The sequence below is a fragment of the Novosphingobium sp. KA1 genome (genome assembly GCF_017309955.1).
Classification (GTDB): Bacteria; Pseudomonadota; Alphaproteobacteria; order Sphingomonadales; family Sphingomonadaceae; genus Novosphingobium.
In genome coordinates this window covers 3,600,316-3,657,986 of record NZ_CP021247.1, presented here as the reverse complement: position 1 = coordinate 3,657,986, position 57,671 = coordinate 3,600,316, and the positions used below count along the sequence as shown (strand labels likewise).

The window sequence follows — 57,671 nt, the reverse complement described above, 5'->3', positions numbered from 1 at the left end:
GACACCGCGCCGATCGACGACTGGTCGCTGGCCTATGCTGCCGCCAGCCGCGGCCGTTTTGCGGTTCCGGCGGGGGACGGTGCCCGCTTTCGCCATGGCTACCATTTCGATGCCGCGCAGCATGTCCGTTTCCTGCGCGCCTATGCAGAACGCTGCGGGGTGGAACGGATCGACGGACGGGTCGTCGACGCTGCGCTGGAGGGCGCCGAAGGCCACATTGCCGCCGTCACGCTGGCCGACGGCCGTGTGGTCGACGGCGAATTCTTCATCGATTGCACCGGCTTCGAGGGGCTGCTGATCGAGCAAGTGCTCCAGACCGGCTACGAGGACTGGTCGCACTGGCTGCCCTGCGACAGCGCCGTGCTGGCGCCGGGCAAGCGGTCGGGCGCGCTGCCGCCCCATGCGGTGTCCCTCGCGCGGGAGGCGGGCTGGCTGGGGCAGGCGGCGCTCCAGCACCGCGACGACTGGGGCTATTTCTATTCGAGCCGGTTCAGCGATGACGACCGGGCCCGTGCGGAGCTGCTCGCGGCGATGACCGGCGAACCCCTTGCCCAGCCGCGCCTGCTGCGGTTCACCAGCGGCCACCGGCGCAAGTTCTGGAACCGCAATTGCCTGGCGCTGGGGCAGGCCGCCGGGTTCATGGAGCCGCTGGCGGCGACCGCGCTGCATCTCCTCCAGTCCATGGTGCTGCGTTTTGTCGAGTTCTTTCCCGACGTCGACTTCGCTCCGGCGATTGCGGCGGAGTTCAACCGGCTCACGCTCGGCGAGTACGAGCGGATCCGGGATTTCCTGACCCTGCACTATTTCCCCAGCCGCCGCCCGGAACCGCTCTGGCACTATTGCCGGAACATGGACCTGCCCGACACGCTGGTGCACCGGCTGGAGGTCTGGAAGGCGGCGGCGCGGGTCACCACCGAGGCGCAGGAGTGCTTTCAGGAGGCGGACTGGGTGGCGATCCTGCTCGGCAACGGCATCGTGCCGCGCCGGGTCGATCCGATCGCGGCGCGGATCGATCCGGGCAAGGTGGCGATGGGCATGAAGGCCCGCCGCGACGCCGTGGTGCGCACGGCCCATGCGATGCCGACCCATGCCCACTACGTCGAACGCAACTGCACGCCGGAAACATCGGTGGCCCGAACCTGACGGGGCGTGAAGGCCGGTCAGTTCACCGTCGCATCGAAGCGGATCGCGAAGCTGGCGCCCGCCGCCAGCGTCGGTGCGCTCGCCTGGACGATACCCGAGGCATAGGACCCGCCGTAGGGATCGCTTTCGTCGCTGCCGGCGGCATTGTCGTCCTCCGGCGTGGCGGCGCCGGCGCAGTCGCTGCCCGATGCGATGCTGCCCGCGACGTAGGTGAGCGCGGCGGGGATCGGGTCGGTGGCGGTGACGCTCGTGGCGGCGCTGCTGCCGGTATTGGCGACAAGGATGCAATAGCGCACCGTCGCGCCGGGGATCGCCTTGGGATTGCCGGTGCCGCTCACCGGATCGCTGAGGACCCAGCTGGTCTTGGTGACGGCCAGTGTCGTGCTGGGGCGGCAGAAGGTGAGGTCGTGCAGCGCGATGGCCTGCTGGCCGGGGTCGCCGGGGGCGAGGGCGTGGTTGCCGTAGTGGATGACGATGGTGTCGACCGGCTGCGCAAAGGTGACGGTGATGTTGCCGTCGCTGCTGCCGTCGTCGCTCAGGCCGTCGCCATAGGCGCTATTGCCGATCACGTAGTTGGTCACGCCGTTGGTCAGCGTGGGGGTGACGGTGGTCCCGTTGTAGCGGCCCTCCACGGTGACCCTGTCGGCGAACTGGCCGGAATAGTAATCGACGTCGAAGATCCTGAACTGCGCGCCGGGCAGGGCGGTGGGCAGGGTGATCGTGGTTGTCGCCTCGGCGCTGACGCTGGGCATGTTGACCATCTCGAACAGCGCATAGTCGCTGAGGCCGCCGTTGACGACGTTCTGGCGCACCGGCGACTGGCCGCCATACGTCGAACTGCTGAGCCAGGTGCCCTGATTGGCGAGCGCGAAGCTGATCGTGCCGAGCGTGTCGAGGGCATAGGAATTGGCGGTGCTGCCGGTGGTCCAGGCGCGGTTGCTCCAGTCGAACACCACGGTTCCCGCCGCGCAGGTGAGCGCAGGCGGCGTGCCCGCCACGCGGCTGCCGGTGACGGTCAGCGCGGCGCTGGCATAGTCGTCCTCGCCGGTCGCGCCGTTGCCGGGGGTGGAGTCCGGGTCGCTCTGGTCGCTGGCGGTGATCTGCGCCGTGTTGGTGAGCGTGGCACCGGCGCTGGCATTGACGGTGCCGGTGATGTCGATGGTGACGCTGGCACCGGGCGCGAGCGATCCCACCGTCCACACCCCGGTCGCGGCATTGAAGCTGCCGGTGCCGTTCGCGGAGACGTAAGTGAAGCCGTCCGGCAGCGTGTCGGTGACGGTCACGCTGGTGGCGGTGTCGGTGGAGGTGGCGGCGTTGCTCACCGTCAGCCGGAAGGTCGCCAGGCTGCCCGCCGTCGGGCTGCTGGTGAGCCATGCATTCGCCAGTGAAAGGTCGGCGCCTTTGGCATCGAAAGCGAGGCCGGACAGCGCGATGGACTGCGGGTTGGGGTTGGCGGTGCCGGACACGGTGGCGCTGCTGTAGACGATGCGGATGCGCTTCACCGCCTGCGAGCCGAAGTCGAAGGCGATGTTGCCGCTGGGCGAGGTCGTGGCTGACTGGGCGGTGCCGTTCCACCCGCTGGTGTCGGTGCTGACGGCGCTTCCGGCCGTCCCGTAGGAAGTGCCTGCCGCGCTCACGAAGGTGCCATTGCCGGTGTCGTAATAGACGGCAACGGCGTCGCGGTTGTAGGTGTTGCCGTTGCCCGTCTCGCGGTCCACGTCGGCCAGCGTGAAGGCGAGGCCGGTCACGCTGCGGCCCAGGGTGATGTCGATGGTGATCCGGTTGTTCGCATCGAAGCGCGATGCATCGAAGTCCAGCAGCAAGGCCGGACTGACGCCGCCGATCGAACTGGTGTTGTAGACCACATGGCCGTTGTAGCCCGCGGCGACGGCGAAAGTGCCCGCGCCGCCGGTCGTGATGCTCCAACCGGTGCTGACGGTGGTGCCGTCGCTGGCGGTGATCGACGCCGATGTGCCGACCGATCCGCCATTGGACAGGCCAAGGCTCGACCATGTAGCGGTCGCGCTCTGCGCCTGTGCGGTGGTGGCGGCCAGCAGCGCAGCCAATGCGGTGAAGAGGGCGATAAGACGCGCCGTCATCGGCTCAGCCCCAAAAAGCCGAGGCTGTCCTTGTCGAACTTGGCGCGCAGGACGGCGAACAGGCCCTTGCCGGTGCTGCGCGCCGCCGAATAGTCGCGGTCGCGGAAGCCGGTCAGGTTGTAGCCGATGGTCACGAGCATGTCCCGCGCGGGCACCAGGCAGATCTGCGGGCCGATGGCGAAGCGGGTGGTGTGTTCGGTGAAGGCGCGGCGCACCGTGGCGCTGCCGCCGAGCGAGACCCGTTCGCCGATGCCGATGCCCAGATCGAGCCCGGCGACGGCGGTGAAGCCCGCCAGATCGAAACCTGCATACCGGTCAAAGCTGTAGCGCCCCCCCACGAACAGGCCCAGTTCCATGCGGCGGACCATGCTTTTCCCTACAGTGCCATTAACCAAATTTGCGTTAACCGAACCGAGCGGCGACCAGTTGGTGGAGAGGCTGGCGAGCAGGCGGCGCGCGGTCGCATTGTCGCTGGCGGAAAGCGCGCTGTTGCCCGCCGCATCGGCGTTGCCGCCGGTGCCCACGACCGTTCGGTCGCTGCGGTATTCCAGCTTGGCGAGCGCGGCGAAGGGCGATTCCGCCGGACGGTGGGCAAGCGAGAGGGCGGCGTCGGTCACTTCGCTCACGGTGCCGTCCTGCGCTTTCGCATGGGTCCAGGTCATGCCGGAGCCGACCACGCTGCCTTCGCCCAGTTGCCGGATCGCGCCGAAGGTCAGGCCCTTGCGGTCGGTCACTTCGCCGCCGCGCCATTCGGCGCGGGCCGTGACCGACCAGCGCTCATGCCGCCAGGCCGCGCCGAAGGTGAGGGCAGTGAAATCCTCGAACAGCAGGGCGTCGGAGGTACTGATCTGGCCGCCGCTGGTGACCGGCTGGGCCTCGTTGACGATCTTGCTGGCCGATACGCCGCCCACCGTCCGGTTGCCGTCGACAGTGGCGTCCAGCGTCAGGTTTTGGGTCACCGGCAGGCTCTGGGCTAGGCCATAAGCCGCGTAAGCGCGCTGGCCGGATTCGCCGATGTCCTGAAAACCCATGCCGCCCGAGAGGCGCGCATTGCTCCATGCGGCGGTCTCGATCCTGCCCTTCAGCGTGCGCGCGTCGATGGCATTGCCCCGTGCGATCTCGTAGCTGGCGGCGGCGCGGATGTCCTGCGTCACCGCGTAGCGCAGGCCGAGCCGGTGCCGGGTGGGCAGGTCCACCGAGTCCGTGCGGGCCAGCGGCAGGCTGGAATCGGCGGAGAGTTCCAGCCGGTTGCCCATGAGGCGGCGGGTCGCGCCGAATTCCAGCACGGCGGAATTGCCGGTGCTGCCATCCGCGAGATGATCGGCAAGCGCCGTCACGCCCGCGCGCAGGTCGGTCTGGCCGTTCCGCCAGTTCACTTGTGTCTTCACGGCGTCGCGGCGTGCGTCGTCGGTCAGGCTCTCGTCGTGCCAGAGGCTGGCGGTGAGGCTGAGCCCTTGGCCAAGCGTGTAGCGGCTGTCGATCCCGAACTTGCGGCGGCCGCGCTCGGCAAGGGCCTGCTGGTTGGTGCCATAGCCGGCATCGACCGCGCGGGCATAGGCCAGCATGTCCAGCTTGCCGCTGTGGTGCTCCACTTCGACCAGCCAGGCCTGCGAGGTCCGGGCGTTCGCGCGGCTGGCGCCGAGTTCCGCGCGCAGCTGCGAGCGGGCGCCCAGCTGCAGGCGGGCATCGAGAGCGCCGATCTGCGTATGCGTATCGCCGTCGCGGTCGGAGATGGCCGAGGCGCCGAGGCGCAAGGCGCCGTCCGCCAGCATCACGTCGCCGCGCAGGCCCGCGTTCCACTGGCCATGGTCGAGATTGCTGTCCACTTCGTAGTCGATGACGATGAAGCGCGGGTTGAGCTCGGAATCGCGGCTGAGCACGGGTTCCTTGAACGTGATCGTGCCGGTGAGCAGGTCCACGTCGTAGTCGAGGTAGCGCGTCAGCGGCGTGCTCTCCACCACCCGTTCGGAGCGAAAGCGGTCGCGTACCACCAGCGTCACCGTCTCGCTGCTGGCGACGATGGCCTTCGACGAGAGGCTGTAGGGGCCGGAAATGCCCGCGCCCTGGATTTCGTCATGGCGGTGGCTGGTCTCGATCTTCGCTGCAAAGCCCTGAGCATGGAACGCGCCCCGCCGCCCTTCCGCCTTGGCGCCGGTGGCGGTGCGGACGTAGCGGGCCAGCTGGGTCTGGTCGAAGCCCGTGTCGATATCGCCGTAGATCGCATAGAACGCGCGGCTTTCGATGCGCACGTAGAGCTTGTCGCGGCTGGCGGCGTCGAAGCGGCGGGTCGAGCCGTCGGCGAAGACGGTGTAGTAGGCCTTGGGATCGATGGTGCCCAGCAGCACCTGATCGTCGCGCTGTTTGGCGCTGTCGTAGGCGGCGGTGATAAGCAAGCTGCCGAGCACGCGGCCCTTGGCATAGAACGCGGTGCGCGCGTGCCTGCCAAGGTCGCTGCCTGACGTGCCGCTGTGCTGCATGGCGTCGGCGATGGACTGCGAACCCACGGCGCCTTCGGCAAGGCCCACCAGTGTCCATTTCTGGTCGCCGGGAACAACCCAGCCTTCAAGGTCCTGCGTGCTTGTCACTTCGCCGTCCGCGAACGTGAAGGTCAGGTGCAGCGGGCCGGAGACCATGGTGGGCGCGAGTTCGACCATGGCAAGGCCCTGATCGCCCGCGACCGTCCAGGTGGGGGACGTGCTGCCGGACCCGCTGAGCTGGCGCTGCTGCATCCGCGCGATGGCGGCGGCGCTTTCGTAGGGCGCGTTGATCGAGAGCGCGCCGGAAACGCCCGCGCGCACCGGGTTGCCCTTGCGGTCGGTCAGGCGCAGCGCGATCACCGGGCGCGAGTGGCCATCGGCGACCAGGTGGGACCGCTCGCGCAGGATCTGCGCATGGGCGGGTGCGGCGGCAAAATGCACGTCGCGGGCAAGCTCCGTGGCCACCGAGCCATCGGCATTGCGCACGGTGGCGGCCAGATGCGTGACCTCCCCGTCCAGCGGCACGCCGCGCCAGATGCTGACGGCATAGCGGCCATCGGCGGAGGTCTTGACGCCGTCGAAACTGAGCGCCGGGACCGGCTTGCCACCGGCGGTGAGGTCCACCTTCTGGCCGCTCTTGTGGCGGATCACCACGCGAATGGCCGGTGCGCGCGGGTTGTGGTCGGGCGCGGGGAACAGGAAGTCGATCGGGCCGTCGCCCATCGCCAGCCAGTCGGCGCCCGCGCCTGCCGCCCTGGCATCGTCGAGCACCGGGGCACCCTCTGGAGCGGGCTGGGTCGGTACCGGCGCCTTGAGATCGACCGCCGCGCGCAGGGCATTGGCGGGCACCACGGCGTGGAAATCGGCGGTGACGAGGCTGCCACCCTGACCGATGGCAAACAGCGAGTTTGCCTTGCCCGCATTGCGGACCGAGCTTCGGCAATCGACGAAACGGCCACCTGCGGGCAGGGTATCGGGCTCCGCCTGCACGACATGGGTGCCGGGCACGAGACCCTCGAAGTGGAAGCGGCCATCGGCGTCGGTCACGGCAAAGCTGCCGTCCTCCAGCATCACCCGCACGCCCGCAATGCCCTGCCGGCCGGAGGTCACGGTGCAGTCCCCGGCGCTGACGCGGCCGATCACGGTCATGCGCGCGGCGATGGTGTCCTTCTCGATCTTCACCACGGCGCTGGCCTTTTCGACGTCGCCGAGCAGGTCGGTGGTCTGGGCGAGGTTCACCGCCTGTCCGGCCGGTGCATCGCCGCGCACGCTCATCGCGTAGACGACCGTGCGGGTGCCCCCGGCGGGGATCGCGGCCAGGTTGATGGTGAGGCGGCTGCCGTCATCGGCGATGGTGACCGCACCGTCCTCCGGCTTTGTGCCGTCGACGCGGATCGAGGACTTGCGCAGCCGCAGGGAGGCGGAAGGCGTGTCGGCCAGCACCACGCCGGACTTGGCGCGGCTGGCATCCGGATTGCGCACGGTGACGGTGTAGAACACCACGTCGCCCGGGCTGGCACTGGCGCGCGACGCGGTCTTGGTGAGCGAAACGGCGCTTTCGGCGCGGTCCACGGGAATGTCGATACGCACCGGGGCGGGGGTGTCGAGCGTGACCACGCCGCCGAACGAGGCATCCTCGATCACCATCGTCTCGCCGTCCGGGCGGACATAGGCGCCCAGCACCGCGCGGGCGACGGCGGAGGGCGCATGGTAGCCGTCCGGCGGGGTGATCTTCAGCCGGTAGCGGCCGAGCGGGGCCAGCGGAAAGCGGTACTCGCCCGCGGGCATCGCATAGCTGTTGCCCGCGCCGTCCGTCACCGGCTCGCCGGAGACCACCGTGGAGGGCCAGGCGGTGACGCCGTCGTCGGCATAGACCCTTGCGGGCTGGCCGGTATCGGCATCGACGAGGGTGATCGTCGCACCGGACAGGGCGGTGCCGTTCTGGCTGTCGAACACCATGCCGTAAGGGTCGGCGAGGACCGAGACTTCGGTGCTGGCGATGGTCTGGTGGGTGGCGGGCGAACGGTAGGCGATCAGGATCGTGTCGTCATTGGCGACGCTGAGCTTGCAGTCGCTGGCCCTGGGCGCGGGCGGGATCGCGCTGGTCGGGATCGAGCCTGCGAAGATGCCGGTATCCGTGCCGGTCTCGAAGATGGTGATCTCTTCCTGGTCGCCTTGCGAGGTGGTGAGCGCCACCACGATGGCATCGACGGCGGCGGCATCGCGATTGGCGCTGGGCGCCTCGATGCGGATCACCATGTCCTCGCCGATGTGGAACGATCGGGCGCTGGCGATGGCGGTGAGCGTAGCGGCGCCGCTTGTCCCGGCAGAGCCTGGCGACAGCGCCGCGCCGTCGCAGGTCGAGGCGGCGAGCGGGGTGGAAAGCGGGGAGGAGGAGACCGAGCGATAGGTCTGGATGGTTGCCGCGCTGGGCACGACGTCGAACGTGACCGCATTGGACTGGCCGACGCGCTCCTGTCCGTCCTGGGTCCAGTAGGCCGCCGCGATGTTGGAGACGGTGGCGGCGCGGACGGGCGGCGCGGGCTGGACGAGGGCAAGCGAGAGCAGCGCCGCGAAGGACGCTGCTGCCCGCCTGAAGATCGTTCCGTATCGCACCCGGCTGCCCGCCCGTCCTGCCTGTCCGTGATCCGGTCGCCGTCAGTTGATCGTGGCCCGGAACACCAGCGTACGGGTGACGCCCGCCGCGATGTCCGCCAGCGTGCCGGTCACCGTGTTGCTGGCGAAGGTGCCGCCCGAGGTGCCGTCGGCGTTGCAGGTGCTGCCGGTGACCGTGCCGTTGAGCAGGATCGAACTGGCGACATAGGTCACGTTCGCGGGCAGGGGGTCGTTCACCGCGATATTGGTGGCGACGGCGCTGCCGGTCGCATTGGCGACGGAGATGCAATATTCGATGGTGGCGCCCGGAATGGCCTTGGGATTGCTCGTCCCGCTGACCGGATCGCTGACCACGCGGCTGGTCTTGAGCACGGAGAGCGCGGCGGCGCTGACCTTGAAATCGTCCTTGGCCGAGAAGGCGCCGTCGTTGGCCGCATCGCTGGCACCCGCGCCGTCCGCCAGCACGGTGTCGACACCGCTGGTGTTGGTCGAGCTGGTCGTCAGTGCCGCGCCTTGCGAGCCCGAGGTGCCGCCCGCCTTGGCGGTGGCGGTCAGCACCACCGAGGCGATGTCGCCGGTGACCTGGGTGGAGGGGATGTCCATCACCACGAAGACGGTCCTGGCCGCGTCCGCCGCCAGTTCGTCGAGGTAGGTGACCTGGGTGTCGGCCGAGGTGAACACGCCGTCGCCGTTGTCGAGGTAGATCTTGACGTTGGCGCCGTCGAAATTGTCGCTGCCGCCCCAGGCCGCGCTGCCGCCCGAAAGCTGGGCCGCGGTCAGCGCGAAGTCGAGCGTGTCGTTCGACAGGTTGGTGACCTTGAAGGTGCTCACCGCCTGGACCTGGCCGGGCGAGACGACGGTCGCCGCGCTGCCGACTTCGGTGACCGAGACGTTGACCTTGCGGTCGACCGTGAAAGTGTCGGACGCGGTCTTTGCGGTCTGCGCGACCCCGCCGACCTGATAGCCCACCGTCACGGTGTTCTGGATGGTGGCGCCGGCCGTGGTGCCTGTTGCGAAGGCGGGGCTGGAGCCGAGCGCGACGAGCGCAAGCGAGCTCGCCGCACCCAGCAGCGTGCTGGTGCGTGTCATGAACGAAGTTCCTTCAGGTATCTTGGACCGCGCCTGTTACCGCCCGCGACCCGTGGCGGAATTGTGCCGGGTCAGCGGAGTCAGCGGACCACGGCGTGATACTCCAGCGCGCCGGAGCCGCGGGGCGCGAGATGCGCCAGCGTCCAGCGGATATGCGTGACGTCCTCAAGCTGCGCGGGGCGGCGCATTCCCGCAGCATCGGCAACCGTCAGCGCGGCGAGCTTTCCGAAAGTCCTGCCGCCGTCGACCGAGACCTCGCAGCCGGCTTCCTCCGCCGCAAGGCGCACCGGCGCGGGCAGCGGATTGGTGACCACGAAATTGTCGACCGGCTTGTCGCCGTCGTTGCTGTAGCGCGTGGTGAAGAGCAGGCGGTCCCCGGGCACGACGGTGGTCGGCGCGGCGAGCACGGTCTTGCCGGTGCCGTTTGCGGTTACGGTCCTTTCCACCTGGACGTCGCCCTTGAGCGAGACAGGCTCGGCCGCCGATGCGGCGCCGGACAGCGCAAGGCCGAAAGCAAGAGCAGAGAGCGAGGCGGGCAGGTGGCGGTTCATCGCTTGGGTGACCCTTACTGGATGGTGACGTTGAAAGTGACGGTATGGGTGGAGCCGGCGGCGGCGGTGCCGACCAGCACGTCGATGCCGCTGGCCGAGGCCTTGCCGGCGTCGCCGTCGGCCGCATCGGTAAGCGCGGCGGCATCGAGCTTGAGCGTGCCGGCGGTGTAGCTGGTGCCGGCCGGGATCACGTCGGTAAGGCGCAGGTCGCCGATCGAACCGCTGCCGCCGATGGTGGCGACCAGCGTGTAGGTCACGCTGGCGCCGGGGACCGGCTGGCTGCCGCCGAAGGGGTCGGCGATGGCGGCGGACTTCACCAGCGCCACGGTGGCGACGGAGGCGACCAGCGATCCGTCGGCATCGGCATCGGCGCCCGAAGCGCCGACCACCGCATCGCCGCCGCCCTGACCCTTGCCCGCATAAGCCGTGCCCGGCGTGCCGCTGCCGGTGACGGCGCGGGCGGCGAGGTTGACCTTGCTGGTCTCGGCATCGGTCATGCCGCCGGGCCCGGTGACGACGACAAAGACGGTGAGCGACTTGTCCTGATCGATCGAGGGTGTCGCCGCGCCGGACGCCAGCACGGTATCGACGCCCGCGTCGTAAACGCCGTTGCCGTTGCTGTCCCAGGCGATGGCGGTGACCGCGGCGGTGAACGGGTTGCCGGAAACGGCCGGATTGGCGGTAAGGTGGAAGGCCTCGGGGCCATTGCCGGTGTTGGTGAGCTGGTAGGCCAGCACCGCGCTGCCACCGGCGATCGAGACCGGCGCGCTGTCCCGGGAGGCCAGCGCCACATCGAGCAGTTCGTCGACCTTCACGGTGACCGTGTTCGAATCCACCGTCCGGGTCGTCCCGCCGGCCGAGAAGCTGGCCGAGGCGGTGTTCTCGATCAGGGTGCCCGCCGCGACGCTGGCGGCCTGCGCCTGCGGGCATAGTGCAGGCGCGGCCAGCACGGCGGCCGTGGCGGCAAGGCGGGTTGCGATACGGGTTTGCGCGTAGGTCATGTCCCGGTTGGTGAACCGGTCTGGTTAGCGAACAGTTTACCCTGATTTGAGTTCATCCCAAGGTATGCAAACGGGAGAAATTGGATCATACTTTGGGATGTGGGATTTGTTTTTCTGGCGGATTCTCGCGGATATGCGGGCACTTGCGCCATTGGTGGGGATAGGGGGGAACACGTGATTCGACGTCTGATTATTGCCGATGACCATCCGATCTGCGTCTCGGCGTTAACTTCGGCGGTTAACGCGGTTGATGAGGGGATCCTCGTTTCGACCACCGACACGCTTTCCGGGGTGCGGGATCTGATCGCGCAAGGGCCGTTCGACGCGCTGCTGCTCGACCTCGCGCTGAAGGACAGCCAGGGGCTGGCCAACCTCGTCGCGGTGCAGGCCGCCGCGCCCAAGCTGCCGGTGCTGGTGGTGAGCGGCAATGCCGCGGCCGACCTTCCGGCCCGTGCGGCCATGCTGGGCGCGCGCGGCTTCCTCAACAAGACGGCGCCGCTGGCCGAGATGAAGTCGGCGATCGCCGTCATCCTCGAAGGCGGTACCTGGTTCCCGCTGCGCGAGGAGCCTGCCGATTCGCTGGCCGACAAGCTCTCGCCCGCGCAGATGCGGGTCATGGCGGAACTGGCGCAGGGCAAGTCGAACAAGCTGATCGCCTACAGCCTCGGCCTTACCGAGCCGACCATCAAGTCGCATCTTTCGGCGATCTACCGGGCGATCGGCGTACACAACCGCTCGCAGGCGCTGCTGGCGCTGCGGCAGGGGCTCGACGAGGCGGCGGCCTAGGCGCCGCCGGTTGCCGTGAGGCTAATCGGGGAAGCGGTGGGCGATCCACTCGGCGGTCTGGCGGGCGGCGTCCAGCAGGGGCGGCAGCACGGCCTCTGCCGGGATCGGGGACGCGGCCTTCTCGATCCCCTCGGCGGCGCGGGCCAGCCGGGTTGCCGACATGTTGCCGGCGGCGCCCTTGAAGCCGTGGGCCAGGCGGCGGGCGTGGTCTTCGTCGCCGCCGGTCAGCGCGGCGGCGATGACGCGAGCCTCATCCATCGCACAGGCCCCGAAAGCCCGGAGAATCGGCACCATCCGCGCTTCGCCCAGAGCCTCGAAGGAACGCGCGAGTTCCTCTTCGTCAACAAGCGGGGGGGCGGCGGTCTCCTTCATGTGCGAACTCCGGCAGGGGGGACAGGGCAGCAAGGCACGCACCATGGCGTGCGGAAGCGGCCTGTCGACGGTCGCGGGCATGTTACTCGGGGAAAACCGGAGGGCAACCTTCGCTTTGCGCGTGCGGCACCGGCGGGGACCACGATAGGGATGGCGGGATGACATCCCTTGCCTGGCCCCTGCTGAAACGGCGCCGTACGCCCGATGCCGAAATCGATTCCGCTGGCCAGACCTCCCGCCGCGAGTCATGGTCGATCTGGCTGGGGCGTGTCGCGGTCCTGGCGGCGGTATATGCGCTGGGCGGGGCGATCGGCCTCGATCTGGCGATCCCCCCCGGCTACGCGACGGTCGTCTGGCCCGCTTCGGGGCTTGCGCTCGCGGGACTGCTGGGCTGGGGGCGGCGACACTGGCCGGCGGTCTGGCTGGGCTCCTTCGCGATCAACGTCTACCATGCCCTTGGCGGTTCGGCGGGCGAGATCTCGATCGGCCATGCGCTGCTCAACGGCACCGTGTTCGGCGCCGGGGCGAGCCTGCAGGCGGTTGTTGCGGCCAGCGCCGCGCGGCGCTGGTTCGTCTCGGGCATCGACCTCGGGACCCCGCGCCGTCTTGCCGCGTTCCTGGGGGCCGTGCTGCTGGCGCCCTGCCTGATTTCCGCCTCCGTCGGCACGGTGATGCTGGCTCTTGGCACGGGCATCGACCTGACGCTGGCGCTGCGCAACTGGTACACCTGGTACGGCGGTGACGTGCTGGGCATCTCGGCAGTGCTGCCGACCCTGCTGTTCTCGCCGATCTCGCCGGTGCCGCTGCGCTGGCGCGGGCGGGTGCTGCGCGGGGTCACGGCGCTGGTGGCGATCTGCCTGGCGCTGGCCACCGGGGCGACCTTCGTCCTGTGGAAGCACAGCGTGGAGCAGCAGTACGGGCGCGCCCAGGCCAGCTTCTTTGCCATCACCACCGAGACCGAGCGGGCGCTCGACCGCCGGTTCGAGATCTATTCGCAGGCGCTTGGCGCCGCGGCGGGCCTGCTGGCGGTGGACCCGGCGATGACCGAGCGGCGCTGGGAGGCCTATGTCGGCGCGACCGGACTGGAACAGCACCTGCCCGGGCTCCTCGGCATCGGCACGATCGAGGCGATGTCCTCGTCCGACCTCGACCGGCTGGTGCGCGAGATGGAGCGCGCGGGCGATCCCCCGCTCGATGTCCATCCCTTGACCGGGCGCGACTGGCATTACGTGGTCACGCTCGTCGCGCCGTTCGAGCGCAACAAGCGCATCTACGGGCTGGACCTGGGGTTCGATCCGAACCGCCGCGCGGCGATGGCGCGCGCGCGCCGGATCGGCCAGACGGTGCTGACGCCGCAGATCGGCCTGCTGCAGAAGGATCGGCCCAGCCCCGGCTACCTGCTGCTGCTGCCGCTCGGCGCGCGGCCGCACGGCCATGACGAGAAAGTGCCGGGCTTCCGCTGGGCCTATGCGCCGATCGAGATCGACCACATCTTTGCCGGACTGACCACCGGGCAGGGGCAGGACTTCACGCTGGAGGTCTTCGAAGGCGACACCACCGATCCGGCGCGCCGCATCTACGCCACCGGCGCGGGGACCGAGGATGCCGCCGATCCGCTGTTCCGGCGCACGGCCCGCGTCACCGTCTCCGGGCGGCAATGGACCTTGCGCTGGGCCAGCCTGGAGCCTTTCGAGACGCGGGCGATGTCGAACGAGCCGCTCAGCGTGCTGCTGGGCGGCGGGCTGGTCACGGTGCTGCTGGGGCTCCTGCTCAGCCACTTCGTGCGGCGCGAGGCGACGATCTCGCGCGAGGTGGACATGGCCACCGGCGAACTGGCCCGGGTCGCCGAGGAGCGGCGCCTCGCGGTGGAGGATCTCAACGAGAGCAACCGCCTCTTGCTGCTGGCGGAGGCAACCATGCATGTCGGCCACTGGCAGCTCGATTTCGTGACCGGGCAGGTGCTCTGGTCCGACGAATTGTTCCACATCCACGGCCTGCCTCCGGGACCGTCGCCGAGCCCTGCCGAAGTGCTCGAATTCTACGTGCCGGAGGACCGGGCGATCGTGGTGGCGGCCATCGATGCGGCGCGCAAGTATGGGGCGCCGTGCCGGTTTGCCGCCTGCGTGCGCCGCGCGGACGGGGCGCTGCGCCATGTCGAGATCGTCGCCCATGTCGAGCCTGCCGAGGATGGCAGCCCCGGCGGGCTGTTCGGCGTCCTGGCCGATCGCACCGAGGAAGTGGAACTGCGCAACGAACTCCTGCGCACGCGTGACGAGGCCCGTGCGGCGGCCGATGCCAAGAGCGCGTTCCTGGCCAACATGAGCCACGACATCCGCACGCCGATGAACGCGGTGCTGGGGTTCGCGGAAATGCTGCACGGCGCCGACCTGCCGCTGGAACAGCATCGGCAGGTCGGGATCATCCTCGATTCCGGCCGCAACATGATGAGCCTGCTCAACGACATCCTCGACCTTTCGAAAATCGAGGCCGGGCGCATGGAACTGGTCGAGCGCAGTTTCGACGTTCATGCCCTGCTTGGCGGGGCGATCGAGCTGTTCCGCCAGTCGGCGGCGGAACGCGGCATCGCGCTGGCCCTCGATCTCGATCCGGCGGTGCCGCAGTGGATCCGCGGCGACAAGGTGCGCATCCGCCAGATCCTCGACAACCTGCTCAGCAATGCGGTCAAGTTCACCGGCAAGGGGCAGGTCACGCTGGCGGCGCGGGTCCAGCGCGGCAAGGGCGCGGCGCGGCTGGCGATCTCAGTGAGCGATACCGGCATCGGCATCGCCGCGGACCGGCAGCAGCATATCTTCGACGGCTTCACCCAGGCCGATGCCTCGATCCATGAGCGGTTCGGCGGCACCGGACTGGGCCTCGCGATCTGCGCGCGGCTGGCGGCGCTGATGGGCGGCACCGTCGCGGTGGAGAGCGTGACCGGGCACGGCTCCACCTTCACGCTGCGCCTGCCGCTGCGGCCCGCGCGGGCGCGCACGGAAGGGGTGGAGGAGGCGGCCTGGGGAGAGGAACCGGATCGCCCGCTGGCGCTCGCCGGCCGGGTGCTGGTGGCGGAAGACAATCATATCAACCGCATGGTCGTGGCGGCCATGCTCGACCGGCTGGGCATCGAGCATGTCTTTGCGGGCGACGGCGAGGAGGCGATTGCCGCCGTCAAGGCCGCGCGGGCGGCGGGCGAGCCCTTCGCGATGGTGCTGATGGACATCCAGATGCCGCGCATGGGCGGCCACGATGCGGCGCGGGCCTTGCGCCGGGCGGGTATCGATGCCGAGGAACTGCCGATCGTCGGCCTTTCCGCCAATGCCTTCCCCGAGGATACCGTGGCCGCGCTCGAGGCCGGGATGCAGGCCCATCTCACCAAGCCGCTGCGACTGGAAGCGCTGGCCGCCGTGCTGGCTGAGTTTGCCGGCGAGCCGGAAGGCGGCGGCGAAACGGACCCGGGGCAGGCCGATTGATGAACCGCGATCATGGCCGGGGCGGGCACTGCGAGATCAGCCGCGCCAGCGCAGTGCGTCGACCAGCAGGCGGAAGGCGGCGGAGGACTGGCGGCGGCTCGGATAATAGAGGTGGTAGCCGGGGAAGGGCTGGCACCAGTCTTCCAGCAGCGGCACCAGTTCGCCGCGCTCGACATAAGGGCGCGAATAGGATTCCATCATGATCGCGATGCCGGTGCCGTCGAGCGCGGCGCGCAGGATCATCGGCATCGAGTTGAACGTCAGCTGCCCGTCGACCCGCACGTTGAGCGCGCGGCCATCCTTCTCGAACTCCCAGGCATAGAGGTTGCCGCGCGTGCGGAAGCGCAAGTTGATGCACTGGTGCGCGGCGAGATCGTGCGGGGTTTCCGGCCTTCCCTGGCGGGCGAGATAGGCGGGCGAGGCGACCGGCACCAGCCGCATTTCGGGGCCGATGCAGACCGCGATCATGTCCCGCGCAACCGATTCGCCAAGCCGGATGCCCGCGTCGAAACGGTCCGCGACGATGTCCGACAGGCCGGAATCGACGCTCACTTCGACATTGATGTCCGGGTAGCGCTCGAGAAAGGGTTTCAGCGAGGGCCAGAGCAGTTCGTGCGCGGCCTGTTCGGTGGTGGTGAGGCGGATGGTGCCCGCCGGACGTTCGCGCAGTTCGCTGATCGAGGCGAGGCTGAGGCTGATTTCCTCCATCGCCGGACGCAGGCTGGCGAGCAGCCGCTCGCCCGCTTCGGTGGGCGCCACGCTGCGGGTGGTGCGGGCCAGCAGCCGCACGCCGAGGCGGGCCTCGAGGCGGCGGATCGTGTGGCTCAGCGCCGATTGCGAGGAATCGAGCTTGGCCGCCGCGCGGGTGAAGCTGCCCTCGTCGGCGACGGCGATGAAGGCAATCAGGTCGGCCATGTGTTCGCGTTGCATTAATGAGCCTGTATCATGACTGCATTGCAATTTCCTCTGGTTTTCGTGCGCGGCTCGCGCGCCTATATGGCACTATGCTGCATCGCGGCATTCCTTCCTCCCGACCAAGGATCTCTCTTCAGATGAAGACCATCGGCTACGCAGCCCAGTCTCCCGAGACCCCGCTTGCGCCCTATGCTTTCGAACGCCGCGAACTGCGCGGCAACGACGTTGCCATCGAGATCCAGTACTGCGGCGTCTGCCACTCGGACCTCCATACCGCCCGCAACGACTGGGGCGGCACCGTCTATCCGATCGTGCCCGGGCACGAGATCGTCGGCCGCGTCACCGCCGTCGGCCCCGAGGTTTCGCGTCACGCGGTGGGCGATACCGTTGCCATCGGCTGCCTCGTCGACAGCTGCGGCCACTGCGACCAGTGCGAGCACGACCACGAGAATTACTGCCGCAACGGCTGGGTCGGCACCTACAACGGCCGCGACAAGGTGACCGGTGACGTCACCCAGGGCGGTTATGCCCGCGACATCGTCGTGCGCGAGGAATTCGTGCTGCGCATGCCCGAGGGCCTTGACGTCGCCAAGGCGGCACCGCTGCTCTGCGCGGGCATCACCACGTATTCGCCGCTGCGCGAATGGAACGTGGGCGAAGGCACCCGCGTCGGCGTGATCGGCCTTGGCGGTCTTGGCCACATGGCGGTGAAGCTCGCCGCGGCGATGGGCGCGGACGTGACCGTGTTCAGCCGTTCGCCCGGCAAGGAAGCCGACGCGCTGGAACTGGGCGCCGCGCGCGTGCTGATCTCCAGCGACGAGACGGCGATGAAGGCGGCTGCCAGCAGCTTCGACTTCATCATCGACACGGTGCCGGTCAAGCACGACCTCAACCCCTATCTGCCGCTGCTCGACGTCGACGGCAGCCTGGTGCTGGTCGGCCAGATCGGTCCGGTCGACGAACCGATCACCACGCCGCTGGTCTTCGGCCGTCGCCGCATTGCCGGCTCGCTGATCGGCGGCATCGCCGAGACCCAGGAAATGCTCGACTTCTGCGCCGAGAAGAACATCCTTCCCGAAGTCGAGATGATCCGCATGGACGAGATCAACCATGCCTACGAACGCATGGAGCGTTCCGACGTGCACTACCGCTTCGTGATCGACATGAGCACGCTGGAAGGCGCTGCTGCCTGATCGGGGCGCACTGCCCGGAGATGGAATGGCCGGTGGGACGTACCACCGGCCATTTCCGCAGCGGCGCCGGATCCTCCCGGTTCCTGTTCATACGGTTTCTTACCTCTTGACCTGAAAGGCAAAACAGGGACATCTTCGGGCTCCTCCAATGCGACTGGTGGAGTTCCGTGATCTTGCGAGCCGCAATCGTCCGTATCCTGGCGTGCCCGCTCATCCCGCCCCAAGCGCTGGCCCCGGCTCTGGTCTTGTGCCTGCTTTCCGGCTGCGCCGCCGGGCCGGACTATGTCCCGAGCAGCGCGGCGCAGCTGGGGGTGCCGGACCAGTGGTCGGTCACCGCTCCGCCCGGCGGTGAGGATCTGACCGCCTGGTGGCGCAAGTTCGACGATCCCGTGCTCACCCAGCTGGTGGAGCAGGCTGCCGGTGCCAACCTCGATCTGGCGCAGGCGCAGGCCCGCTTGCGGCAGGCGCGCGAGGCGCTGGTCATCAGCCGCGCGGCCCTGCTGCCGTCGCTGTCGGGCTCGGGCAGTGTCAACCGCACCGAAACGCTGAAAGGCGGCGGCACCACGCTGACCTTGCCGGACGGCACCGTCACCACCACCGGAGGCGGCGGCAGTACCAGCTTCACGCTCGGGCTCGATGCCAGTTACCAGCTTGACCTGTTCGGCGGCAATCGCCGCGCGGTGGAGGCGAGCAGGGCGCAGTTCGAAGGCGCCGGTTTCGACTATGCGGCCACGCTGCTGACGGTGGAAAGCGAACTTGCGCGCAACTACGTGCTGGCGCGGGGCTATCAGGCGCAGATCGCCAATGCCCGGGCCAGCCTCGCGATCCAGGACGAGAACCTCGAGATCGCCCGCTGGCGGGTGATGGCAGGGCTGGTCTCCTCGCTCGACGAGCAGCAGGCGCGCTCCAGCCGGGCGCAGGCGGCGGCGGCGATCCCGTCGCTGGAGCAGCAATACAACGCCGCCGTCTCGCGCATCGGCGTGCTCACCGGGCAGGCGCCGGGCGCGGTGAAGCCGCTGCTGGAAACGGTTCGGCGGATCCCGCGCGGGCCGGACATGGTGGGGCCGGACGGGGTTGGCGTCGGCATTCCCGCCAATGTCCTGCGCCAGCGGCCCGACGTGCGTGCGGCCGAGCGCAACCTTGCCGCCACCACCGCGCAGATCGGCGTGGCCAGGGCGCAGCTCTATCCGCAGCTTACCATCTCCGGTAGCCTCGACACCAATGCGCGCAGTTTCAGCGGGCTGTTCGACACGATCACCGGCGGCCTGTTCGGCGGGATCAGCCAGGCGATCTTCAACGGCGGGCGACTGAACGCGCAGGTCCGTTCGAACGAGGCGGCGGCGCAGGGCGCCTTCGCGGCCTACAAGTCCTCGGTGCTGACCGCGCTGGAGGATGTCGAGAATGCCGTGGTCGCGCTGCGGAGTGCCGAAACGCGCGAGAAGGAACTGGCCGAGGCGCTGGATGCGGCCAGCAGTTCGGCGCTGCTGGCGCGCATGCAGTACCGCTCGGGCCTTACCGATTTCACCACCCTCAACACCCAGGAAGCCGCGCTGGTTTCGGCCCGCAACGGGCTGGTGCTGGCCCATGCCGACCGGGCGAACGCCCTGGTCGCGCTTTACGACGCGCTGGGCGGCGGCTGGGACGCGCGGCAGGACTACACCACGCTCGCGGGCCGTCCGGCCGTTGCGCGGCAGGGCACCAAGGCACAGGAAACCGACTGAGCATGGCCGACGAAACCCTCGACGAATTCCTCGGCGCGGACAAGCGGGCGCTGTGGCAGCGCAAATGGGCGGTCTGGACGGCGCTGGCGGTGCTGGTCGTGCTGGCCTTGCTGCTCTCGCAGTGTTTTCGGGGCGCCGAGAAGACGGCCTATGCCACGACCCGGGCCGAGAAGGGGCGTCTGGTGACGACGGTCTCCGCCACCGGCAAGCTGGCGCCGACCAACCAGGTGACGGTCGGCTCGCAGCTTTCCGGCCTCGTGGTCAAGGTGCTGGTCGACGTCAACGACCGGGTTAAGAAAGGGCAGGTGCTGGCCGAGATCGATCCCGAGCAGATCGAGGACCAGATCCGCCAGTACACCGCGCAAGTGAACGCCAATCTGGCGCAAGTGGCGCAGAACAAGGCGACCCTGGCGGAATCGCAGGCGCAGCTGGCGCGGCTGGAGGAAGTCTCGCGGCTGTCGGGCGGCAAGGTGCCGTCGAAGACCGAGTTGCAGGCGGGCCGCGCCGACGTCCAGCGCGCGGCGGCGGCGGTGAAGACGGCCGAGGCCAATGTCGCGGCCGCCCGTGCGACGCTGGCACAGAGCCAGACCCAGCGCTCGCGCGCGCTGATCGTCTCGCCGGTCTCGGGCGTGGTGCTCGCGCGGGAGGTCGATCCCGGCCAGACGGTCGCCTCCTCGTTCAACACGCCGACGCTCTTCGTGATCGCCGAAGACCTCAGCAGCATGAAACTGGAAGTGGCGATCGACGAGGCGGACGTCGGCACGGTGAAGGAAGGGCAGGCGGCGACCTTCACGGTCGATGCCTTCCCCGGCGATTCCTTCCCGGCGAAGATCACGCGCGTGGAAATCGGCTCGAACCTCACGGTATCCTCGGCGACATCGTCGAGCTCGACCGCCACGACCAGCAGTTCCAGCGGGCAGGTGGTGTCCTATGCCGCCGATCTCTCGGTCGCCAATGCCGATTTCCGGCTGCGACCGGGCATGACCGCGACGGCGGAAATCGTCACCTCGGACAAGACCGGGGTGCTGCTGATCCCCAATGCCGCGCTCTCGTTCACGCCGCAGAGCGCGGGCGCGGGCGGCAAGTCGGGCGGCGTCACCTCGGCGATCGGTTTCCGTCCGCCCCGGCGCGGCGGCGGCGGCGCCAGCAAGAGCGCGACGCTCGAACGCGGCTCGCGGCGCACGATCTACGTGCTGGGCGCCGATGGCACGCCGCAGGCGGTGGAGATCGTGATGGGCTCCAGCAACGGCCAGCAGACCGAAGTGACCGGCGGCTCGCTCCGGCCGGGCATGGAAGTCATCACCGGGCAACTCGCGCCGGGCGGCAGCTGAGAGGCGCGGCGGTGTCCCGGCCGATCATTGCCCTGAGCGGGATCACCAAGGTCTTCGGCACCGGTGAAACCGCGTTCCGGGCGCTCAAGGGGGTCGATCTCGACGTCGCCGCCGGGGACTTCGTGGCGGTGATGGGGCCGTCGGGCTCGGGCAAGTCGACGATGATGAACATCCTGGGCTGCCTCGATGTGGCAAGCGGCGGGCAATACCTGTTCCATGGCCACCACGTGGAGACGCTCGACCGCGACCAGCGTGCCCTGCTGCGCCGCAAGCATCTCGGCTTCGTGTTCCAGGGCTTCAACCTGCTGGCGCGCACGTCGGCGCTGGAGAACGTGGAGCTGCCGCTGCTCTATCGCGGCGATGCCCGGCAGGACCGGCGCAAGATGGCGATGGAGGCGCTGGACCGGGTGGGCCTGGCCGACTGGGCGCACCATACGCCGGGCGAACTGTCCGGCGGGCAGCAGCAGCGCGTCGCGATTGCCCGGGCCATCGTCACCAATCCGGCGGTGCTGCTGGCGGACGAACCCACCGGCAACCTCGACAGCCAGCGTTCGGTGGAGATCATGGAGTTCCTGTCCGCGCTCAACCGCAATTCCGGGATCACCGTGCTGATGGTCACGCACGAGCCCGACATGGCCGAATACGCGCGGCGGATCGTCCACTTCAAGGACGGGCTGATCGACCGGATCGAGCAGGGCGCGGCGGCTGAGAGCGGAGTGGCCGGCTGATGCTGGGCACGATCTTCCTGCTCGCGCTGCGCTCGATCCGCCGCCACGTGCTGCGTTCGCTGCTGACGATGCTGGGCATCGTCATCGGCGTGGGCGCGGTGGTCTCGATGGTGACGCTGGGCAAGGCGACGACGGCGGCGGTGACCCAGCAGATCGCGGCGCTGGGCACCAATATCCTTCAGGTCCGCCCCGGTCAGGGCTTCGGGCGCGGCGGCGGCGGCACCACCCCGCGCGATTTCGAACTGGCCGACATCGCCGCGATCCGCCAGCAGGTGGGCGGGGTGACCGCGGCGGCGCCGTCCGTCTCGTCGAGCGCGACGGCGATCTACGAGGGGGCCAACTGGTCCACCACGATCAATGGCACCACTGCGGACTACTTCCGGATCTCGCCCTGGCCCTTGCAGGAAGGGCGGCTGTTCTCGCCGGACGAGGAAAGCGCCGGCAAGGCGGTGTGCATCATCGGCACGACGGTGGCGAAGAACCTGTTCGGCAATGCCGATCCGGTCGGCAAGCGGTTCCGCCTCGGCAATGTCAGCTGCGACGTGATCGCGCTGCTCAGCACCAAGGGGCAGGCCGGGTTCGGCGGCGATCAGGACGATACCGTGATCATGCCGCTCAAGACCGTGCAGCGGCGTTATCTCGGCACCACCACGGTGCGCACGATCCTGGTGGGCATCGACGACCACTATTCCAGCGAGCAGGTGCAATCCACGCTCGCCAACCTGCTGCGCGAACGGCGGCGGATCACCGCGGGCAAGGAAGACGACTTCAACATCTTCGACACCAAGCAGATTTCCGATACGCTGACCCAGACCACCTCGATGCTGACCAGCATCGTTGCGGCGGTGGCGGCGATCAGCCTGGTGGTCGGCGGCATCGGCATCATGAACATCATGCTGGTCTCGGTGACCGAGCGCACGCGCGAGATCGGCATCCGTCTCGCCATCGGCGCGGTGGCGAGCGAGGTGCTGATGCAGTTCCTGGTCGAGGCCATCGTGCTCTCGTGCCTTGGCGGGCTGATCGGGCTGGTGCTGGCGCAGGTCGTGGTGGCCATCGCGGTGCCGCTGATGAACGTGCCGTGGATCTTCGAACCCGCCGTCAACCTCGGTGCCTTTGCGGTTTCGGCGGCGATCGGGGTGATCTTCGGTTATTTCCCGGCCCGCCGCGCGGCGAGCCTCAATCCTATCGACGCGCTTCGGCACGAGTAGCAGGCGCGACGACAAACGGGCGGTACTGGCGGAAAGAGGGGCGGCTGATGCGTGGATTGATCGTGGGCATGGCGAACGACCAGTCGCTGGCCTGGGGCTGTGCGGAAGTCCTGCGCGAGGCGGGGGCGGAACTTGCCATCACCTACCAGAACGACAAGGCCCGGCGCTTTGTCGAGCCGCTGGCGCAGGAACTCGAGGCGCCGATCTTCACGCCGCTCGACGTTACCGACCCGGCGCAGGTCGAGGCCCTGTTTGCCGAGATCGCCGCGCGTTGGGGCGGGCTCGATTTCCTGCTCCATTCGATCGCCTATGCCCCCAAGGACGACCTGCACGGGCGGGTGGTGGACAGCTCCGCCGAAGGCTTTCGCACCGCGATGGACGTTTCCTGCCATTCGCTGATCCGGCTGGCGCGCCATGCCGAGCCGCTGATGGCGGGCGGCGGATCGATCCTGACGATGAGTTTCTACGGTTCCGAAAAGGTGGTGCCGGGCTACGGCATCATGGGGCCGGTCAAGGCCGCGCTGGAGGCGAGCGTGCGTTATCTCGCCGATGAACTGGGCGCGCAGGGCATCCGCGTCAACGCGCTCTCGACCGGGCCGGTGCGCACGCGGGCGGCCTCGGGTCTCTCGCACCTTGACGAACTGATCCGCCTCGCCTCCGACAAGGCGCCGCTGCACCAGCTGGTGACGGTCGAGCAGATCGGCCAGATGGCGGCGTTCCTGCTGGGCCCGAGGGCGCGCTTCGTGACCGGGCAGACGATCTACGTCGACAGCGGCTACAACGTCGTCGGGGGCTAGGCGGAATGTGTCCGCGCCGCCTGGGGCGTAAGTGCGGCCTTGCCTGCCGCACCGGACAGGTGTCTGATTGCGAGGTCGAATTTGATAGGAGTGGTGCCGAGATGACGTCCCCGATCCTGGTCGCAACCGATCTTAGCGCGCGGAGCGACCGCGCGGTCGACCGTGCCTTCGAACTGGGGCGCGATCTCGGCCTGGTGGTCGAAGTGGTGCATGTGCGCAAGGACGAGGGGCACGACGGCGTGTCGGACGCGGCCTTGCAGCAACGTGTCCGTGAAATCCTGCCGCCGGGCGCCGCCGCGGCCGACGTGCTGGTCCCCGAAGGCTCGCCGCCGGGCACCATCGCCCGTATCGCCAAAGAGCGCGGGGCGCAGCTGATCGTGGCCGGCGTCGCCCGGTTCAACCAGATTTCGGACTATTTCCTCGGCACCGCGATCGATTACCTGCTGCGCCATGCCGAAGTGCCGGTGCTGGTGGTCAAGCAGCGCCCGCGCGGGCTCTATCGCCGCATTCTTGTGCCGAGCGACTTCTCGCCCGCCTCGAAGCAGGCGATCCTTACCGCCGCGCGGCTCATTCCCGATGCGGCGATCCGGGTCGTGCACGTGTTCCACATCGGTTTCGAAAGCTGGGGCGTGGCCGACCATGTGCGCGAGGAAACGCTTGCCCGCGCGCAAAGCGGCCTCGCCGAATTTCTGGCCTCGGACGACCTGGCGCCCTTTGCCGGACGCATCGAGGGGGTGCTGGCAAGCGGCGAGGCCGAGGCGGCGGTTGGCCGGGCGATCGAGGATTACGACGCCGATCTGGTCGTGCTGGGAACCCAGGGCGGCGGCGCGCTGCGGCAATTGACCGGCGGCAGCCGCGCCAATTCGCTGCTTGCCTGGATCAGGCCGGATACGCTGATGGTACGGCTGCCGGGCTGAGTTTCAGGCCAGTTCCTCGAACCAGCCGAGCTTTCGCATCAGCGCCTTCTCGGCTTCGAGCAGGAAAAACATCGCGGCGCCGATTGCCAGCATCGCCGCGCCGTCGCGGATCGAGAGCGGGGCGGTATCGAACACCGCCTGCAAGGGCGGCGCATAAGTGAAGGCAAGCTGCGCGATGACCGCGCCGCCCACCGCGATCAGCACCGCGCGGGTGCCTTGCAGGCCGGCGTGGCTCAGGGATCGCATGTGCATGTAGCGGACGTTGAACAAGTAGAAGATCTCGGCGATCACCAGCATGTTGACGACCATCGTGCGCGCTTCGCGCAGGCTGTCCCCGGCCCATTGCGCGCCGAAGAACACGGCCAGCAGCACGGCGGCGAACAGCACCGAGACCAGCAGCACCCGCCAGAGCAGGAAGGCCGAGAGCAGCGGCGCATCGCGGCGGCGGGGCGGGCGCGCCATGATCCCCGGTTCCGGCGGTTCGAAGGCGAGGACGAGGCCCAGCGTCACCGTCATCACCAGGTTGATCCAGAGGATCTGCGTGGCGGTCATCGGCAGGGCAAAACCGAGGAGGATGGCCAGGATCACCGCGATGCCCTCGCCGCCATTGGTCGGCAGGGTCCAGGCGATGACCTTGCGGATATTGTCGTAGACGGTGCGTCCCTCGCGCACGGCGGCGACGATCGAGGCGAAGTTGTCGTCGAGCAGCACCATTTCCGCCGCCTCGCGCGCGGCCTGGGTGCCGGAAAGGCCCATCGCGGTGCCGACGTCGGCCTGCTTGAGCGAGGGCGCGTCGTTCACCCCGTCGCCGGTCATGGCGACGATGGCGCCGCGCGCTTGCTGCGCGCGGACGATGCGCAGCTTGTGTTCGGGGCTGGCGCGGGCAAAGACGGCGGTGCGGGGCACCGCCTCGGCCAGTTCCGCGTCGCTCATCGCCTCGATCTGGGTGCCGGTGAGAGCGCGGGGGGCATCGGCCAGCGCCAGCTGGCGGGCGATGGCGAGGGCGGTTCCGGCATGATCGCCGGTGATCATCCTGACCGCGATCCCGGCGGAGCGGCACTCGGCGATTGCCCGTCGTGCCTCCTCGCGCGGGGGATCGATGAAGCCCATGAGGCCCAGCATCGTTGCCCCTTGCAGCAGGCCGAAATCCAGCTTTTCGGTGGCCGGGGGCAGTTCGCGCATGGCAAAGCCCAGCACCCGCTCGCCTTCGTCGGCGGCGCGCGTCGTGCCCAGTTCCCAGGCCTCGGCATCCTCGCGGCTGGCGCCCAGTGCCAGGACCGCCTCGGGCGCGCCCTTGATGAAGACCAGGCTGCGTCCGGCGGCGTTACGGCATAGCGTTGCCATCAGCCGGTGGCTGGCGTCGAAGGGGATTTCGTCGACGCGGCGCCATTCGCCGCGCAGATGCGCCTCGTCGATCCCGGTCTTGCGGGCGAGGGCGATGAGCGCGCCTTCCATCGGGTCGCCGGTGACGGTCCAGATGCCGTCGGCCTGCCGCAAGTGGGCGTCGTTGCACAGCACGCCGCAGCGCACGATGTCGGCGGCAGTGGCGATGGCGGCGGCATCGTCGCGGCCGCCGCGGCAGGTGATGGCCCCTTCGGGCAGGTAGCCGCCGCCCTCGACCCGCAGTTCGTGCAAGCCGGTCATGACCCGGCTGACCATCATCTCGTTGCGGGTGAGCGTGCCGGTCTTGTCGGTGCAGATCACCGAAGTCGCGCCCAGCGTCTCGACCGCGGGCAGTTTGCGGATCACCGCCTTGCGCGCGGCCATGCGCTGCACGCCGATGGCAAGGGTGATGGTGATGACCGCAGGCAGGCCCTCGGGAATGGCGCCGACCGCCAGCGCCACGACCGCGATCAGCGCATCCACCCAGTCGAAGCCGCGCACCAGCACGGCGAAGGCGAACAGCGCGGCGGCGCCGAGCGAGATCGCCGCGGTCAGCCTGGCGGCGAAGCTGTCGATCTGGCGCAGCAAGGGCGTGGCGAGGCTGGGCACGGACTGGAGCAGGGTGTTTATCCGGCCGATCTCGGTGGCGGTGCCGGTGGCGACAACCACGCCGGTGGCCTGACCGCGCGCGACGAGCGTGCCGGAATAGGCCATGGCCGAACGCTCGGCGAGCGGGGCATCGGCGGCGACCGGGAGCTCGCCTTTTTCGGCGGCGACCGATTCCCCGGTGAGCGCGGCTTCCTCGATCGCGAGGGCGCGCACGCGGATCAGCCGCAGGTCCGCCGGCACCCGGTCTCCGGCATCGAGCATGACCACATCGCCGGGCACCAGCGTGGCCGCATCGACGCTTTCGCGAAGGCCGCCGCGCACGACATGGGCCTTGTCCGAAATCAGGCTCTCCATGCCGGACAAGGCCTTTTCCGCGCGGCCTTCCTGGATGAAGCCGACCACCGCGTTGACGACCACCACGGCCACGATCACCAGCGCGTCGACCGCGTGTTGAAGCAGCAGCGCGGCCAGGGCCGAGGCCAGCAGGAAATAGATCAGCGCGTTGTGGAACTGCGCCAGGAAACGCAGCAACGGGCTGCGTCCGCGCGGGGCGGGCAGGCTGTTGGGGCCATGGGCCTTCAGCCGCAGCGCGGCTTCGGTTTCGCTGAGGCCCTGCGGCGCGGTATCGAGGAAGGCCAGTGCCTCTGCCGTGGCCAGGGCATGCCAGTCGCGGAGCGGTTCAGTCTGCATCGATCCTCCGGGGCGCGGGGTCGCAAGTCGGCGTGTGGCGGCCTTGGCCACGCGGACGTGATGCCGGAGAACAGATCCTCCGGTGGATGTCGTTGTTGCAGCAATTTGATTTAATGTAATGAAATAGATCGGAATTGGAGATACGGCAAGCCAATATGCCCGGTGATCGCAGGCGGCCGTTTCAGGTATTCGGCGGCAGTGTCTATTCGGGTAAACCCGGATGGTAATCCTGCGTTATTCAGGTCACTGCCGGAATTGTCGCGGTATTGTGCGAAAAGGCTGCAGGGGGTCCGATGAAGGCAGGATTGGGGCTGGCGCTTGGTGCGTCGCTGGTGATGGGCGCGGCATGCGGGATGGACCCGGCCCTGGCGCAAGGCGCCAAGGCGACGTCGCCGCCGGAGTTCGCGCGCCGGATCGAGCAGCTGAAGCCCGGTGAATGGGTATGGGCACCCGATGTCGCGCCTGAGGGGCCGGTGCTGGTCTATGTCGACCTCTCCAGGCAGGTGGCGCTGGTCTATCGCAACGGCGTGCGCATCGCGGCCACCACCGTGTCCAGCGGCAAGGATGGCTATGCCACGCCCACCGGCGTCTTCACCATTCTCCAGAAGGATGCCGACCATCGTTCGAGCACCTACAACAACGCGCCGATGCCGTTCCAGCAGCGGCTGACCTGGGACGGGGTGGCGCTCCATGCCGGCGGCCTTCCGGGCTATCCGGAGAGCCATGGCTGCGTGCACTTGCCCTACCAGTTCGCGCGCGAGCTGTTCGCGGTGACAAAGCTGGGCGTGACCGTCGTGGTCGAGGGGGATGCCGCCAGCCACGTGCGGACCAGCGACAACAGCCTGCTCTCGCCCTTCAACGACAAGGGGCAGAAGACCGGACATACCCCGCTTGCCGGGGGGCAGCAGTACCGCTGGCAGCCCGAGCTGGCGCGTTCCGGCCCGCTCTCGATCATCGTTTCCCGGCTCGACGGGCGGGTCGTGGTGCTGCGCGGCGGCACCGAGATCGGCCGCAGCGTGGTGGAGGTCGACGCGGCCGATCACGGCAGCCACGTCATCACCATGGTCATGCGCGGCGGCCAGCCGCACTGGGTCTATGTCGGCCTGCCGGGGCACACTTCCGAGGACGGGGTGGAAGTGGATGAAGCCGCGCTCAACCGCCTGCGCCTGCCGCGCGGGTTCTACGACAAGCTGAAGACCGCGCTCACGCCGGGGGCGACGATTCTCGTCACCGATTCGCGCGTGGGCGACGCGCCGCTCGAACATCTGACTGTCATCGATGCGGTAAAACCGGCGCCCTGAACCGGGCTTTGGACCGGCGGATACCGTGCATGACCCATCGTGCGGCGAAGGGGGTGTCGAATCGTCCCGCCGCTGGCACAGGTGGTCGATCAACGACGACAGCGGCGATCAGGTGCGGCAACCCTGGTCGCCGCTCTCGATGGAATTCCTCGAACGACCAGGAGGACTTGCTTGAAAATCGCCGTTTTCAGCACGAGGCCCTACGACCGTGAGTTTCTCGATCATGCCAACGAGGCGGCGGGCGGGCGTCATGTCTTTTCGTGGTACGAGGCGCGCCTCAATGCCAACACCGCCAACCTGGCGCGCGGGCATGACTGCGTCTGCGCTTTCGTCAACGACCAGCTTGGCGCCGAAGTGCTGGAGATCCTGGCCGGGCAGGGCACCCGGCTGATCGCGCTGCGCAGCGCCGGCTTCAACAACGTCGACCTGGAAGCGGCGCGGCGGCTGGGTCTTTCGATCGGCCGCGTCCCTGCCTATTCGCCCGACGCCATCGCCGAGCATGCGGTGGCGCTGATCCTTTCGCTCAACCGCAAGATCCACAAGGCCTATGCCCGTGTGCGCGAGGGCAACTTCGCGCTGGAAGGGCTGCTGGGGTTCGATCTCAAGGGCAAGGTCGCAGGGGTGATCGGCACCGGCCGGATCGGCATCAATGTCGCGCGCATCCTCAAGGGGTTCGGCTGCGAGGTGCTGGCCAGCGATCCCTTCGAGACGCCCGAACTGACGCAGATCGGCGGGCGCTACGTCCCGCGCGAGGAGCTGCTGGCGCGCTGCGACATCATCTCGCTGCATTGCCCGCTCACCCCCGATACCCATCACCTGATCGGCCGCGAGGCGATCCGCACGATGAAACCCGGCGTCATGCTCATCAACACCAGTCGCGGCGCGGTGATGGATGCGCGTGCGGTGATCGCCGGACTCAAGAGCGGACGGGTCGGCTACGTCGGGCTCGACGTCTACGAGGAAGAGGAAGACCTGTTCTTCGAGGACTTGTCCGAACAGGTGATCCGCGACGATGTCTTCGTGCGCCTGATGACGTTCCCGAACGTGCTCATCACCGGCCATCAGGGCTTCTTCACGCGCGAGGCGATGACCGCGATCGCCGGGACGACCCTGGCCAATATCGGCGCCTTCGAGGAGACCGGCACGCCGCTCCATCCGGTGCCGGTCGAGCGTCGGGGCTGACCCTTGGCGGCCCTCGCGATCCTGCCGATCGCGCTGCTCGTGGTCCTGATGACGGGGCTGCGCTGGTCGGCCGCGGCAGCCGGATCGCTGGCGGCGGTGATCGCCGCGATCGTGGCGGTGGTGGGTTTCCAGTTCGGCGAGACTCCCGCCGATCTTGCCGGGCCGGTGCTGGAAGCGGGGTTCACCGCCGCGACGATCCTGTGGATCATCTTTCCCGCACTTTCGATCCACGAATACCAGACCCGCATCGGCGCCACGGCCGTGATCGGCGAATGGCTGGCGTCGATTTCGCGCGATCCGGCCGCGACGGCGCTGCTGCTGGGCTGGTTCTTCGCGATGTTCCTCGAAGGCGCCTCGGGTTTCGGCACGCCCATCGCGATCGTCGCGCCGATGCTGGTGGCCCTGGGCGTGCCGCCCGCGCGCGCGGTCCTGGTGGCCTTGCTGGGCCATGTCGCGGGGGTCTCGTTCGGTGCGGTGGGCGCGCCGATGGTGCCGCTGCTCGAGGCCGGTCTGTTCGACGCGCGGCGGCTGAGCCTTGAGATCCTGGTGCTGCATGCCTGCCTTGGCTGGATGTTCGCCCAGCTTGTCGTGACTTATGCCATCGGCGGCGGGGCGCAGGGCCTCTTCGCGGGAAGGGCGACGGTCGCGGCCCGGCGCACGGCGCTGATGGCGGCGGTGTGCTTTTTCGCGGCCGCGGCGCTGGTCGCGGCGCTGGCGGGGGCGGAACTGCCGACGCTGGGCGGCGCATTGCTGGGCGGCGGGCTGTTTGCCGCCTGGCTGCGGCGTGGAAGTGGGGGGACGCTGCGATCGGGGCCGGCCGGACGCGAGGTTGTCATGGCCGGCTTGCCCTATGTCGTGCTGGTGGCGCTCATCCTGGTGAGCCGTCTGGTGCCGCCCTTGCAGGCCGCCTTGCGGACGTGCCGCATCGAATGGAGCTATGGTCACGGTTTTGGCGAGGTGATGCTGCCGCTCTATCATCCCGGCACGATGCTGTTGCTGGCATTCCTCTGCACGGCGCTGGCCCATCGCGCCGCGCCAAGGCAGGTCGGGGCATCGATGCTGGCGGCGCTGCGGCGGCTGCCGCAAGTCGGAATCGCGCTTGTCGCGGTGCTGACGCTGGCGCGCTTCATGGTTCACGGCGGCATGATCGATGCGCTTGCAGTGGGCGCGACCACGCTGTTCGGGCGGGCCTGGCCACTGGCGGTGCCGCTGGTGGGGGCGCTGGGGTCGTTCGTCACCGGGTCGGGAACGGCCTCGAACATCATCTTCGCCAATTTCCAGATTGCCGCTGCCGACGCGGTGCGGCTGCCGCACGGCCTGGCGCTTGCGGGGCAGAGCGTGGGCGCGGCGGTGGGCAACATCATGGCCCCGCACAACATAGTCGCCGGGACCGCGACGGTCGGACTGGTCGGGCGGGAGGGAGAAACACTGGCGCGCACGGTGCCGGTCTGCCTTGCCTACGTGGCGCTGGCCGGGGGGCTGGTGTTCACGGTGCAGGCGTTGCTGCCCTGACGGCCGCCGCTGAGGGCAACCCCTGCGGCCGTGGCTGCGCGGAATTTGCCGATGCCGTCCGGATCACCGATTTTTCGTTTTCCCAAGTCATTTGATGAATTTATCGATCCTGCATTTGTGCCTGTTGCCGATCGTGATGTGGCAATTTCGGCCGAATTGTCCGAGCCGAGGCAACTTCGAGTGCATGATTGTGCAACGTCTATTGAACGACTTGTCGCAGCAATGTAACATTTTCGGGCGAAAGCGATCTCGGATCGAATTCGTCTTTCGCCGGATGGGGCCGTGCCGACAGGCTTGGTCCCCGCCGTCCGAAATGGGAGTGTGCCGTGAAGTCCTGAAGCGTCGGGGTCGTTCACGTCACCGATTTTCCGCCTCCTGTCCCAAGTCACCACCGAGCGCGTCGGGAGGCGGAAAATACCCGTCTGCGGGCCGGTTATGCTGCGCGCAGCATGGTCATTGGTTTTGCTGCGAACAATGATCGGAAATTCGCATCGGCTGCGGGCATCGGCGCCCTTGAACGCGCGGGGGAATCTGGCACTCTGCACGGCGTCCGCAGGCGCTTCCGGGAGCTAACCCATGGTATGGGTTCTCAGGATTTCCGAGGGTCTTTATCCAGGTCGAGACAGTTCCTGTCGGCGGCGTTGCCGCTGTCGGCCTGGACGGGCCTGCGTCCCTTACGCGCAACACCCGAAAGACCCGCCTGGCGGGTGAGTTTCCCCCAATCGCCCGGCCCCATGACTTTCAATGGCCGGGACGCGGATCACAAGAGGAGAGAATCCATGGACGCGAAGACCAGTGGTTGCCCGATGCACGGCGAACCCGTGCGATCGCTGCTCGGGCGCACCAACCGGGACTGGTGGCCCAACCAGCTGCGGCTCGACATCCTCCAGCAGGGCGGCACCAGCCCCAGCCCGATGGACCCCGATTTCGATTACGGCGAGGCGTTCCAGTCGCTCGACCTTGCGGCGGTGAAGGCTGACCTCACCGCGCTGATGACCGACAGCCAGCCCTGGTGGCCGGCCGACTACGGGCACTACGGACCCTTCTTCATCCGCATGGCCTGGCACAGCGCGGGCACGTATCGCATTGGTGACGGGCGCGGCGGCGGCGGTGCCGGCGACCAGCGCTTCGCGCCGCTCAACTCCTGGCCGGACAACGCCAATCTCGACAAGGCGCGCCGCCTGCTCTGGCCGATCAAGCAGAAGTACGGCGCCAGCCTCTCCTGGGCGGACCTGCTGATCCTCACCGGCAACGTGGCGTTCGAATCGATGGGCGCGCCGGTGCTCGGCTTTGGCGGCGGGCGCGAGGATATCTATTCGTCCGAGATCGACGTCTACTGGGGCACCGAGGAGCACTGGGTCGGGCAGGGCGCCGAAACGCGCATCCAGCCGGACAAGGACATCGCGCTCGAAAACCCGCTGGCGGCAATCCAGATGGGCCTGATCTACGTCAACCCCGAAGGCCCCGGCGGCAATCCCGATCCGCTCGGCTCGGCGCGCGACGTGCGCGAGACGTTTGCCCGCATGGGCATGGACGATGTCGAGACGGCGGCGCTCACCGTCGGCGGGCATACTTTCGGCAAGTGCCACGGCGCGGGCGATGCGGCGCTGGTCGGCGCCGAGCCGGAAGGCGCGGACATTGCGCTGCAGGGCCTCGGCTGGGCGAGCGGGCATGAGAGCGGCTTCGGGGATCACACGATCACCTCCGGCATCGAGGGTGCCTGGACGCCCACGCCCACCCGCTGGGACATGAGCTACCTGCACATGCTGCTCGATTACGACTACGAACTGGTGCATAGCCCGGCCGGCGCACAGCAGTGGCAGCCGATCGGCCAGAAGCCCGAGGACATGGCCCCCGGTGCGCACAGCCCCGAACGGCGCGTGCCGACGCTGATGACCACGGCGGACATGGCCTTCAAGGAAGACCCGGAATACCGCAAGATCCTCGAACGCTTCCGCGCCGAACCGGCGTGGTTCGAGGACCAGTTCGCCAAGGCCTGGTTCAAGCTCTGCCACCGCGACATGGGGCCCAAGGCGCGTTACCTCGGCAGCGAGGTTCCGGCGGAGGACTTCCTCTGGCAGGACCCGCTGCCCGGCGCGCAAGGTCCGGCAATCGGCGCTGAGGACGTGGCCGCGCTGAAGCAGAGGATCGCCGCTTCGGGGCTTACCGTGGCCGAACTGGTGGCAACCGCATGGGCTTCGGCGGTCACCTTCCGCCAGTCGGACTACCGCGGCGGTGCCAATGGCGCGCGTATCCGCCTGGCGCCGCAGAAGGACTGGGAGGTCAACGAACCGGCCCGGCTCGCCAGGGTTCTGGGCGTCTACGAGGAGATCAAGGCCGGGTTCGGCGGCACCGTGTCGATGGCCGACCTCATCGTGCTGGGCGGCAGCGTCGGCATCGAGAAGGCGGCGGCGGATGCGGGGAGCGCGGTTGAAGTGCCGTTCACTCCGGGCCGCGTCGATGCCTCGCAGGAGCAGACCGACGAGCATGGCTTTGCCGTGCTGGAGCCGCGCGCGGACGGTTTCCGCAACTACCTCCAGGTGCCCTACAACGTGCCGACCGAGGAGCTGCTGCTCGACCGTGCGCAGCTGCTGGGCCTCAGCGCCCCGCAGATGACGGTGCTGGTGGGCGGCCTGCGGGTGCTGGGCGCAAACTTCGGCGGCTCGAAGGACGGCGTCCTTACCGCGCGCGAAGGCCAGCTCACCAACGACTTCTTCGTCAACCTGCTCGACATGAATACCGCCTGGAAGCAGGTCGACGACGAGGCGGACGAGAAGTTCGTCGGCTCCGACCGGGCCAGCGGGCAGCCGAAGTGGACGGCAACCCGGACCGACCTGGTGTTCGGCTCCAATTCACAGCTTCGCGCGCTCAGCGAAGTCTATGCGGCGGCGGACGCGGGCGGGAAGTTCGTGCGCGACTTCGTGGCCGCGTGGGTGAAGGTGATGAACGCCGATCGCTTCGACCTCGCGTAGAGCGCGCGAGGCCGAAGCCGGGAAGGGCGGGGGCGCGTGTTCTCCCGCCCGTTTTCCCGTGCTCCGGCGGGATCTACCGAGGCGCATATAAAGATATCTTTATATTTGCGTCGGGCAAAGCGAACGGGTAGGGACGGCACCATTGCGGCGCCCTACGCCATTCCGGCGCAGGGGCCGTAGAGCAAACACTTCCAGGAGTTCGCGCCCGTGGCCACGACCACCGCCCCCGACTACGCCATCGCCGATATCTCGCTCGCCGATTTCGGCCGCACCGAGATCGCCATCGCCGAAACCGAAATGCCCGGCCTGATGGCGCTGCGCGAGGAATACGGCGCTGCCCAGCCGCTCAAGGGTGCGCGCATCACCGGCTCGCTGCACATGACGATCCAGACCGCCGTGCTGATCGAGACGCTGGTCGCGCTCGGCGCCGAAGTGCGCTGGGCCACCTGCAACATCTTCTCGACGCAGGACCATGCCGCCGCCGCCATCGCCGCGCAGGACATCCCCGTCTACGCCATCAAGGGCGAAAGCCTGGCCGAATACTGGGACTATGTCGGCCGCATCTTCGACTGGTCGAGCGAGGGCAACCCCGACCTCACCTGCAACATGATCCTCGACGACGGCGGCGATGCCACCATGTTTGCGCTCTGGGGCGCCCGCGTCGAAGCCGGTGAACCGCTGTTCGAGCCCTCGAACGCCGAGGAAATCGAGTTCGTGCGCGCGCTCAACGCCTTCCTCAAGGCCAAGCCGGGCTACCTCTCGCGCACCGTCAACGCCATCAAGGGCGTCTCGGAAGAGACCACCACCGGCGTGCACCGCCTCTATCACCTCGCCAAGGACGGCAAGCTGCCGTTCCCCGCGATCAACGTGAACGATTCGGTCACCAAGTCGAAGTTCGACAACCTCTACGGCTGCAAGGAATCGCTGGTCGACGCGATCCGCCGCGCCACCGACGTGATGCTGGCCGGCAAGGTCGCCTGCGTTGCCGGTTTCGGCGACGTCGGCAAGGGCTCGGCCGCGTCGCTGCGCAACGGCGGCGCCCGCGTGATGGTCACCGAGATCGACCCGATCTGCGCCCTTCAGGCCGCCATGGAAGGCTATGAAGTCGTCACCATGGAAGACGCCGTGAAGCGCTGCGACATCTTCGTCACCGCCACCGGCAACGAAGCCGTCATCACCGGCGAGCACATGGAGCAGATGAAGGACAAGGCCATCGTCTGCAACATCGGCCACTTCGACAGCGAGATCCAGATCTCGGCGCTCGACAACTACGACTGGAAGGAAGTGAAGGCCGGTACCGACCTCGTCACCTTCCCGGACGGCAAGCAGATCATCGTGCTCGCCAAGGGCCGTCTGGTGAACCTGGGCTGCGCCACCGGCCACCCCAGCTTCGTGATGTCGGCAAGCTTCACCAACCAGACGCTCGCGCAGATCGAACTGTTCACCAAGAACGAGCAGTACGAGAACCGCGTCTACGTGTTGCCCAAGCACCTCGACGAGAAGGTCGCCGCGCTGCACCTCGAAAAGCTGGGCGTGAAGCTCACCAAGCTTTCGAAGAAGCAGGCCGACTACATCGGCGTGCCGGAAGTGGGCCCGTTCAAGGCGGACCACTACCGCTACTGATGGTTTGGTCGGGAATGCCCATCCGGGCGTTCCCGATGCGGCACCGGCCCACTCCCCCACCCGACCACCCACGAGTGTATCCTGACGGGTGGTCGGCCCCCTCAGCAAAAAGGTCCCCCGGACCTTTTTGTGTTCTTCGGGACGGGAGTGGGCCGGTGCCGCTAAAATTCGCCTTTGGCGAATTCTCGAACAAAGCCAAATCCGCGAACAACATGGGGAGAGTACCGGCACTGCGGTACTCTCCCCATTGTCTTTGCGGCGCCGGGACAGCATAGCCGGGGGTGAATGGATCACGAACGCTTCGTACCTCTCGTAATCGGGTTGCTTCTTGCCGCATGGATGCTCGCGGCGGCCTGGGCGGTGCTTTCCGCCAGAGGCCGCCAGAAGCGCGCGGAAGCGCAGCTTCGTTCCGCCCGGCGGCTGGCCCGCATGGTCGAGGAATCGCCGGCGATCCCGCTGCTCGTGCGTTCCGACGGCCGCATCGAGGGGCCGCCGCGCGTTGCCCAGTGGCTGGGTTTTGATGCGGTTCCCCAGTTCCTGTCCGAACTCGACGGCGGCGACCGCGGTATTCCTTCCGACAAGCTCGCCGAACTGACCGAGGCGGTGCGCCGCACCCAGAAGAGCGCCGCGCCCTTCCGCATGGTCGTCACTCCGCGCAATTCGGCACGCTCGCTGGCGCTGCGCGGGCATCTTGCCGATCCGCAGGTCTCGCCCGGCGGCGCGGCGCTGGTCTGGCTTTTCGACTTTTCCGACAGCGAGGGCGAACTTGTCCGCCTGCGCGACGAGGCGGCGCGCGCGCGGGGTGATTTCACCGCGCTGGTCTCGCTGATCGAGGCGGCGCCGATGCCGATGTGGTTCCGCCGCCCGGACGGCGAACTGCAACTGGTGAACTCGGCCTATGTCACCGCGGTCGGCGGCGAGAGCGCGCAAGGCGTGGTGGCGGCAGGTACTGAACTGGTCGAGAACGTCGACGGCGTCAGCCCGGCGCAAGTCGCGCGGATCGCCGCGCAGAAGGGCGCGCCGATCCAGCGCATCGTTTCCACCACGATCGACGGCCAGCGCCGGGCGATGCGGGTCAGCGACTTGCCGCTGGGGGATGACGGGGTTGCCGGTTACGCGGTGGACATCGAAGACCTCGAGGAAATGTCGCGCTCGTTCCGCGCCTTCCGCGATGCGCAGCGGGCCCTGCTGGACCAGTTGTCCGCCGGTGTCGCCCAGTTCGATGCCCGCAAGCGCCTGAGCTTTGCCAACCAGCCGTTCCAGCGCCTGTTCAAGCTGGAGCCGAAAGTGCTGCAGGACCCGCCGGTGTTCGAACGCCTGCTCGATGCCGCGCGTGATGCCCAGCGGGTTCCCGAAGTGCGCGACTTCCCGGCATGGCGGCGCGAGAAGGGCGCCTGGTTCGCCTCCAGCGAGAGCCATGAGGAAGCCTGGACGCTGTCCGACGGTACGCACCTGCGTATCGTCGCCCAGCCGCTGCCCGACGGCGGCCTGCTGCTGATCGCGGAAGACCGCACCGAACAGCTGCGTCTTTCGGCGGTGCGCGACACGCTGCTGCGCACACGCACGGCGATGTTCGACAGCCTCTACGAATCGGTTGCGGTCTTTGCGCCCGATGGCCGCGTGCAGCTGTGGAACCGCCGCTTTGCCGCCGACTGGGGCATGGAGAGCGATTTCCTCGATACCCACCCGCACGTCGAGGCCTTGCTCAAGAAGATTGCGCCGCGGCTCATGCGTCCGGTCGAGGCCGAAGCGATCGGTGTGGCCGTGCGTGCCGCCGCGCTGGACCGTACGCAGAAGGGCGGGCGCATCGCGCTCGCCGACGGCAGGATGCTCGAATATGCGGGCGTGCCGCTGCCCGACGGCAACGGCCTGCTGGCCGTGCTCGACATCACCGATTCGCAGAAGGCCGAAGCGGCGCTGCGCGAAAGCAACGAGGCGCTGATCGAGGCGGATGCGATCAAGACCCGCTTCCTCGCCAAGATCAGCTACGAACTGCGCACCCCGCTCACCTCGATCGGCGGGTTTGCCGAATTGCTGGAAGCGGGCGTCGGCGGCGAGCTCAATCCCGGCGGGCAGGAATACGTGGCGGCGATCATCGCCTCGGTCGACCAGCTGGGCGAGCACATCGACAGCCTGCTCGACCTGTCGCAGAGCGAGGCCGGGCTGCTGCCGCTCAAGAAGGAAGAGATCGACCCGATGCCCTTCATCCGCTCGGTGGTGGAGGAGCGGGCCGGGCGTCTGGAACGGGCCGGCCTGGTGCTCGACTTGCGGGCCGACGGGCTGCTGCGGCCCTTCCCGGGCGACCGCCGGCGTCTGGCGCGGGCGGTCGGCCATCTGGTCGACAACGCCATTGCCGCCTCGCCGCGCGGACAGCGCATTCTCGTGCAGATGGCACGGCGCAAGTCGCCCGAAGGCGAGGGCGTGGTGCAGATTCTCGTGCAGGATCGCGGGCAGGGCATGGACAATCGCAGTCTCGCCCTCGCGCTCGACGGCATGAAGCAGAGCGCCGACGGCAAGTCGGTGGAGCGCAGCCAGGGGCTCGGCCTGCCGCTGGCGCGCCAGCTGGTCGAGGCGCACGGCGGTGCGCTGCGGCTCGTTTCCGAACGCGGCAAGGGGACCAGTGCGCTGGTGGAGCTTCCCGAATGAAGATTGCGCTTCCCGATCTTGCGGCGATGGACCGGCTTGGCCGCGCCATTGCCGAGGCTTTGCGGCCGGACGATGTCGTTGCGCTGGAGGGCGGCCTCGGCGCGGGCAAGACTACGCTCGCCCGCGCAATCATCGCCGGTCTCGGGCATGAGGGTGAAGTGCCTTCGCCCAGTTTCGCGATCATCGAGGTCTACGATCCGCCTGCGGTCCGCCTGCCGCTGATCCATGCCGATTTCTACCGCCTGGCCCATCCTTCCGAGGCGGACGAGATCGGTCTCGACGACTACCGGCAGGGCGCCGCGCTCATCGCCGAGTGGCCCGATCACGCCGGCGGGTTCACCCATGAGCCGGGCTGCCTCTCGATTACGCTGGAAGTTGCGGAAGAGGGTAGGATCGCCATTGTCGAAGCGGGGGCGGATTGGGTAGGGCGAATCCCGCAATGACCACGATTCCCGCCGATCTTCCCAAGGGCCTCGCGCCCTTCCTTGCCGATGCCGGATGGCAGGGCGCCACTGTCGAGCCGCTGGCCGGCGATGCGTCGTTCCGCCGCTACTTCCGCGTGCGCGGGGCGCATGGCGAATGCGCGATGCTGATGGACGCCCCGCCGCCGACCGAGGACCCGCAGCCGTTCCTGCGCGCGGCACGCTGGCTCGATGCCAACGGCATGCGCAGCCCGCGGATCCTGGCCGAGCAGGCCGAGCGCGGGCTGGTGCTGATGGAAGACTTCGGCGATGCGCGCATGCGTGACTACATCGACCAGTGGCCGGACGACGAACGCGCGATCTACAAGGGCGCGATCGACACGCTGGTGCAGCTCCACAAGCTGCCGCCCGGGCCGTTCCTCGATTATTCGATGAGCGAGTACCAGCGCGAGGTGCGCCTGTTCCTCGAATGGTATGCGCCCGCGCAGAACCTCTCGGTCGATGCCGCCGGTTTCACCGCCGCGTGGGAAAGCGTGCTGGGCGAGATGCTGCCCCGCCAGCGTCCCGGCGTCACCGTGCTGCGCGACTATCACGCCGAGAACATCATGCTGCTCGGCGCGCTCGAAAAGCAGGGGCTGCTGGACTTCCAGGACGCGCTGATCGGCCACCCGGCCTATGATCTCGTCTCGCTGCTGCAGGATGCCCGCCGCGACGTTTCGCCCGAACTGGAGGCCGAGATGTTCGACCATTACCTGCGCGCGACCGGGGTCGATCCCGAGACGTTCCTGGCCGATTACGCCCGCCTCGGCGCGCAGCGCAACACCAAGATCGTCGGCATCTTCGTGCGCCTGTTCAAGCGTGACGGCAAGCCGCGCTACCTCGACCTGATTCCGCGCGTATGGGCGCAGCTGGAGCGGGATCTTGCCCATCCGGCGCTGGAGCCGGTGGCCCGCTGGTTCGATGCCAACGTGCCCGACGAACTGCGCGCCGCCAATGGCGGGAGCCTTGCGGCATGAACCGGGGCCCGCTCGCCAGCGATACCGCGATGGTGCTGGCCGCCGGCATCGGCAAGCGCATGCGCCCGCTCACCGCCACCCAGCCCAAGCCGCTGGTGCGGGTGGCGGGCAAGTCGCTGATCGACCATACACTCGACAAGCTGGACACGGCCGGGATCGAGAAGGCAGTGGTCAACGTCCACTACCTTGCCGATGCGCTGGAAGGACACTTCAAGGCGCGTCACCAGGGACCGCGGGTGACCGTTTCGGACGAGCGCGCGCAGCTTCTCGAAACCGGCGGCGGCATGGTCAAGGCCGCGCCCTTGCTGCCCGAGACGTTCTTCTGCCTCAACAGCGACAATATCTGGCTCGACGGTCCGGAGGACGTGTTCCACGAACTCTCGCGCGCCTGGGACGAGGAACGCATGGACGCGCTGCTGCTGGTGGTGCCGCATCCGCAGGCGATGCACCACAGGGGCGCCGGCGACTTCCATCTCGATGCCGTGGGCCGTGTCTCGCGCCGCAAGCCGGGCCACGTCGCGCCGTTCATCTACATGGGCATCCAGCTGGTATCGAAGCGTTTGCTGCGCGATGCGCCGGAAGGGCCGTTCTCCACCAACCTGCTGTGGAGCCGCGCGATCGAGGAAGGCCGTCTCTACGGCATTACCCATACCGGCCTATGGTTCGAAGTGGGTGAACCGGCGGCGATCCGTCCCACCGAGGAATGGCTGACCCGTGCCTGAGAGGGCGGGGCCGAAAGTCTATTCGATTGCAGCCCATCGCGGTTTCGCGGACGCCCTCGTGGCGGGGCTGGCGCCGCGTTACGGGCAGGGCGAGCTTGGCCTAGCCCGGCTGACCCTGCTGCTGCCCAGCCGCCGCGCCGTGCGCACGGTGACCGAGGCCTTCGTGCGCCATGCGGGCAGCGTCGAGACGCCCGGCCTGCTGCTGCCGCGCATGGTGGTGGTGGGCGATCTCGACCTTGACGAGACGCTGGGACCGCTGCTCGATCCGCTGGGCGCGGCGGACATCGCGCCGGCTGCCGATCCCACCCGCCGCTGGCTGCGGCTGGCCCATTACTTGCGCGAAGTCGACGGCGATGCGGCGGGCAAGGGCGCGGCGCTGCTGCGCCGTGCGTGGGAACTGGGCCGGACGATGGACCGCCTGCTGGTCGAGGGGATCGCCCCGCTCGACCTGATGAGCGAGCGGGTGATCGGCGTGGTCGGCGAACTCGCCAGCCACTGGACCGACAACACCCGTACTTTCCTGAAAGTGCAGCAATACTGGCTGGCGGAACTGGCGGCGCGCGGCGAGATCGACGCGCCGGAGCGGCGCAACCAGTTGTTCGAGCATGCCGCCCGCGAATGGCGCCTGGCGCCTCCGGTCTTCCCGATCGTCGCGGCGGGCGTCACCAGCGCCTCGCCCGCGCTGGCGAAATTGCTGCGGGTGGTGAGCGAACTGCCCGAGGGTAGCGTGGTGCTGCCCGACTTCGACCTCGCGCTGCCGCAGGACGTCTGGGAGGAACTCGGCACCGCCGGCAATCCGGCCGGGCCGGAGGACCCGCCGTTCGGGCCCCATGACGCGGTGACGCACCCGCAATATCACCTCAAGCTGCTGCTGAACCGCATGGGCATCGCCCGCGAGGAAGTGACGGCGTGGCACCGCTCCGGTCCCGGCGCCTCGCCGCCGTCGCGCAGCACGGTGATCTCCAACCTGTTCCTGCCGCCGCAGGCCTCGACCGCGTGGGTCGCTCTGGAGGCGGAACGACGCCGCCTGCCCGGCGTGCGCCTGATGGAAAGCGCGCATCCCGAGCAGGAAGCGCAGGCCATCGCCATTCTCGTGCGGCAGGCGCTGGAAGTGCCCGAGCGGCGCGTGGCGGTCATCACCCCCGATCGCGGGCTGGCCGCGCGCGTCGTCGCGCACCTCACCCGCTGGGACATTGCCGCCGACGATACCGCGGGCCTGCCGCTGTCGCAGACCGCCGCGGGCCGCCTGATGCTGCTTCTGGCCGAAGTCATGGCCGATCAGGCGGCGCCGGTGCCGCTGATCGCGCTGCTGGTGCATCCCCTTGCCGGTGCCGGGGAAGGCCGTGCGGCCTGGCTGGAATCGGCGCGCAAGCTGGACCGGGGCCTGCGCGGACCGCGCCCCGGCGGCGGCCTTGCCGCGCTGGCGGAAATCGCCGAGGCGCGCAAGATCGGCGCATGGTGGGGCGAGGTCGAGGCGGTGCTGGCGCCGCTGCTCGCGCTCGAGGAAGGCGAACCGCTCGAGACGATGCTGGGCACGCTCGCCGATGCTGCCGAACGGCTCTGCGGCGAGGCGATCTGGTCGGGGGCCGATGGGCGTTCGCTCAGTGCCATGGTCGAGGAACTGCGCGCCGCTGCCGCCTCGGCCGGAACGCTGTTCGATCCGCGCGAGCTCCACGCCATGCTGCGCGACGTCATGGACCGTGCTGCCGTGCGCCCGCCCTGGGGCGGCCATCCGCGCGTCTCGATCTACGGCCTGCTGGAAGCGCGCATGAGCCGCGCCGATCTGGTCATCTGCGGCGGACTGGTGGAGGGCACCTGGCCGGCCGCTCCCGCGCAGGACGCGCTGCTGCCGCCCGCCGTGCTGCGCGCGCTGGGGGTGCCGGGCGCCGACTTCCGCATCGGCCTTGCTGCACACGACCTTGCCGCAGCATTGGGCGCGCCCGAAGTGGTGCTCAGCTGGGCCTTGCGCGATGCCGGCGGCCCGGTGATCCCCTCGCGCTTCGTGCTGCGCGTCAAGGCGCTGATGGGCGCGGATGAGGCCAAGCGCCATGTCGAGACCGAGGCGCTGCGCCTTGCGCGCATGATCGACGACGCAACCCCGGTTCCCGCGCATCCTCGCCCGCAGCCGATGCCGAGCGCCGGGCAGCGCCGGGTGGACCTTTCGGTCACCGGGCTCGACCGTCTGCGCGGCGATCCTTACGAATTCTACGCCAATGCCATCCTCGGCCTCTCGCGCCTCGATGCGCTGGACGCGGAGCCGAGCGCGGCGTGGAAGGGCGAAGTCGCGCATCTCGTGATGGAGCGCTGGCACCGCGCGGGCGAGCCGGTCGACGGATTGCACACGATCGCGCAGCAAGTCCTGGTGGAGAAGAACGCGCACCCGCTGATGCGTGCGCTGTGGTGGCCGCGTCTTTCCGCCGCGCTCGATACGTTCCGCGATCTCGTGCTGGCGCACAAGACCCACGGCCGCCGCGTCATCGCCACGGAAGCGAAGGGCGACATGGACTATCGCGGCATCAGGGTTCACGGCCGGGCCGACCGTATCGACCGGCTGGCCGACGGCAAGCTGGCGGTGGTGGACTACAAGACCGGCTCGCCGCCGACGACCCGCCGCGTGGAAGAGGGTTTTGCGCTGCAGCTTGGCCTGGTCGCGATGATTGCCGAGGCGCGCGGCTTCAAGGATCTGGACGACAGGGTGATCGAGGGGGAGGCGCAGGCCTTCGAATACTGGTCGATGGCCAAGAACAAGGACACCATCGGTTACACCACCACCCCGCTCAAGGAAGGCAGCAAGCGCACCGGCGTGTTGCCGGACGAGTTCATGCCGCATACCGAGGACTACCTGAACGACGCGCTCGACCGCTGGATCCTCGGCACCGAGCCGTTCACCGCAAGGCTCAATCCGGAACTGGGTTCCTACGCCGATTACGACCAGCTGATGCGGCTGGATGAGTGGATCACCTCGCTGGGCGGGCGTTCGGAACCCAAGGATTCCGAGCCCAGGACGGGAGACGGCGCATGAGCGGCCCGGCAACCGTCCATCCGCTGCACGGCAACCAGATGCGCGCGGTCGATCCGCGTGACAGCGTCTGGCTTTCGGCATCGGCGGGCACCGGCAAGACGCAGGTCCTCTCCTCGCGCGTGCTGCGGCTCTTGCTGCAGGAGGGGGTTTCGCCTTCGCAGGTGCTGTGCCTCACCTTCACCAAGGCCGGCGCCACCGAAATGGCAGCGCGCATCAACGGCACGCTGGCCGAATGGGTGCGGCTGGAAGAGACGCAGCTGTTCCTGCGCCTCGATGCCATCGGCGCGCCGACCGATCCCGAAACGATGGCGCGGGCGCGCACGCTGTTTGCCGCCGTGCTCGATTGCCCCGGCGGGGGTTTGCGGATCGATACCATCCACGCCTTCTCGCAGTGGCTGCTGGCGACGTTCCCGCTGGAGGCGGGGCTGGTTCCCGGCACTCGCCCGATGGAGGACCGCGAACGCGCTTTGCTGGCGCGGCAGGTGCTGGCCGATCTGCTGGTGGAGGCGGAAGAGGCCGCGCTGGGCGATACGCATTTGCTGCGCGCCATTGCCCAGCTTTCGCTGCGGCATGGCCCGGACTCGGTGATGGACTTCTTGCTGCGTTGTGCTTCGGCGCGGGAGGCATGGTTTGGGCCGGGATCGTGGCAGGCGGGCGACATGCGGGGTCATGTGCTGCGCCTGCTGGGGCTGCCCGCCGATGCCGGCGGGGACATGCTGGCATCCATGTGTGCGGACGACCAGTTCGACGTCCGCTCGCTGCGCCGCTGCTGCGAAGTGCTGGCCGAGTGGAACACCGCCACCGCGCACAAGGCGACCGACGTGCTGGTGCCCTGGCTGATGCATTCGCCCGCCAAGCGCGCCGAGCAGGTGGAAGACCTCTACGGCGCGCTGTTCACCAAGGACGATGCGGTTCGCAGCGCCAGGAACCTTGCAAAGTTCGAGCCCGATTACGAAGGCTATACCTCGCGCGTGGGCGAGTGTCTGGTTCGCATCCGCGAGGTGAAGGCACTGCTGGGGCTGGCCGACCGGCTGGTGCCCGCGCTGCGCCTTGGCCGCGCTTTCGCGATCGCCTGGGACGAGGCGAAGCAGCGCGAAGGCCTGATCGACTTCGACGACCAGATCCGCCGCGCCGCCGACCTCTTGCGCGGGCAGGCTTCGGCCGACTGGATCCGCTACAAGCTGGACCGCCGCTTCGACCACATCCTGGTCGACGAGGCGCAGGATACCAATGCCGCGCAGTGGGACATCGTCTTTGCCATGGCGGAGGAGTTCTGGGCCGGGGAGGGCCAGCGGAGCGAACTCTTGCGCACGCTCTTCGTGGTGGGCGATTACAAGCAGGCGATCTTCCGCTTCCAGGGCACCAGCCCGGAGAACTTCCGCCGTGCGGCAGAGCGCGTGCGCGCCATGATGGACCAGGCGGCGGACAATGCCGACATGCTGCGCAGCGCGGCCGCGCCGCGGCGCCTCGTCGAACTCGGGCTCGACCGCAGCTTCCGCACCGCGCAGAAAGTCCTCGATTTCGTGGACGAGGCCATCGGCGGCATCGGCCACGGCAATTTCGGGCTCGACCGTCCGGCAGAGCGTCACGTCGGGCAGGAGCGTCCCGGCTATGTCGCGCTGTGGCAGCCGGTGGCCGAGGAAGTGGAGGAGGAAGAACCCCTCGACACCGACGACGCCGACGGTGCGCAGCCGAACTGGCTCTCCCGCCCGGATCGCCAGATGGCGGAGCGCATCGCCCGTCAGGTGCGCGAATGGCTGGATGAAAGCGGCCCCGGTTTCGCGCTCCACAAGGGCAAGCCGCGCCGCGCCGGGGCGGGTGACATCATGGTCCTGGTGCGCCAGCGCAAGGAACTGGCGGGGCTGATCGTCGCGCGGCTCCATGCGGCGGGTGTGCCGGTGGCGGGCGTCGACCGTCTGCGTCTGGGCGCGCCGCTGGCGGTGAAGGACCTGATTGCCGCGCTGCGCTTTGCGGTGCAGCCGCTGGACGACCTGACGCTGGCCAGCCTGCTCGTCTCGCCGCTGGTGGGCTGGAGCCAGGAGCAATTGCTGCGCTTCGGGCACCGGGCGAAGGGCGTGCGCCTGTGGGATCACTTGCGCACCCAGTCCGGCCCCGAAATCGGCGTGGTCATGGAACAACTGGGCGAACTGCTCGCCAAGGCCGACTATGCGCCGCCGCAGGCCATGCTGCACTGGCTCTTGGTCGGGCCATGGCAGGCGCGGCGCAAGCTGGTGGCGCGGCTGGGCAGCGAGGCCAACGACCCGATCGACGAACTGGTCAACGCCGCGCAGGCCTATGTCATGACCGACACGCCCAGCCTTGCCGGTTTCCTCGCATGGTTCGATGCGGGCGACGGCGAGCTGAAGCGCGAGGCGGATGCCGCGCAGGGGCTTGTCCGCGTGATGACCGCGCATGGATCGAAGGGCCTGCAGGCGCCCATCGTCATCCTCGCCGACGCCACCGGCAATCCCGAGGCGGCGCGCGAGCGCGGTTTCGAACTTGCCGACCCGCGCGAGGCACGCCGCAAGGTGCCGCTGCCGCCGCTGTCGAAGGACGAGAAGGCGGGCCGCATCGCCGCGCAGATCGCCGAAAACCGCGAGGGGGACGAACAGGAACACTGGCGCCTGCTCTACGTCGCCATGACCCGCGCCGAGGAAGCGCTGTTTGTCGGCGGCGCGCTGGGCAAGCGCGACAAGGACGGCCCGGCCGAGAAAAGCTGGTTCGCCCGCCTGCGCAGCCTGTTCGAGGACGGGGCTGAGGTGGAGGATGCGATCTGGGGCACGCGCTGCGATTACGGCACGCCGCCCGCGCCCTTGCCGGCGCAAGTCCGCTCGGTGCAGCTGCCGCTGCGTGAGCCGCTGCCGCGCTGGCTGGAGCGTGTTGCCCCAGCCGAACCGCGTCCGCCGCGTCCGCTGGCGCCGTCTGCTTTGGGCGAGGAGGACGCCCCCGATCCGCCGTTCCCGCCGGGTGCGGGCCGCGATGCCCTGCGGCGCGGTACGCTGGTGCACAAGCTGCTCGAACGCCTGCCGCAAGTCGCTGCCGACATGCGCGAGGAGGCGGGCTGGCAATGGCTTGCCCGCAATGCCGCCGATCTTGCCGAAGAGGTGCGTCAGGCGATGCTGGACAGCGCGCTGGCGGTGCTCGGCAATCCCGATTGGGCTGACCTGTTCGGGCCCCGCAGCCTTGCCGAAGTGCCGGTGGCGGCGGTCGTCGGCGGGCAGGTGGTGGCGGGCACGATCGACCGTCTGGTGGTCGAGCCCACCCGCGTGCGGCTGGTCGATTACAAGACCGCGCGCCGTCCGCCCGAACGTCTGGAGCAGGTGCCGAGAGGCGTGCTGCGGCAGATGGCGGCCTATGCCGCCGCGCTGGAAGTGGCGTTCCCGGGACGCGCGGTGGAAGTCGCCTTGCTCTACACTTCCGTTCCGCGCCTGATCGAAGTACCGTCCGCGACATTGGCGGCGCACAAGCCCGACTTTGCACAGGTCCAGTAAAGCTATGTGCGCCGGGGCGTTGCCTCCCGGCGATTCCTCCCTAGATTGCGATCAACCCGAGATACCCCCGAGGAGTTCAAGTTCATGGCAACCATTGCCGTTACCGACGCCAGCTTCGAAGACGACGTCCTGAAGTCCGACAAGCCCGTTCTCGTCGATTTCTGGGCCGACTGGTGCGGCCCCTGCAAGATGATCGGCCCCGCTCTCGAAGAGATCAGCGACGAGCTGTCCGAGAAGGTCACCATCGCCAAGATGGACATCATGGCCAACACCGGCATCCCCGCCGAGATCGGCGTGAAGTCGATCCCGCTGATGGTGCTGTTCAAGGACGGCAAGCCGGTCGCCCAGAAGCTGGGTGCGGCGCCCAAGAGTGCGCTCAAGGGCTGGCTCGAAGGCGAACTCTGAGAATTCACGGGGGCCGTTGTTGCCCCGGATGAATGAGAACCCTCTCCACCTGCGCGGTGGAGGGGGTTTTTCTTTGTCCTCTGCATTTATTGTGGGAGCTGCCAGGGCGTTGCATTTCTTGGTATTTCTTCCATAATCCCAAGCTGTTCGCCCGCAGCGACTTATCCTTGCGGATGCTGACTGGCAGAGGGCTTGCCATGCATTGGTTGCGCGCGGTTCCGGTTTTCCTGATGGCGGCGTCCGCCTGGTCCGCGCAGGCGCAGGGCGGCGCCGATCCGCAGGATATCATTGTCGAAGGCACGCGCGAGCAGAGGACGATGCAGGGCGGGGATTGGCTCGTCACGATTTCGCGGTCCTATCGCATCGGCAAAAGTCTCGACGGGGGTGACACGGCGATGGCCGTGGGCAAGGACCGCGAGTGGCACTTCTGCCTTGCCGATACGCAAGTGGAGGACTTCGTGCGCCTGCTGGTGGGCGAGGGGCGCTCCCAGGCTGCGGGAACGACGCAGTGCCGTCCGCTGAAGATGCGTCTGGGCCAGGGACAATTGCAGGCGACGCAGACCTGCCAGGGTGGCTATGCCAGTTCGAAGGATGCGAACACGGGCAGGGTGACCCGCTTCCAGACGCGGCTGATGATGTACGTTTCGGGAAATTACGGCGGCTCGGCGCTGAAGCTCGATTTCGAGAACCGCAGGGAGCCGTTGATGAACCTGCCGGATGCCCCGGGAATAGGCCAGCAAAGGACACCGCCGGACATCATGCGCTGGTCGGTGAAGGGCGAGAGAGCAGGGGCTTGTTCGCTCGGCAAGGCTCGGTAGCCGGCCACTCGACTCCAGAATTGGGCGGCAAGCACAAGGCCGAGACGGGAGTCATGGAGCGCGGACTGCGCCAGGGCACCCCCGAGTCCGGCTGCGCGGGTGCCGAGACGGGAATCCAGCCCGACCCAGATACCGCGTCCGGCGCCGTCGTTGTTGTTGCCCTGCAGGCTCATGCGCCAGGAGGCCTTCAAACCGCGCGCGGCAGGCGGTTCGCCGTGCGAGAAATGCAGCAGATCGCTTTCGAGCGAGCGGCCGCCCCAGCCGCCTTGCCTGAAAGGGCCGATCGAGAAAGACCACGTTCGCGCATGCTCCCAGGCCAGTTGCGCACCGGCAAATCCGGTCAGGGTCTTGGCCGGAAGGACCACGGCATCGTCGGTGCGGCGGCTGGTGCGACCGGCGACGGCGGTGAAGCGCAGGGTGTCGTGGTCGCCCAGCGCATGCCACGCGCTGGCGCTGAAATGTCGGGTGCGGAACCGGGCGGTGTCATGGTCGTCGATCAGCCTTGCGGGAAGCGCGAGGGACAGCGGATCGTAGGATCGGACGGCGACGGCTTCCAGTCGCCATCCGGCGTTGCCGTCGTCGCGGTCGACGACTTCCACTTTGCTCTGATCGGGCGCGGCGAGGTCCGAAAGCGACCATGCCACGGCAGGCGGAAGATACCGCCAGCCCGCTTCGCCCCAACTCTTTTCTGAATGCGCCAGGGCCGGACTGGGCGCCAGACATGGGGTCAGCGCAAGAATGACACAGGATATGCCCGCCACGCCCGATGTCGTCATCGTCGTTCTCCCATCCCCGTCCTGTTGAGGGAACGGTTCGGAGACGCCGGAGGGCCGGGGAATCCGCAGGTGGGGGTATGGGGCAAGCGGAGGCCCGCGCTTTCACGGGCATGCGTGCGGGGCGGCTCGCATCTGGCGATTTTCCTACATCGCGGCGATCTGGCATGATCGTGCGCGACAAATGCTCTTTGAAATCGTGGGAAAATCGCTCGTCATCAGGCCGCAAGGTGACAGTCGGCGCAAGGTGACGGTTTTTCCTCAGGACCGTGTCAACAGTGTCAACCGGCGTGTCACCTTGTGCCAAAGTATGACGCTGAAGCGGGGCCTAAGAGCCCGTTTGGAAATTCGCGAAAAGCGAATTTCGCGGCACCAGCCCGCTCCCCCACCCGACCGCCCATCGGCAGTATCCTGTGGGTGGTCGGGTGGGGGAGCGGGCTGGTGCCGTCCTCAAAATGCCCTTTCGGGCATTTTTCAAACAGTCTCTAATCGGGCAGGGCCGCGAGCCGGGCGGCGAGGTCGTCGAACAGCGCCGGGCTGGAGGCACCGATCAGGCCGGTGCGACCGATCTCGTCGACCCGGTAGGCGCTGCCGTCGGGGCGGGCGCACTTGCCGCCGGCCTCGTTGAGGAACAGGGCGCCCGCCGCATGGTCCCATGGCAGGGTACGCTCGAAGATCGCCACGTCGTTCTGGCCGAGCGCAAGGCGGGGATACTGTTCGGCGGCGCAGCGGGGGATGTCGACCATGCGGTAGTGCGGGGCGACTTCGCTGCGCAGTTGCTCGCGGCGGGATTCCTGCGTGAAGATCAGCGAGATCGCCGCGACCGGCGGCTGCTCTCCGGTGGCGCGGGCGGTGAGGCGTTCCCCGTCCACCCAGGCGCCGCCGCCCGCCGAGGCGTGGCAGAACCGGCCGGTCAGGCAGTCGAGAATCCAGCCGCCCAGTGTCTCGCCCTTGTCGGCCAGCGCGATGAGCATGCCGAAGGGGGCCTTGCCGGATGCGAAGTTGTTGGTGCCGTCGAGCGGGTCGACGATCCAGCAGAGCCGGTCCTTGAGCTTGAGCAGTTCGTTCTCGTCGGCGAAAGTGGCTTCCTCGCCCACGACAGCCGCCTCGGGCAGCAGGGCGGCGAGGCGCTCGGCAAGGATCGCCTCGCTCTCGCGGTCGGCCACGGTGACGACGTCGTTCACCGCCTTGCTGACGATCTGTTCGGCGGACAGCGACTGGTAGTGCCGCAGGATCACGTCGCGAGACACCTCGCGCATGATCGTCTCGACAGCGGCGTTGAGCGAAGGGGTGATCATGCGGGAGGCCTTTGACGGGAGGATCAGGTAAGCGGGATCATGACCTGCTGGGCATAACCCTTGCGCTCGCGGATGCGGGCGTACCATTCGCCCACCGCGGGGAATTCCGGCTTCTCGAACGGCAGGCTGAACCAGGTGTAGGCATAGACGCCCATGGGAATGTCGCCGATGCCGAACTGGCCGCCGGAGAGCCAGGGCTTTTCGGAAAGGTAACGTTCCAGCACCGCGAGGTGGGCGGCGCAGGCCTTCACGTCCCGCTCGATGGCGGGCATGTCCCACTGGTCCTGCGGGGTGCGGGCCATCGACAGGAACGGGAGGCGCTGGGCATCGGCATACGTGATCTGCCAGTCCATCCAGCGGTCGGCCAGCGCGCGGTCGATGGGGTCGCGCTGGAACCAGCGCTCACCGCCGTACTCGGCCGCCATGTAGCGCAGGATCGCGTTCGATTCCCACAGCGAGAGCTTGCCGTCCTCGATCATCGGCACCAGCCGGTTCGGGTTCTTGGCGAGGTACTCGTCGGTATAGCCGAACTTGCCGCCGATATCGTGACGCACGTAATTCAGGCCAAGTTCCTCGGCGAACCAGGCGACCTTCTTGACGTTGTGGGAGTTGAGGCGCCCCCAGATCGTGAACACGGGTGCGGGCACGCTCAGCTCCTGTAATCGGCGTTGATCGAGATGTAGCCATGCGTGAGGTCGCAGGTCCACACGGTGGCCGCGCCTTCGCCAAGGCCCAGATCGACCTCGATGGTGACGTCCTGCCCCTTGAGGTGGGCGGCAACGGGGGCCTCGTCATAGTCGGCGAGCGGCAGGCCCTCGCGCGCGGCCCAGGTGCCGCCGAAGCCGATGGAGAGCTTGTCGCGGTCGGCCGGTTCGCCCGCCTTGCCCACGGCCATGACCACGCGGCCCCAGTTGGCGTCTTCGCCGGCAATGGCGGTCTTCACCAGCGGCGAGTTGGCGATGGCCATGCCGACCAGCCTCGCGCTTTCGTCCGAGACCGCGCCGGAGACGGCAACCTCGATGAACTTCTGCGCGCCTTCGCCGTCGCGCACGACGAGGTGGGCGAGCTGGCGGCAGACGTCATGGATCGCGGCGGCAAAGGCATGGGCGCCGGGCGAGGCGATCGAGGCAAGCGGCGCGTTGCCGGCCTTGCCGGTGGCGAAGGCCAGCACGGTGTCGCTGGTGGAGGTGTCCGAATCGACGGTGATGCACGAGAACGTGCGGAAGTTCGCGGCGGCGAGGCATTCCTGCAGGAAGGCAGGCTCCACGGCGGCATCGGTGAAGATGTAGCCGAGCATCGTCGCCATGTCCGGTGCGATCATGCCCGAGCCCTTGATGACGGCGGCGAGCGTGACCTTGGTGTCGCCGATCATTGCCGTGGCCGTCGCGCCCTTGGCGAAAGTATCGGTGGTGGAAATGGTGTTGGCCATGTCTTCCCACGAGCAGGGCTGGGCGGCGAGGGCCTTCTCCACGCCTTCGCGGGCCTTGTCTTTGGGCAGCGGCACGCCGATCACGCCGGTGGAGGAGACAAAGACCTGCTCACGCGGGCAGCCGATATGGGCGGAGACCTGATCCATGATCTGCTCCACCGCCTCGCGGCCCCGGTAGCCGGTGAAGGCATTGGAATTGCCCGCATTGACCACCAGTGCGCGGGCATGACCCTGCTTCACGTTGGCGCGGCCCAGTTCCACTTCGCTGGAGCAGCACAGGTTCCTGGTGAACACGCCCGCGACGGCAGTGCCCTCGTCCAGTTCCACGTAAGTGAGGTCGCACCGGCCCCAGTCCTTGTACCCTGCGCGCACGACGTGCGGGGTGACGCCGGCGATCGGCGGCATGGCGGGGAAGGGCGAGGCGAGCGGTGAGGTGGGATAGGCCATGGCGGGTGCGTAGCGCGTGGGTGCGGCAGGTCAAGAGTCGTGGTGCATGCGGGGATACGTGTGTAAACTCGGGGCAGGGCGTTCTCTGGTGTGGACATGGCGCCGAGCCGCCCTTATCTGATCCGCCATGGCAAATCGCCTGATCCTCACCCTGCTGGCCCTGCTGACGGGCCTTGCCGCGCAGATCGGCCCTGCCGAGGCGCGTGCGTCGCAGGTGGCGAGCCTGCAGGTGGTGCTGACCGAGGCTGCCGTGGCTGCCAAGGCGCCGCGTGCGCCGGTTGCCCTTGCGCGCTTGCCCGAGCCGGGCCTGCGCAATGCCCGCCGCCATGCCCCGCCGCTTGTCGCGGTGCCGGTTTCGCTGGCGGTGCCTTCGGTCCTGACCGGGATAGACCGCGCGCGCGAGTAAGCGCGCCGACCTTTCGCATCCTCGCGAAGCTATTTTCTGCGCTCTGCCACGAGGCGGAGGCGCACATGTCCGTCATTCACGATATCCAAGTAAAACAGGGATTCCCGCCATGTTCGGCGCACTCGCCAAGTCCATTTTCGGTTCGTCCAACGACCGCTACGTCAAGTCGCTCGACAAGGTCGTTGCCCAGATCGCCGGGTTCGAGCCCGTTCTCGAAGCCATGAGCGACGAGGAGCTGGCCGCGCAGACGCCCAAGTTCCGCGAAATGCTCGCGAATGGCAGCACGCTCGACAAGATCCTGCCCGAAGCCTTCGCCACCGTGCGCGAGGCTTCGAAGCGCGTGTTCGGCATGCGCCACTTCGACGTGCAGCTGATCGGCGGCATCGTCCTCCACCGCGGCGAAATCGCGGAAATGCGCACCGGTGAAGGCAAGACCCTGGTGGCGACTACCGCCACCTACCTCAATGCCATCGAGGGCAAGGGCGTCCACGTCGTCACCGTCAACGACTATCTCGCCCGCCGCGACGCGGAGCAGATGGGCAAGCTGCACAACTTCCTCGGCCTCACCATCGGCGTGATTGTCCCCAATCTCAACGAGTGGGAACGCCGCGATGCCTATGCCGCGGACATCACCTACGGCACCAACAACGAGTTCGGTTTCGACTACCTGCGCGACAACATGAAGCACGAGCGCAGCCAGATGGTGCAGCGCCCCTTCAACTTCGCGATCGTCGACGAAGTCGATTCGATCCTGATCGACGAAGCGCGTACCCCGCTGATCATCTCGGGGCCGACCGACGACAAGTCGGAACTCTACCTTCAGGTCGATGCTGTCGTGAAGCAGTTTGTCCCCGAGGACTACGAGACCGACGAGAAGACCAAGAACATCAGCCTGACCGAAGACGGCGTCGAGAAGGCCGAGCGCATGCTCGAGGCCGCAGGGCTGCTGGTCGGCTCGAACCTCTACGACGTCGAGAACACCCAGGTCGTCCATCACCTCGACCAGAGCCTCAAGGCCGTGGTCATGTTCAAGCGTGACACCGATTACATCGTCAAGGACGGCAAGGTCGTCATCATCGACGAATTCACCGGCCGCATGATGGACGGTCGCCGCTGGTCGAACGGTCTGCACCAGGCGGTCGAGGCCAAGGAAGGCGTCAAGATCGAGCCCGAGAACCAGACGCTCGCCTCGATCACCTTCCAGAACTACTTCCGCATGTACCCGAAGCTTTCGGGCATGACCGGCACGGCTGCCACCGAGGCGGCCGAGTTCTACGACATCTACAAGATGAACGTCGTCACCATCCCGACCAATGTGCCGATCCAGCGCATCGACGAGGAAGACGAGTTCTACAAGAACACGCTCGACAAGTTCGGCGCCATCGCCAAGCTGATCCGCGAGAAGCACGAGATCGGCCAGCCGGTGCTTGTCGGCACGGTGTCGATCGAGAAGTCGGAACTGCTCTCGGACTTCCTCAACAAGGAAGGCGTCAAGCACTCGGTCCTCAATGCCCGTTTCCACGAGATGGAAGCCCACATCGTTGCCCAGGCGGGCAGTCTTGGCGCGGTGACGATTGCCACCAACATGGCGGGCCGCGGCACCGACATCCAGCTGGGCGGCAACGTCGAGTTCCGCGTCGAGGACGAACTGCGCGACATGCCCGAGGGGCCGGAGCGTGACGAGGCGATTGCTCGCATCAAGGCGGAAGTGGCCGAGCAGAAGCGCCTGGTGCTCGCCGCCGGCGGTCTCTGCGTGATCGGTACCGAGCGCCACGAAAGCCGCCGCATCGATAACCAGCTGCGCGGCCGTTCGGGCCGTCAGGGCGACCCGGGCCTGTCGAAGTTCTACCTCTGCCTCGAGGACGACCTGCTGCGCATCTTCGGTCCGGACACGCTGTTCGCCAAGATGATGAACAGCAACCTGGCCGATGGCGAGGCGATTGGCTCCAAGTGGCTGTCGAAGGCGATCGAGACCGCGCAGAAGAAGGTCGAGGCGCGCAACTACGAAGTGCGCAAGCAGGTCGTCGAGTACGACGACGTGATGAACGACCAGCGCAAGGTGATCTACGAGCAGCGCTCGGACATCATGGACGCCGAGACGGTGGACGATGTCGTGATCGACATGCGCACCGATACGGTGAACTCCATTGTTGCCGATGCCTGCCCGCAGGGTTCCTACCCCGAGCACTGGAACGTCGAGGGTCTGAAGGCCAAGGCGGCCGAGATCCTTGCGCTCGACGTACCTGTCGAGGCGTGGATCGAAGAGGACGGCGTCGATCCCGAACTCGTCGAGGAGCGCATTGCCGCCATGGCCGACGCGCACATGGCCGAGAAGATGGCGAACGACGATCCGGCGATCTGGCGCCAGGTCGAGAAGTCGATCCTGCTCGACCGCATCGACCACTACTGGAAGGAGCATCTCGCTACCCTCGACGCGCTGCGTCAGGTGGTGTTCCTGCGCGCCTATGCCCAGAAGACGCCGATCAACGAATACAAGACCGAAGCCTTCGGTCTGTTCGAGCGCATGCTGGACACGATCCGCGAAGACGTGACGCGCATCCTGGCGGTCAGCCAGTTGCAGATCCCGGAGCCGGTGCAGCTTCCCGAACTGCCGGACTTCCTGACCGGCCATATCGATCCGCTGACCGGCATCGACAATTCGAACGACGGCGATGGCTCGGCGATGGTGCCCGAACTGTTCGGGTCGCTGGCCGGCAGCCCGCAGGCGGGTGTCGGCCTTGGTGGCGCGGGCGAGAACCCCTATGCCGACCTGCCGCTCAGCCGCAATGCACTGTGCCCTTGCGGCTCGGGCCAGAAGTACAAGCACTGCCACGGCGCACTGGCCTGAGCAGGACAAGGGTCTGGCAGGGCAAGGGCCTGAGCCGCATGAGGTGGGCCGGGAGCGTTTCTCTCGGCCTTCTTCGAGCATCGAGAGGGCTGCAGCGGAAGCTGCGGCCCTTTTCCTTTGGCCGATCCTTGTGCCGGGCACCCTTGCGAACGGCGGGCACGCAAAAACGCGTGCTGACCTGGCAGGTCGGCACGGGGCGAAGGGCTGGCGATGTCTGGTTGGAAAGGTGGCTCCCCGAGTAGGATTCGAACCTACGGCCATTCGATTAACAGTCGAATGCTCTACCGCTGAGCTATCGGGGAACAGCCTGGTCGGTGTTTCCACCGGCGGGCGGAAGAGTTGCTTTCGGCATCTTTCGATACCGCTTCGAACCCTTCAAAAGAAGTGGCTCCCCGAGTAGGATTCGAACCTACGGCCATTCGATTAACAGTCGAATGCTCTACCGCTGAGCTATCGGGGACCGGCCTGTCAGTGTTTCCACCGCTGGGCAGGGGTGCGCCTATAACAGTGCCGTAGGGATTGGCAACCCTGACTTTGAGCAAAATGCGGCGAAAATTTTTCCACAGGTGATGGTTCGGTGCCGGGAGGCGCGGAATTGCTGTGATTTCAGACCTGGAACTGCTCGGCGAAGATACGTTCTTCCAGCGTGAATCCGGGGTCGAACAGCAGTGTCAGTTCCTTTTCGTAGGTCGCGCGGATTCGCACCGACTTCACGTCGCGCACTTCCTTCTGGTCGGCCACGGCGGCGACGGGGCGCTTTTCGGACTCGTTGACGTGGAATTCGACCTCGGCGCTTTCGGGCAGGATCGCGCCTTTCCAGCGGCGCGGGCGGAAGGGGCTGAGCGGCGTCAGCGCCAGCATCGGGGCACCGAGCGGCAGGATCGGGCCATCGGCGGAGAGATTGTAGGCGGTGGAGCCGACCGGCGTTGCCACCAGCACCCCGTCGCCCACCAGTTCCTCCATCCGCACGCGCCCGTTGATGCGCACTTCCAGCTTGGCGGTCTGGCGGGTTTCGCGCAGCAGCGAGACTTCGTTGATGGCGTAATATTTGTACTCACGTCCGTCGTTGCTGACCGCGTACATGCGCAGCGGGGTCACGGGCACGCGGTGCGCTTCCATCACCCTATGGATGATCGGGATATGGTCGTGCGGCCCGTTCATCAGGAAACCCACCGTTCCCAGGTTCATGCCGTAGACCGGCTTGATGCGGTCGCGGTCGAGCATCTCGTGGAGGACGTGCAGCAGGAAACCGTCGCCGCCCAGCACCACGAAGACATCGGCTTCTTCCGGGCTTACCCAGCCATGGGCATCACGTAAGGCGTCTGCGCCTTCCTGTGCCTTGGCGCTGTCCGAAACGATGAGGGCCAGCCGGGGTTCGTCGCTCATTCTTCATTTCCTTGAGGCGGTCATGCTGCGCCCCGGTGCCGCGGTCGGCGAGGCGTGACCGTGACGCCTTCGTCACTTCGTCGGACCTTTCGAATTTTGAACGCTTTTGCAAGGGGCTTGCGTTATGGGGGTGGGGTTAGGAAAGGCGCATGGTTTTGAGCAGGGAAGGGGTGCCGGCAGAGCTGGCACGCGGTCTTGAGGATAGATTGACCGGAATTCCGGGGCTTGATGCCGTGCGCGAACGGATCGCCGCCTGGCGCCAGGCGAGCGAGAATGGGCCGGGCGCACATATCCATGCGATGCTGCTCGGCCTGCGCCGGCTCGATGCCATCAACATGGCCTATGGCGCGGCTGCGGGTGACGGGGCGCTGGAAGAAGTGGCGAGCCGCATCGCGCATTTCGCGAACGAGGAACTCGACGGTCACTGGCTGCTGGCGCGTGCCGGGGGCGGTTCCTTCGTGCTGGTCGCCAATGAGGCATGCAGCCGGGAGCGCTGGCAACTGGTTGCCGATCAGTTGGCCGAGGCGGTGTCGCGCCCCATCGCGGTGCCCTCGGGAGTCTTGCGCCTGTCGCCGCGCATCGCCCTGATTCGCGCGCTGGCCGACGAAGGCGTGGATTCGATGCTGGACCGGCTCGGCCACGCGCTGGAATCCGCGCGCGACCAGCAAGGCACGCGGCTTGCCTGGGCCGAGGGCGAAGCAACCCCGCCCGGCCATTCGGCTGCGCAGCTTGAGGCCGATCTGCTCGGCGCGATCGACCGCGACGAGATCGAGATCCTGTTCCAGCCGCAGTTCAGCCTCGAGGACGACCGGCTGACCGGGGCGGAAGCCCTGGCACGCTGGAAGCATCCGCGCCT

At 68.0% G+C, this 57,671-nt stretch carries 38 protein-coding genes and 2 tRNA genes (2 of these 40 only partly in view); 25 read left to right on the top strand and 15 right to left on the bottom strand.

Annotated features, from left to right (window positions below; all coding sequences use genetic code 11):
* On the top strand, positions 1-1,143 hold the 3' portion of the coding sequence (locus CA833_RS17520) for a tryptophan halogenase family protein (protein WP_207078777.1). The gene continues 393 nt to the left of window position 1, outside the view; only the last 1,143 of its 1,536 coding nucleotides appear in the window; the start codon falls outside the window, past its left edge; its stop codon occupies positions 1,141-1,143.
* Between the two features lie 17 nt (positions 1,144-1,160).
* Here the strand turns inward: CA833_RS17520 and CA833_RS17515 are convergent, their stop codons facing one another.
* From CA833_RS17515 to CA833_RS17495, 5 genes are all read right to left on the bottom strand, one after another.
* Complete coding sequence (locus CA833_RS17515) at positions 1,161-3,242, bottom strand: DUF11 domain-containing protein (protein ID WP_207078776.1); 2,082 nt, start codon at positions 3,240-3,242, stop codon at positions 1,161-1,163.
* Positions 3,239-8,335 (bottom strand): hypothetical protein, encoded by a 5,097-nt coding sequence (locus CA833_RS17510; RefSeq protein WP_242526175.1) that lies wholly within the window; start codon positions 8,333-8,335, stop codon positions 3,239-3,241. The genes CA833_RS17515 and CA833_RS17510 overlap by 4 nt, the downstream gene beginning before the upstream one ends.
* Before the next feature lie 42 nt (positions 8,336-8,377).
* Positions 8,378-9,424, bottom strand: coding sequence for a DUF11 domain-containing protein (locus CA833_RS17505; protein WP_142632988.1), 1,047 nt, complete (start codon positions 9,422-9,424; stop codon positions 8,378-8,380).
* Positions 9,425-9,504: 80 nt separating this feature from the next.
* Positions 9,505-9,975 (bottom strand): hypothetical protein, encoded by a 471-nt coding sequence (locus tag CA833_RS17500; protein ID WP_207078775.1) that lies wholly within the window; start codon positions 9,973-9,975, stop codon positions 9,505-9,507.
* A 14-nt stretch (positions 9,976-9,989) separates the two neighbouring features.
* The gene (locus CA833_RS17495; RefSeq protein WP_207078774.1) at positions 9,990-10,976 is read right to left on the bottom strand and encodes a DUF11 domain-containing protein; all 987 of its coding nucleotides are present in this window, start codon (positions 10,974-10,976) and stop codon (positions 9,990-9,992) included.
* A 174-nt stretch (positions 10,977-11,150) separates the two neighbouring features.
* On the opposite strand from CA833_RS17495, the gene CA833_RS17490 reads away from it, so the two are divergent.
* Positions 11,151-11,762, top strand: coding sequence for a response regulator transcription factor (locus CA833_RS17490; protein ID WP_142632995.1), 612 nt, complete (start codon positions 11,151-11,153; stop codon positions 11,760-11,762).
* Positions 11,763-11,783: 21 nt separating this feature from the next.
* Here CA833_RS17490 and CA833_RS17485 read toward each other — a convergent pair whose 3' ends face one another.
* Positions 11,784-12,134 carry an Hpt domain-containing protein gene (locus CA833_RS17485; RefSeq protein ID WP_207078773.1) on the bottom strand — a complete coding sequence of 117 codons (351 nt, stop codon included), beginning with the start codon at positions 12,132-12,134 and terminating at the stop codon, positions 11,784-11,786.
* Between the two features lie 158 nt (positions 12,135-12,292).
* Here CA833_RS17485 and CA833_RS17480 point away from each other — a divergent pair, with 158 nt between their 5' ends.
* Positions 12,293-15,604 carry a CHASE domain-containing protein gene (locus tag CA833_RS17480; protein WP_207078772.1) on the top strand — a complete coding sequence of 1,104 codons (3,312 nt, stop codon included), beginning with the start codon at positions 12,293-12,295 and terminating at the stop codon, positions 15,602-15,604.
* 36 nt (positions 15,605-15,640) lie between these two features.
* On the opposite strand, the gene CA833_RS17475 is transcribed toward CA833_RS17480, so the two are convergent.
* Positions 15,641-16,534: a LysR family transcriptional regulator gene (locus CA833_RS17475; RefSeq protein WP_207078771.1), complete on the bottom strand. Its 894-nt coding sequence runs from the start codon at positions 16,532-16,534 to the stop codon at positions 15,641-15,643.
* A gap of 122 nt (positions 16,535-16,656) precedes the next feature.
* Here CA833_RS17475 and CA833_RS17470 point away from each other — a divergent pair, with 122 nt between their 5' ends.
* The 7 genes from CA833_RS17470 (at position 16,657) to CA833_RS17440 (ending at position 24,414) form a co-directional block, all read left to right on the top strand.
* Positions 16,657-17,712: an NAD(P)-dependent alcohol dehydrogenase gene (locus tag CA833_RS17470; RefSeq protein WP_207078770.1), complete on the top strand. Its 1,056-nt coding sequence runs from the start codon at positions 16,657-16,659 to the stop codon at positions 17,710-17,712.
* A gap of 212 nt (positions 17,713-17,924) precedes the next feature.
* The gene (locus CA833_RS17465) at positions 17,925-19,433 is read left to right on the top strand and encodes an efflux transporter outer membrane subunit (protein ID WP_207080161.1); all 1,509 of its coding nucleotides are present in this window, start codon (positions 17,925-17,927) and stop codon (positions 19,431-19,433) included.
* A gap of 2 nt (positions 19,434-19,435) precedes the next feature.
* Positions 19,436-20,764 (top strand): efflux RND transporter periplasmic adaptor subunit, encoded by a 1,329-nt coding sequence (locus tag CA833_RS17460; protein WP_142633005.1) that lies wholly within the window; start codon positions 19,436-19,438, stop codon positions 20,762-20,764.
* Between the two features lie 11 nt (positions 20,765-20,775).
* Positions 20,776-21,492 carry an ABC transporter ATP-binding protein gene (locus CA833_RS17455; protein ID WP_207078769.1) on the top strand — a complete coding sequence of 239 codons (717 nt, stop codon included), beginning with the start codon at positions 20,776-20,778 and terminating at the stop codon, positions 21,490-21,492.
* Positions 21,492-22,700, top strand: coding sequence for an ABC transporter permease (locus CA833_RS17450; protein ID WP_207078768.1), 1,209 nt, complete (start codon positions 21,492-21,494; stop codon positions 22,698-22,700). The genes CA833_RS17455 and CA833_RS17450 overlap by 1 nt, the downstream gene beginning before the upstream one ends.
* A 47-nt stretch (positions 22,701-22,747) precedes the next feature.
* Positions 22,748-23,497 (top strand): enoyl-ACP reductase FabI, encoded by a 750-nt coding sequence (fabI, locus tag CA833_RS17445; protein WP_142633011.1) that lies wholly within the window; start codon positions 22,748-22,750, stop codon positions 23,495-23,497.
* Between the two features lie 101 nt (positions 23,498-23,598).
* Positions 23,599-24,414, top strand: a complete 816-nt coding sequence (locus tag CA833_RS17440) for a universal stress protein (protein WP_207078767.1) — start codon at positions 23,599-23,601, stop codon at positions 24,412-24,414.
* A gap of 3 nt (positions 24,415-24,417) precedes the next feature.
* Here the strand turns inward: CA833_RS17440 and CA833_RS17435 are convergent, their stop codons facing one another.
* A complete protein-coding gene (locus CA833_RS17435; RefSeq protein WP_207078766.1) occupies positions 24,418-27,096 on the bottom strand; it encodes an HAD-IC family P-type ATPase in 2,679 nt (892 codons plus the stop codon).
* Between the two features lie 293 nt (positions 27,097-27,389).
* On the opposite strand from CA833_RS17435, the gene CA833_RS17430 reads away from it, so the two are divergent.
* The 12 genes from CA833_RS17430 (at position 27,390) to trxA (ending at position 47,410) form a co-directional block, all read left to right on the top strand.
* Positions 27,390-28,397 (top strand): L,D-transpeptidase, encoded by a 1,008-nt coding sequence (locus tag CA833_RS17430; RefSeq protein WP_207078765.1) that lies wholly within the window; start codon positions 27,390-27,392, stop codon positions 28,395-28,397.
* A 171-nt stretch (positions 28,398-28,568) separates the two neighbouring features.
* On the top strand, positions 28,569-29,579 hold the full coding sequence (locus CA833_RS17425; protein ID WP_207078764.1) for a 2-hydroxyacid dehydrogenase: 1,011 nt from the start codon (positions 28,569-28,571) through the stop codon (positions 29,577-29,579).
* 3 nt (positions 29,580-29,582) lie between these two features.
* Positions 29,583-31,091: an L-lactate permease gene (locus CA833_RS17420; RefSeq protein ID WP_207078763.1), complete on the top strand. Its 1,509-nt coding sequence runs from the start codon at positions 29,583-29,585 to the stop codon at positions 31,089-31,091.
* Between the two features lie 779 nt (positions 31,092-31,870).
* Complete coding sequence (katG, locus tag CA833_RS17415) at positions 31,871-34,063, top strand: catalase/peroxidase HPI (protein ID WP_207078762.1); 2,193 nt, start codon at positions 31,871-31,873, stop codon at positions 34,061-34,063.
* A gap of 207 nt (positions 34,064-34,270) precedes the next feature.
* Positions 34,271-35,686, top strand: a complete 1,416-nt coding sequence (gene ahcY, locus CA833_RS17410; protein WP_142633024.1) for an adenosylhomocysteinase — start codon at positions 34,271-34,273, stop codon at positions 35,684-35,686.
* A gap of 285 nt (positions 35,687-35,971) precedes the next feature.
* Positions 35,972-38,332 (top strand): PAS domain-containing sensor histidine kinase, encoded by a 2,361-nt coding sequence (locus CA833_RS17405; RefSeq protein ID WP_142633026.1) that lies wholly within the window; start codon positions 35,972-35,974, stop codon positions 38,330-38,332.
* Positions 38,329-38,775 (top strand): tRNA (adenosine(37)-N6)-threonylcarbamoyltransferase complex ATPase subunit type 1 TsaE, encoded by a 447-nt coding sequence (gene tsaE / locus CA833_RS17400; protein WP_207078761.1) that lies wholly within the window; start codon positions 38,329-38,331, stop codon positions 38,773-38,775. Before CA833_RS17405 ends, tsaE begins: the two co-directional genes overlap by 4 nt.
* A complete protein-coding gene (locus tag CA833_RS17395; RefSeq protein WP_185928715.1) occupies positions 38,772-39,770 on the top strand; it encodes an aminoglycoside phosphotransferase family protein in 999 nt (332 codons plus the stop codon). The genes tsaE and CA833_RS17395 overlap by 4 nt, the downstream gene beginning before the upstream one ends.
* Positions 39,767-40,492: a nucleotidyltransferase family protein gene (locus CA833_RS17390; protein WP_142633030.1), complete on the top strand. Its 726-nt coding sequence runs from the start codon at positions 39,767-39,769 to the stop codon at positions 40,490-40,492. The genes CA833_RS17395 and CA833_RS17390 overlap by 4 nt, the downstream gene beginning before the upstream one ends.
* A complete protein-coding gene (gene addB, locus CA833_RS17385) occupies positions 40,485-43,514 on the top strand; it encodes a double-strand break repair protein AddB (RefSeq protein ID WP_207078760.1) in 3,030 nt (1,009 codons plus the stop codon). Before CA833_RS17390 ends, addB begins: the two co-directional genes overlap by 8 nt.
* On the top strand, positions 43,511-47,005 hold the full coding sequence (gene addA, locus CA833_RS17380; RefSeq protein ID WP_207078759.1) for a double-strand break repair helicase AddA: 3,495 nt from the start codon (positions 43,511-43,513) through the stop codon (positions 47,003-47,005). Before addB ends, addA begins: the two co-directional genes overlap by 4 nt.
* A gap of 84 nt (positions 47,006-47,089) precedes the next feature.
* Complete coding sequence (gene trxA, locus CA833_RS17375; RefSeq protein WP_142633036.1) at positions 47,090-47,410, top strand: thioredoxin; 321 nt, start codon at positions 47,090-47,092, stop codon at positions 47,408-47,410.
* A 652-nt stretch (positions 47,411-48,062) separates the two neighbouring features.
* On the opposite strand, the gene CA833_RS17370 is transcribed toward trxA, so the two are convergent.
* From CA833_RS17370 to argJ, 4 genes are all read right to left on the bottom strand, one after another.
* A complete protein-coding gene (locus CA833_RS17370) occupies positions 48,063-49,004 on the bottom strand; it encodes a hypothetical protein (protein ID WP_207078758.1) in 942 nt (313 codons plus the stop codon).
* Between the two features lie 482 nt (positions 49,005-49,486).
* Positions 49,487-50,299 (bottom strand): inositol monophosphatase family protein, encoded by an 813-nt coding sequence (locus CA833_RS17365; protein WP_207078757.1) that lies wholly within the window; start codon positions 50,297-50,299, stop codon positions 49,487-49,489.
* A 23-nt stretch (positions 50,300-50,322) separates the two neighbouring features.
* Complete coding sequence (locus CA833_RS17360; RefSeq protein ID WP_207078756.1) at positions 50,323-50,946, bottom strand: glutathione S-transferase family protein; 624 nt, start codon at positions 50,944-50,946, stop codon at positions 50,323-50,325.
* A gap of 2 nt (positions 50,947-50,948) precedes the next feature.
* Complete coding sequence (gene argJ, locus CA833_RS17355) at positions 50,949-52,175, bottom strand: bifunctional glutamate N-acetyltransferase/amino-acid acetyltransferase ArgJ (protein ID WP_207078755.1); 1,227 nt, start codon at positions 52,173-52,175, stop codon at positions 50,949-50,951.
* Between the two features lie 127 nt (positions 52,176-52,302).
* Between argJ and CA833_RS17350 the strand changes: the two genes are divergently transcribed.
* Both CA833_RS17350 and secA read left to right on the top strand, forming a co-directional pair.
* Positions 52,303-52,581: a hypothetical protein gene (locus CA833_RS17350; protein ID WP_142633047.1), complete on the top strand. Its 279-nt coding sequence runs from the start codon at positions 52,303-52,305 to the stop codon at positions 52,579-52,581.
* A 109-nt stretch (positions 52,582-52,690) separates the two neighbouring features.
* Positions 52,691-55,429 carry a preprotein translocase subunit SecA gene (secA, locus tag CA833_RS17345; RefSeq protein WP_142633049.1) on the top strand — a complete coding sequence of 913 codons (2,739 nt, stop codon included), beginning with the start codon at positions 52,691-52,693 and terminating at the stop codon, positions 55,427-55,429.
* A 227-nt stretch (positions 55,430-55,656) separates the two neighbouring features.
* Here secA and CA833_RS17340 read toward each other — a convergent pair.
* The 3 genes from CA833_RS17340 to CA833_RS17330 form a co-directional block, all read right to left on the bottom strand.
* Positions 55,657-55,731: transfer RNA gene (locus CA833_RS17340), tRNA-Asn, on the bottom strand.
* 83 nt (positions 55,732-55,814) lie between these two features.
* A tRNA-Asn gene (locus CA833_RS17335) sits at positions 55,815-55,889 on the bottom strand.
* A gap of 146 nt (positions 55,890-56,035) precedes the next feature.
* Positions 56,036-56,815 (bottom strand): NAD kinase, encoded by a 780-nt coding sequence (locus tag CA833_RS17330; RefSeq protein ID WP_142633051.1) that lies wholly within the window; start codon positions 56,813-56,815, stop codon positions 56,036-56,038.
* Positions 56,816-56,964: 149 nt separating this feature from the next.
* Here CA833_RS17330 and CA833_RS17325 point away from each other — a divergent pair, with 149 nt between their 5' ends.
* Positions 56,965-57,671: the 5' portion of an EAL domain-containing protein gene (locus CA833_RS17325; RefSeq protein ID WP_207078754.1), read on the top strand. It continues 619 nt past the right edge of the window; 707 of the gene's 1,326 nt are visible here — the first part of the coding sequence; its start codon is at positions 56,965-56,967; its stop codon lies beyond the right edge, outside the window.

What these genes read in the sequence shown, in the direction of transcription:
- CA833_RS17405 (WP_142633026.1), top strand. Translation starts at nt 35,972, where the DNA reads ATGGATCACGAACGCTTCGTACCTCTCGTAATCGGGTTGCTTCTTGCC.
- CA833_RS17390 (WP_142633030.1), top strand. Translation starts at nt 39,767, where the DNA reads ATGAACCGGGGCCCGCTCGCCAGCGATACCGCGATGGTGCTGGCCGCC.
- CA833_RS17480 (WP_207078772.1), top strand. Translation starts at nt 12,293, where the DNA reads ATGACATCCCTTGCCTGGCCCCTGCTGAAACGGCGCCGTACGCCCGAT.
- CA833_RS17475 (WP_207078771.1), bottom strand. Translation starts at nt 16,534, where the DNA reads ATGCAACGCGAACACATGGCCGACCTGATTGCCTTCATCGCCGTCGCC.
- CA833_RS17515 (WP_207078776.1), bottom strand. Translation starts at nt 3,242, where the DNA reads ATGACGGCGCGTCTTATCGCCCTCTTCACCGCATTGGCTGCGCTGCTG.
- secA (WP_142633049.1), top strand. Translation starts at nt 52,691, where the DNA reads ATGTTCGGCGCACTCGCCAAGTCCATTTTCGGTTCGTCCAACGACCGC.
- CA833_RS17495 (WP_207078774.1), bottom strand. Translation starts at nt 10,976, where the DNA reads ATGACCTACGCGCAAACCCGTATCGCAACCCGCCTTGCCGCCACGGCC.
- CA833_RS17450 (WP_207078768.1), top strand. Translation starts at nt 21,492, where the DNA reads ATGCTGGGCACGATCTTCCTGCTCGCGCTGCGCTCGATCCGCCGCCAC.
- CA833_RS17440 (WP_207078767.1), top strand. Translation starts at nt 23,599, where the DNA reads ATGACGTCCCCGATCCTGGTCGCAACCGATCTTAGCGCGCGGAGCGAC.
- CA833_RS17435 (WP_207078766.1), bottom strand. Translation starts at nt 27,096, where the DNA reads ATGCAGACTGAACCGCTCCGCGACTGGCATGCCCTGGCCACGGCAGAG.
- argJ (WP_207078755.1), bottom strand. Translation starts at nt 52,175, where the DNA reads ATGGCCTATCCCACCTCACCGCTCGCCTCGCCCTTCCCCGCCATGCCG.
- CA833_RS17430 (WP_207078765.1), top strand. Translation starts at nt 27,390, where the DNA reads ATGAAGGCAGGATTGGGGCTGGCGCTTGGTGCGTCGCTGGTGATGGGC.
- CA833_RS17500 (WP_207078775.1), bottom strand. Translation starts at nt 9,975, where the DNA reads ATGAACCGCCACCTGCCCGCCTCGCTCTCTGCTCTTGCTTTCGGCCTT.
- addA (WP_207078759.1), top strand. Translation starts at nt 43,511, where the DNA reads ATGAGCGGCCCGGCAACCGTCCATCCGCTGCACGGCAACCAGATGCGC.
- CA833_RS17460 (WP_142633005.1), top strand. Translation starts at nt 19,436, where the DNA reads ATGGCCGACGAAACCCTCGACGAATTCCTCGGCGCGGACAAGCGGGCG.
- CA833_RS17395 (WP_185928715.1), top strand. Translation starts at nt 38,772, where the DNA reads ATGACCACGATTCCCGCCGATCTTCCCAAGGGCCTCGCGCCCTTCCTT.
- katG (WP_207078762.1), top strand. Translation starts at nt 31,871, where the DNA reads ATGGACGCGAAGACCAGTGGTTGCCCGATGCACGGCGAACCCGTGCGA.
- CA833_RS17365 (WP_207078757.1), bottom strand. Translation starts at nt 50,299, where the DNA reads ATGATCACCCCTTCGCTCAACGCCGCTGTCGAGACGATCATGCGCGAG.
- CA833_RS17330 (WP_142633051.1), bottom strand. Translation starts at nt 56,815, where the DNA reads ATGAGCGACGAACCCCGGCTGGCCCTCATCGTTTCGGACAGCGCCAAG.
- fabI (WP_142633011.1), top strand. Translation starts at nt 22,748, where the DNA reads ATGCGTGGATTGATCGTGGGCATGGCGAACGACCAGTCGCTGGCCTGG.
- trxA (WP_142633036.1), top strand. Translation starts at nt 47,090, where the DNA reads ATGGCAACCATTGCCGTTACCGACGCCAGCTTCGAAGACGACGTCCTG.
- CA833_RS17470 (WP_207078770.1), top strand. Translation starts at nt 16,657, where the DNA reads ATGAAGACCATCGGCTACGCAGCCCAGTCTCCCGAGACCCCGCTTGCG.
- tsaE (WP_207078761.1), top strand. Translation starts at nt 38,329, where the DNA reads ATGAAGATTGCGCTTCCCGATCTTGCGGCGATGGACCGGCTTGGCCGC.
- CA833_RS17505 (WP_142632988.1), bottom strand. Translation starts at nt 9,424, where the DNA reads ATGACACGCACCAGCACGCTGCTGGGTGCGGCGAGCTCGCTTGCGCTC.
- CA833_RS17370 (WP_207078758.1), bottom strand. Translation starts at nt 49,004, where the DNA reads ATGACGACATCGGGCGTGGCGGGCATATCCTGTGTCATTCTTGCGCTG.
- CA833_RS17350 (WP_142633047.1), top strand. Translation starts at nt 52,303, where the DNA reads ATGGCAAATCGCCTGATCCTCACCCTGCTGGCCCTGCTGACGGGCCTT.
- CA833_RS17485 (WP_207078773.1), bottom strand. Translation starts at nt 12,134, where the DNA reads ATGAAGGAGACCGCCGCCCCCCCGCTTGTTGACGAAGAGGAACTCGCG.